Below are 50908 nucleotides of genomic sequence, written 5' to 3'. Positions count from 1 at the left end.
CTCGGCGCTCGCCCGCGGAAAGCGAGCGGAATGCTTCGGAAAACAACAGTAGAGTCACAGTGCCAAATGAAAAAAGCGAGGTATTCAACGATTTACTCGCTAAATACCTCGCGATGTGAGAAGGTATAGACTTTTTCAGTGCCCTCGATTTTAGGGGGATGCTTTTTTGTGTGATTACAGTAAAAAGGATTGCTGATTAGCATCTTATATGTTATTATTATCTCGAATTAAAGATAATTGAATTCGAAGTAAATAGAAAGAGGGAGTCGTATGAAGGAAGACAATCGTAATTTAAAAGCTTTTACGGTCTTGTTCCGAGCATATCAAACGATTCAAGATGCAACTAAGAGAGATTTACTTCAATACGATTTAAATCAAACTGAATTTTCGGTACTTGAGTTTTTATACCATCATGGTGAGCAACCAATCCAAGTAATTGGCAAGAAAATTTTAATCGCAAGTAGTAGTATTACGTATGTTATCGATAAGCTCGAACAAAAAGGTTTTGTGTATCGACGTGCTTGTCCAAGGGATCGTCGTGTCACATATGTTTTATTAACATGCGAAGGACAAGCGTTGATGGAAGAAATATTTCCGAAGCATGAACAAAAAATTAACGAGATTTTTGATGTATTAGATCAACAGGAGATGGACACAATGACCCTGTCTTTGAAAAAGGTTGGTTTGAACGCAGTTAATAAATAAAAAACTTTATGTAATATCTCGAAATCGAGATAAACAGGAGGGACATAAAATGAATCATTTAAAAGGAATTCACCACGTTACCGCAATTACAAGTAGTGCGGAAGAGAATTATAAATTTTTTACTTATGTATTAGGGATGCGATTAGTGAAAAAAACGGTTAATCAGGATGATATCCAAACATATCATTTATTTTTTGCAGATGATAAAGGTAGCGCTGGCACGGATATGACATTTTTTGATTTTCCAAACATTCCAAAAGGTGTGCATGGAACAAATGAAATTTCTAAAACTTCGTTCCGTGTGCCAACGGATGCGGCACTGGATTATTGGGTAAAACGTTTCGATCGATTAAATGTTAAACACGCAGGTATTAAAGAACAATTTGGCAAGAAAACTTTATCATTCGTCGATTTTGACGATCAGCAATATCAACTTATTTCTGATGAAAACAATACAGGTATTTCATCAGGCACTCCATGGCAAGATGGACCGATTCCTCTTGAATATGCAATTACAGGCTTAGGTCCGGTTTTTGTAAGAGTTGCTAATTTTAAATATTTTAAAGAGATGCTAGAAAAAGTGATGCTCTTTACAGAAATCGATGAGGAAGGGGATTTCCATCTATTTGAGGTTGGTGAAGGTGGAAACGGTGCACAAATTGTTGTAGAGCTTAACACAGTTCTACCAGTAGCTCGTCAAGGCTTTGGTACAGTACATCATGCTGCATTCCGTGTAGAGGATCGAACTGTACTAAATGAATGGACTGAACGATTTGAAAGCTTTGGCTTCCATACTTCAGGTTACGTAAACCGTCACTTTTTTGAATCACTTTATGCACGGGTAGCACCTCAAATTTTATTTGAGCTAGCTACTGATGGCCCAGGGTTTATGAGTGATGAGCCTTATGAAACTTTAGGTGAAAAATTATCGTTGCCACCATTTTTAGAGCCAAAGCGTGCACAAATTGAAGAACTTGTCCGTCCAATTGACACTGTAAGAAGTACGATTACGTTCGATAAAGAATATGAGTAAAACTTTTTATCCCATTTAGCAGAGTAACTCAAGCCTCTGCTGAATGAAAATTACAGATGAGTGGAGGTCAGTTAGATGGAATTTTCAAAGCTAATAGATAAGCGTCGCTCTGCGAATAACTTTATAGAGGATATCAAGATGAGCGAAGAAGATATACGTCCCATTTTGGAAGATGTTAAGCTTGCTCCTTCCGCCTTTAATTTACAACATACTAATTATATCGTTGTATTAGATGAAGAAAAAAAAGAAAAAGTACGAGAAGCTGCATACGGGCAATATAAAGTACATTCAGCCTCAGCGGTTGTCCTTGTATTAGGAGATAAAGAAGCCTATAAAAATACGGCTAACCTTAATCAAGGGATGGTAGACTTAGGCATTATTAATGCTTGTGAATTAGACAATATCGTCAGTGAAAACGCTAAATTTTATGAAGAACGAGGCCAGGAATTTATGAAGGAGGAAGCAATTCGTAACGCTTCACTTTCAGCTATGTTATTTATGCTGGCAGCCAAAAATCGTGGATGGGATACATGTCCAATGATCGGCTTTGATCAGCAACAAATGAGAGCTCTTTTTAATATTCCAGAGACACATGAGATTGCACTAATGATTACTATAGGTAAAGAAAAAGAAAGTAGTCGCCGTTTGCGTGGTTACCGTAAACCGGTTGAGGAATTTGCAACCTATTATTAGGACGGTATAAAATAAAACTGTCTACAAATAATAAAATTAATGCACATTTAGGAGGAATATTGTGAAAGTAGTAGCAATCGTAGGTAGTATCCGTAAAGAATCTTATAATATGCAATTAGCAAAATTTATCCAAAAGCGTTATACAGAGAAATTTGATCTTGAAATATTAAGTTTGAACGATTTACCAATGTATAATCAAGATATCGAAAATGAAGCACCACAGCCTGTACTTGAATTTAAAGCACAAGTAAAAGCGGCGGATGCAGTTCTTTGGTTGACACCAGAATATAATGGTACAGTGCCAGGTGTTATGGTTAACGCCATCGATTGGTTATCTCGTGTTGATAAAGTAATGATTGGCAAGCCATCATTCATGATGGGGGCATCAATGGGTAACTTAGGTACTGTTAAAGCACAATTACATTTACGAGATATTTTATTCTCACCTGGAGTAAATTCACCATTACTTAGTGGTAATGACGTTTATATTGGAGCAGTACACACTAAATTTGATACAGAAGGCAATTTAACAGATGAAGGTACTATCAAATTCCTAGATGTAGTTATGGATAACTTCTTAAACTGGATGAAAAAATACGTTTAAAAATAAAAAAATGTCCCATAAGTATCGATAAACTTATGGGACATTTTTTTGTTTGTTGGATTTAAAATAGAGCGGCGGATAGAAGAGCCAAGCGACTCATCGGGCGCCCCGAGGAAGCTTTGCTCTGTGCGAAAGCGAAGCGACAGCAACAAATGTTTTTTCTGTGCGAAAGCGAAGCCGCAGCAACAAATGTTTTCTGTAGCGACAGCTACAAAGCGCCCAGCCGGAACGGAATTCAACCCCTCATTATGGTGATAAGCCTTTATCTAATCGGAATTATTTTTAATACTTTTTGAAGGCGGTATGCAAAAAAGCCTGCAAATATAGCTAAAATAATATCCTTTGGCAAAGGAGGCATCATCCAAAGCCATGCCACTTTATAAGTGAAAGCATCAGGAGCACTAGCCCATAGCTTGTAGGCAAAGTACATCCAATTTGTTCCTAGTAAGTAATTAATGGCTGTTGCCACTAATGCAGCAACTACATAGCTTTTTTTCGTTCCACTACGTTCTACAATAAGCCCCGCGACAAATGCAGCCAATATGAAAGAAACAATGAAACCAAAAGTAGGGCTAATAATTTGACCAAACCCTCCGTTGAAACGAGCAAATACAGGTGCACCCGCTAACCCTATGCACATATAAACGGTACAAGCGAGTGCCCCTTTTCTACTACCAAGAATAAGTCCTGCTAAAATAGCAAAAAACGTTTGCATTGTGATAGGTACGCCACCAATCATCATGAAAGGTACAATAGACGTGATATTAGCTCCTATCATCATTAATGTTGAAAATAGTCCAATGTATGCAAGATCGACAGTTCTTAATTTGTGATGTGTATGTTCCGCAACTGTTGTCATTATTTCACCCCTAAAAGTAATGCTAATAGTAGTAGTGTAAAAAAATAAACACTTTGTGTCAACTTTATGGAATTAAATAGTTAACACAAAATGTTTATTTTGCTTAATTGTTAGCTATAGACTAACGTTTAAAGTTTATGATGGAAACATTAAAAAACGAACTGCTGTCTAGTCGGAACGGGGATCAACCTTTCACTTTGCCAAAAAGCCATACTAGTCTTTAGCATTCACTCACAATACTTTGAATTAAAATAGCATAAATTAAGATACTGCTTTTAATCCTGCCACACCAATGATGATGGCGATGATACTAATAATTCGAGTCAGGTTTTTAGATTCTCCGAAGAATATAATATTCACGAGAACAGCACCAACTGTACCAATGCCAACCCAAACTACATAGGCAATGCTTAACTGTAAATAGTTAAAGGATGCATATAATAGCATAAAGGACATCCCAAAGCCGCCTAGATAGATTAATAAATTTCGTATATTTTTTTCCTGACTATAAAAACGTAAACCTACGACACCAATAATTTCCGAAATTGCCGCTAATAAAACAAGTATCCAACCCATTATGCGTTAGCTCCTTTCTCTTTAACATGATTTTTTGAAGGGTTATCAGCTAAATTAAGACCAATAACACCCAGTACTAAAATAAACATGAAAATTCCTTTAATGGCATTAAACTCACCTTCGAAAATAAAAATGTCCATTAATGTAGTACCAATTGTACCGACCCCAGCAAAAGTCGCGTAAACCGTTCCTGTAGGTAGGTTTTCACAAGCCTTCGATAAGAAGTGAAAATCCAATGCAATTAGGGCCACAATAATAGCCCAATGCCACCAAGAATCGGCAACATTAAAACCAAATATCCAAAACAATTCAAATAAACTAGTTAATCCAACATAAATCCAATCTTTTTTCATAGTTAAATTCCTTCCTATTATTATGACTGACATTCAGTCATTTTTAGCATAAAAGAGAACGTCACTTATGCGTGACGTAAATCGAGTGCATGATGTAAAAAGTCGAGGAGCTCAAGCTTTTGAAGTCTAATTGTTTCTTCTTCACTATCATCATACAAATAAATTTGTTCAGCGGCAGACTCTATTAGACCTATTATAAGTTTAGAAGAACAAGTAGTGTTTAGAGAAGCGCGTATCGTTCCTTGTTGTTGAGCTTCAGTCAAGAAATGATTCATCCATTCGTAATAGGGGGCATATATATTTTCCCATTCTTTCATATGCTCAGTTTGTGTAATACCGGCATAGATAAGTGCAAATACATCTCGATATTCCTCTGTTAGAGAAAAAACAATATCTACTACTTTTTCTAGCTGCTTTGCGAACGGCTCTTGTTTTGAAATCCCATCGTTAATAGCAGCAATAATTTTCTCCACCATAACATTTGCAATGGCTGGCATAACTGAAAGACGTGATGGGAAATAAAGATAAAATGTCCCTTGCGCGATACCTGCAGCTTTTACGATATCTGAAACCTTTGTTTTTTCAATTCCTTTTTCACGGAAAACTTCAATTGCGGCTTGAATAATTTTCTCTTCTTTTGACATGAAATCCCTCGCTTTTGTCCTGCTTATTTACTATGTTACAAAATAGCTGAAATAAAGTCAAAGAATAATGACTGACAATCAGTCATTATTTTTTTTGTATATATGTTTTTTATTTGGGGAACTTTAATCATGAAAGGATTTGATGAAAATGGAAGAGATTAAGATTGCGCAATTAGATCAACAACAGCTTGAAAAAATTAATGAGCTAGAAAAGAACATTGGAGTGACATTGGTGGCCTATGATTCTTCGTCAATACCATCACAGGGCTCGGGTGCTTTTGAGTCAAACAATAGTACTAACAGCAATCATCCATCATAATTAAGATTAACATGCCTTGCAGCAATGTGAGGCTTTTTTATGTCATCTAAAAGTAGGAGGAGGGAGACAATGATGCAAGATTTTTATGCAGATTTACATATTCATATTGGGCGTACTTCAAGTGGTCGTGCAGTTAAAATTACTGGCAGTAAAACGTTAACGTTAGCAAAAATTTTAGAGTCTTCAAGTGCAAGAAAGGGACTAGATATTATTGGGATTATTGATTGCCATTCACCAGAAGTAATGGATGAAATGTCAGCGATGATCGAACAAGGAGAACTGAAGGAGCTAGAACAAGGAGGGCTTCGTTTTCAAGAAACAACTCTTATTCCAGGTACTGAAATAGAGATTTATGATCATCATTGCCTTGGACCAATCCATGTACTTGCCTATTTTCCTACACTTCTGCATATGAGGGAATTTTCAAAATGGATGTCTAATCATATGAAAAATATTCATTTAAGCTCTCAGCGCATTTATTGTGACGGTCGAACATTACAACAAAAGGTTCATGAATTAAGCGGGCTTTTTATTCCTGCTCATGTTTTTACACCATTTAAAAGTTTGTTCGGTAAAGGCGTACATCGTAGTTTAACAGAAGTATTCGACCCTCAACTTATAGATGCGATAGAGCTTGGTTTGAGCTCCGATACCGAAATGGTGAGTAACATTAAAGAACTGCAAGCATATACATTTGTCAGCAACTCTGATGCTCATTCACTTGGAAAAATTGCACGTGAGTATCAAAAATTAAGACTATCTAATGCAAATTTTACAGAATTAAAGATGGCGCTTCATGAACAGCAAGGTCGGGTAGTAACAGCCAATTATGGCTTAAATCCTTTGCTTGGTAAATACCATGAGACTGTCTGCGCGAAATGTGGTGAGCAGCTTAGCAATTATGCAACAATCTGTACAAACTGTGAAAGCACGCACATTATAAAAGGTGTTGCAACACGGATTAAGGAGCTTTCAGAGCAAGTTACACATAAACGTGCACGACCACCATATATTCACCAAGTACCACTAGACTTTATTCCAGGATTGGGGCCAAAAATGATGGAACGATTAGTACAAGCATTTGGTACAGAGATGAACATCTTGCATCGGGTTACGCTAGAACAACTCGAACAAATCGTGCCGTACAAAATTGCCAAGATGATTGATTTAGCAAGAACAGGGCAATTAGCAATTGAGGTTGGTGGTGGCGGTATTTATGGAAAGGTTCAACTGGAGTAAAAAATGATTTTTAGCTCATGGATGACATTTGTTACAACGTATGTAGTTTATATATGTTAAAGACTGGACGCTACGAGGAAAGCGACAGTCGGAACGGAAATCAACAAACACGTTATCGTGAAATATCCCCTCTTGTTTAACCCACTTTTACCCTATTTATATTAAAATAGTAATTAGTAAAAATTGGAGGAGTGGGTGTATGCAATTATCAAAGAAATTTCGTTTTTTAGCGGCCGGCGTTTTGGCATGTCAATTAGTAGTACTACCAATAGGTGTGAATGCGAAGGAACAAAGAGACAACATAGCGCCAAGTTGGGTAGTTCAAGCTGATTATGTAGCACTGGGCGATTCCTTAGCACACGGTATGAATGACGGTGGTATTATCGGGTTAGGTTACACAGATTTTGTTGCACAAGCTTTACAGCAAGATGGTTTCATTTCTTCTTATAATAAAGGGTTTGCCTATTCGGGCTACACAACGAAAAATATAGTAGAAGATATACAAAATAATGTGGAAAAGCCAGTAGTAGGATTTGGTTATCAAAGTGAGAAGGTAAAGCTGCGTACATCTATTAAAGAAGCGGAGATTATTACGCTAACCGCTGGCGCCAATGATATAATACCGATTTTAAAAGAGTCCCAGATAACTGGCATTAATGCAGCAATGATGTTAAAAGCTTCCCAAGAGGCCATAAAAAATATTGCTGCTATTTTAGAAGAAGTAAAGAAGCTAAATCCGAATGCTCAAGTTTATGTCATGGGCTATTATAATTCTTTTCCGTACTATAGCGAGGATTTACAGACACAATTTAAAATGCTATTAAAGGTTATGAATGCGACGATAAAAACAACTGCTGAAAAATCAGGTGCCGTTTTTGTACCGACATACGATATTGTAGCAAAAGATATTCCGAGCTATTTACCAAATCCTGAAAATATTCATTTAAGTGAAGCAGGCTATAAAGCAGTAGCGAACGAGGCATTTCTACCAGCGATTAAAGCAAGTTCTTTATGGGATGTATCAAAATTTATTCAAGCAAATATGAAAGATAGTACAACTGTCAAAATAAGCTGGCAGGAAGCGAAAGATAATGTAGGTGTTACTAGTTACAACGTATATGTAAATAGTAAGCTAGCATTTACGCAAAATGCCGAGACAACGACGATAACTTTAGATAATTTAACAGAGAATACAGCATACACAATAGCTGTTAAAGCGGTTGATGCAGCTGGTAATGAAAGTGTTCAAAGTCCATCAGTTACTTTTACTACAGGGAAAACTTTAACCTTTACCGATATAGAAAAACATTGGGCAAAGGAGTATATTCTGAAGGCCGCTAAAGAAGGTATTATGAAAGGTTACGCAGATGGTACGTTTAGACCTGAGCAAAATGTTACTAGAGCACAGGCTGCTACGATGCTTGTTAGAAGCCTAGGTTTAACGACGAAGGAACAAGCACCATTTAAAGACATCGCAAACTATGACGTTGGTACTCAGTCAGAAATTGCAGCAGCTTATGCGTATGGGTTAATTAAGGGAACGAATGGGAAGTTTAACCCAGGACAGCCGGTTACTCGCGCTCAATTAGCATTAATGATAAATAGAGCCTATGAATCTAAACAAAAGCAACATTATGCTGTAAAAGGAAAAGCACCATTCACTGATATCGCTTCCTATAATGAAGAAACAAAACAAGCGATAACGATGTTGTATGAGCTTGATATGGTTAGAGGGAACGAAGGGGAATTTTTACCTGAAGCTCCTACAAAACGTAGCCATGCTGCGAAAATATTTGTGAATTTTAACAGTCTATTAAAAAGGTAAAATAATTTAAGGTAGAGGTTGTGATCAGAAACCTCTACCCTTTGTTATTTTTATTGCGATGAATAGCTAGCGGGGTGACAATTGTTTGTAGATAAGTGTTGAAGAACAAGCAAAAAACATCTTGAAAAATAACAAAGCAGTTCAACAAATCATTAAGATTTATTGAACTGCTATTTTTTACTTATTTACGATAGTTTGGCAATAATACCTTCTTCATCGTCTAGAACGAGTTCGATGCCTGTTGAAAAAGGGTCACCATGTAGGACATCTTTAATCCATACACGTAGCGCGCCGATCATTGCAGCTGTATCGAACATTTCAATTTGACCATTAACTTCAATTTCTGCACCAAAGCCTGTGTCATCGTCGTATGTTAGTTCTACAAGTACATCCTCAGGGCGAATGTTTTTATAGTAGGACTGTGATAAACAAATTGCATTTATAATATCTTGCTCATTAATTATTTGTGCCATTGTGCTTCCTCTTTACGTTTTTTCTCTTTAAACATATTAACAATTTTTATAACTAGCGTTACGATAATCATGATGGCTGCAACGTTAATTAATAAGCCTAAAATATTACCAAGCATACCCATACCACTGAAAAGACTGCCGAATAATAAACCAGCTAAGCCACCAAGCATTAAGCCTTTCATAAGGCCGCCTGAGAAGAATCCACCTTTCTTAGCTGTTGAATCCGTTTTGTTTGTAGAAGTTGTATTATTTTTATTTGTTGTTGCATTATTTTGGTCTTTAGTTTTATCCTGAGACTTTTGGAAATTTGAGTTGTTGTTATTATTGTTGTTTGAGAAACCTTTTTTACCTGACTTATACGATTTAGCTTCTGCAGTTGGTGTATCTGAGATGAATAATGTTGCTCCAACAGACGCAAACATAAGTGTCGCTGCAAAAATAGCAGCAATGATTTTTTTCATTACTTGTATTCCTCCAATATAATTTTTAGTTTTGTCTAAACTAGTTCTTAATAGTAATTTTACATGAATCTTCTCGGAAAATAAAATAAACGCTTCGATCAATTTAGAGATAGCATCAAATTTGACCAAGAAGTGTCTATGTTATCACCAATTTTAGGCATGTACTACCTATAATGTATGCTGTATATTGTTGAGTACACTAGAAGTTGGCCGCCGCGCTCAGTCACGAACGGAATACAATCCAGCGTTATAAGGACAACCTTAAAAATTGTAGATAAAAAGAAAGGAGTGAGACGATGATTTCAACATTATTACTATTAATTTCATTTTTTTTACTGTTATATATAACGGAAAAAAGACGTCTTCTCAATGCAGTAGTTCTTGGCCTTTTAGGGTTGTTTATTTTAAGCACAATAATAATTAGTCATCCTGTAATTCTGCCAAATGAGCAGGGGATTGTGTCGAAGATGGGTATAGTCATTATACTAGGAAGTTTCCCGAGTATGATGTTTATTTTATCGATAGCTACGTTTTTTAATAGTAAAGTTTTACTTGAAAAAGAAGGCCGGAAAGTCCGTAATCTATTGTTAGCTGTTTTTGGCTTGTGCTTTTTTATTATGATGATTTGGTATGTATTTGTAATTTTTATGAAAATCGAACATGAAATTTGGCACATTCTTTTCTTCTATGCGTTTTTGGTTTTTGGCTATACAATGTTTTTATACACAAGCATAATGGCCTATGCGACTCTCTATCATTTTACGCCGATCCTATATGAGCCAAACTATATTATTGCATTAGGATCAGGACTAATTGGAGATAAGGTGCCACCACTTTTAGCTAGCCGTTTAGACGAGGCAGTAAAGCAATTTAAAAAATATGGTGAGCGACCTTACATTATCGTCTCAGGGGGACAGGGGCATGATGAAAAAGTATCAGAAGCATATGCCATGAAAAAATATATAGTTGACGAACATCAAATACCAGCTCAAAAAGTATTAATGGAAGATCAATCGACAAATACGGAACAAAATATGGCATTCTCTAAAAAAATTATGGATAAGCATGCTCAAGGAAAGAAATATCGATCCATATTCGTAACGAATAATTTTCATGTTTTTCGTGCAAGTATTTATGCAAAAAAGGCGAAGTTTGATGCACAAGGAGTTGGTTCGAAGACTGCCTTTTACTATGTACCTAATGCATTTACTCGTGAATTTATCGGATTATTAGAAATGTATAAATGGATGAATGTCACAGTCTTTTTGTTCATTACATTGTTTATTGGATTAATCTTGAGAGCATATGTGTAACCAATTTAGAACTGTTTTCCATATAATAGTGGCAAGATAGAGTGCAAGGGGGGAAATGAATGTATGGGCAACTTTTAGCAAAAAAAAATAAAGAGCGAATTGTCTCTCTGCAAAAGCTCACGCAAACAGAAGATACATGGTTTGCGCAAAACATTAATTTAATAACAGTCGAACAAGTACAATTAGCAACCTTGCACAAAATACTATATCAAGTTGTGCAAGGACTGTTGAAAAAGAATCAACAACGACACTTACAAATTATACATCCAGAACAGACGAAGTCAGTACAGGAGAATGTGCTAACGCTTTTAGCTGAATATGATGATTTACTGCGTGATGCAATTCCACTCCCTATCTATATATTTATTTGGCAAATTTCTTCTTTGGAGAGGTTATCCAATTGCAATGAAGTTGTTGATGATGTACTTGATATATTGGAATGGTATTTTATTCACCAAAATGAACAGGTTGAGGCGTTTGATGAAGAAGATCTAGATCATGAGGAAATTATTGACTTATATAAAGATGCCATTGAGGAACAGGATACAGATGCACAATTTCAGCTTGGCGAATATTATAGCGCAATTGACGGCGAATATTTCCGACCAGAAAAATCAATAAAGTGGTTTGAGTTAGCAGCGTCACAAGGAAATGCCGATGCACAATATGCACTTGGTAATTTTTATTTTGAAGGTCTAGGTGTTCAAGAAAACTATAATAGAGCGTTTATTTTGTATGAGGCTGCAGCAAAGCAGGGGCATCCAGATGCTGCAAATAATTTAGCAGATATGTATTTTAACGGTGAGGGAGTACTAGAAAATTTGGTACTTGCGAAGAAGTGGTTTGACTTCGCTGCACAACAAGGTGTGGCAGAGGCTATGTTTACCCTCGGAATTATTTACGAGCAGGGATTAGGAATCGACAAAAATGAGGAGCAAGCATGTAGCTACTATAGAAGATCTGCTGAAGCAGGCTATGTCGAAGCGCAATACAGGCTTGGAGGAATCTATTTAGAGGGACGGTTAGGGCAACCTAAAGATGTGAACCGTGGATTATTTTGGTATGAAAAAGCTGCAGAGCAATATCACGTCGATGCCTTTTATGATTTGGGCTTTATTTGGAGCCAAGGGTTAACAGGTATACGTAATATTGAAAAGGGTATTCATTGGTTTAAACAGGCCGCTCTTCAAGGAGATCTAGAAGCTAAATTACAATTAGGGCACATTTACAATAAAGGTGAAGGAATAGCTAGAAATATTAAAGAGGCTATAAAGTGGTATGGACTTGCAGCAGAAGCAGGAAGTGAGGAGGCTGCAATTTTACTGCAAGAGTTGAAAGGAAAGTAAGTATTTTTTATTAAAAAATAATAGGTATTTAGAATTTATTGTGAACGTTTTCTGTACAGGTCTTAAGTGCTTATTTATGGGTATTTTACAGGTTTATATCACTATGAATGAATGATTGTAAAAATATTAATATAACAAAGAGGTAATTACTTCAAACTAAAACGAGGGGAAAAATAAGGATAAAAAATAGAGATGATGTAAATTGGCTACCCAAAAGTATTGTGGTAGCTTTTTTATTGCTTTAGATAACAGGGACTTTTTATATAATTTTAGGGAAAAAATGTATATCCGAAGATTGACAGCTATTTATAAAATGTATAATGTATATGAGTGATTCTGAAAGAGTAGTTAGTAGTAATAGCTAGTCATAAGATTGCTATTTTTAGCTGATGGTAGCCCGTAGCAGAAATCAGCATCATAAGTAATGTGATGGCTTATCACCAAAAGTTGGGGATGAATCTTCCTAACCTTTTATATCTTTGGTAGACGAAATTAGATTTTTCTCAGCTTTTCAAAAGTACACGGCATGAAAGAGGGTAAATGTGTGATTTTTCAAAAAGAGAGAAAGACAACGGCGTTAGATTTAAAGCACTACACGGTGAAAATGGATATAGGGAATTGCCATTCAATAAAAAAGCAAATTGATTTGCTCCAATTGACAAAGACTGATTTACAATATTTAAAAGCCTTTCAACCTTTTGTAGAAGCCAATATTGATAATATTGTTAATCGATTTTATGAAATGATTGGAACTGAACATAGTTTAGTAGATATTATTAATAGACATAGTTCTGTGGAGAAGCTGAAAATAACATTACGACGTCATATTATTGAAATGTTTAATGGTAAGATTGATAATGAATTTTATCAAAGACGCATAAAAATTGCTAAAGTGCATGTCCATATTGGCCTTAAAACACAATGGTATATTTGTGCGTTTCAAGATTTAACTGCGTCATTTATTGACTTGGTTGAAGAACATGTTGTTCATCCAATAGATCAGCTTAATACAATTCGAGCCATCTCGAAAATTTCCAATTTTGAGCAACAATTGGTTTTAGAGGCGTTTGAGCACACAATTGAACAACTTCATGAAAAAATAGAACGTAGAAAAGAAGCGATAGAGCAAGAAATCGTAAAGTCTTCGGAAGGTCTTGCCACAATATCTCAAGAAACAAACAATTCATTTCATCGTTTAAGTGGACAATCAGAGGAAATTAAACAACTAGCGAAAAAATCACTTCAAGTGTCGACTATGGCTGAGAGTCAGGCATTAGAAGGGCGTGAACGCTTAAAGAGTCAATCGCAAAATATGAATACTATAATTTGCTCACTTCATGATATAGCGGAAAATATTGCACAGTTGACAAATATGTCAAAGGAAATGGAATCGATTATGAATGTTGTGACAAATATTGCTAATCAAACGAACTTGTTAGCTTTAAATGCAGCAATAGAAGCCGCTCGTGCTGGAGAAGCGGGTAAAGGCTTTAGTGTTGTTGCAGATGAAGTGAGAAAACTATCGATTCAAACAAAGGAATCTGTCACATCGGTAGCAACGTTACTACATAAAACGAATGAGCGGACAGATAAACTTGTTCATTCACTTAGTAATATTCAAGAAGAGGTAGCCTCTGGTGAGGAAAATATGGTTCAAACGGAAGGTCAATTTACTAACATATTAGAAGCTATGACCGAGGCGAAAGACCAAAATGGTCGGATGGAAAAAGAAGTACAAGCAATTGTGGAGGTACTAAGTGAATTAGGTATTGCCTTTAACGAAGTGAAAAATTCAGCTGGAAAATTAGCTAGCTTTGCACAAAATTTAAATGAATGAAGAGAAAAGGGAAAAAATCGTTGATACATACTTTAGGGCACAAATAACACTATATCAACTGTTAATAGATAATTTCTGTAATGAAGGTAAAAGCCTCTAGCGAATATATGATGAAAAACTGGAGCTGTCCAATATGCTGGATAGCTCCATTTTTGCTAAATTTGTAAAGGGTTTAACGTAATTTTCGATAAAAAAAGTTTATACTAAATAAAGAACTAAAAATAGGGGCGGTTAATATGAAAACAGTTGTTGTATTAGGTGGCGGAATTACGGGATTGTGTACGATGCATTATTTACAACGCCAAGTTCAGGAGAAAAACTTAAATGTAAAACTTGTGCTTGTTGAAAAAAATACATATCTTGGTGGCAAGCTGCATTCTGCATATGAACAAGGATTCATCATGGAAACTGGAGCAGATTCTATTGTAGCGCGTCATAAAGGTGTCATGGAGTTAGTAGAGGAACTGAATTTTGCACAAAATCTTGTATATAACGAAACAGGTATTTCGTATATTTACACAAATAATGAACTACATGCCATCCCAGCAGACTCAACATTCGGTATTCCTATGAGCTTACAATCTCTTGAGGAAAGCACGCTTGTATCAGAGGAAGGTAAAAAAGAAGCGTTAAAGGATTTAACAATGCCGAATGAAAGGTTTACAAAGGAAAGCTCGATTGGGGAATTTTTAACGTATTATTTAGGTGAAGAGCTTGTTCAAAACCAAATAGCACCGGTACTAGCAGGTGTATATTCTGGAGATTTAAATCAACTTTCAATTGCTTCTACTTTACCGTATTTAATCGATTACAAAAACGATTACGGTAGTATTATTAAAGGTTTCGATGCAAACAGAGAACAATTTGTGAAAGCCGCCAATAAAAAATTTATTTCATTTAAAAATGGTTTATCGTCACTAATTGATCGACTTGAAGAAACATTGACGGATGTAGAAATTATAAAAGGGATTGCTACTACTAGTGTTAAAAAGCAGGAGAATTTATACGCTGTTACGTTAGCAAACGGTAAAATGATTGAAGCAAATCATGTTGTATTGGCACTGCCAAATGAAGCGGTACAAAGCTTATTACAGGATGACTCTTTGAACGGCTATTTTGAACAATTTAATACTGCATCCGCCATTACGATTTATTTAGGATTTGATGTTCCCGATAATAGATTACCTGCAGATGGAACAGGCTATATTGTGTCACATAATTCGGATGTTATCTGTAATGCAGCAACGTGGACAAGCCGCAAGTGGAAACACACTTCAGCAGAAGGAAAATTACTTGTACGACTTTTTTATAAGAGCATTAACCCTGTGTATGAGAAATTGCGTATAATGTCAGATGAAGAATTAGCGGTTGTAGCTCTAGAGGACGTAAGAAAAAGCTTGGGGATTGAGGAAAAACCAACTGTTATTAACGTGACGAAATGGATCGACCAGATGCCGAAGTACGACTTGGCACACCGTGAAGCGTTGCAAGGTCTCTTACAAGAGCTCGAGAAAAACTATCCAAATTTATCAATAGCAGGATGCTCTTATTTTGGAGTAGGCATAGGTGCGTGTATTCAAAATGGTAAAAAAATTGGTGAGGAACTTGTAGAAAAACTATCATAATTGTTTAATATAAATCGAAATTTTGTGAATTTCGTAAAAATTATCCTTTGTTCAGTGAAATAGTCTTGACTCAATCGTTCGTAAACGATATGATTCTTTTAATTATTTAAAAAATTCATACTAAATTCTTATCAAGAGAAGCAGAGGGACTGGCCCTATGAAGCTTCAGCAACCAACTTATTGTCAGGTGCTAAATCCAGAAGACCATGTGTCGAAGATGAGAAGGAAAACAATTACGAAACGTAAAAGCCTTCTTTTTTTGTGAAAGAAGGCTTTTTTTATTTTAACTTTTTTCGGTGGAAAGTCCAAACATCCGCCGAAATAGAGGAACTCAGTCTAAGGACGCCACGTCCTGTGGCAACGACTGAGTGTTGACCTAAAGCCTTCGGCGGATGTCACAGAATTGGCAAGGAGTTCTTAGCGGATAGTAGGCTAACTAACCTGCAGCGTGCAGGTCTAAGCACAAAGCCGATTCAGAACGAATTTATGCCGAGGCATAATTGATAGAAAAAGAAAGAGAGGTTAGTTTTATGGGATTGCTTGAAAGGTTAAAAACGCATGTTCTTACAGCAGATGGTGCAATTGGTACAGTTTTATACGGCTATGGCTTGGAGTACTGTCATGAGGAAATGAATGTACAGAGACCGGAACTAATTGAAAAGATTCATAGAGAATATATAGCTGCTGGTGCCGATATTATTCAGACCAATACTTACGGAGCTAATGCCATAAAATTAGCCCGCTATGGATTAGAATCTCGTGTACAGCAATATAATGAAGCTGCTATAACGATTGCAAAACGTGCAGCAGCGGATGGAGGGCAATTTGTTTTGGGTACTATTGGGGGAATCCGTGGTATTCGAAAAAGTGATGCAACGTTAGAGGAAATTTTAGCAACTATAGATGAGCAGGCAACGGTTTTACTTGCAGGAAATCCAGATGGCATTTTACTTGAAACCTATTATGATTTTGAAGAGCTAACAGCGACTTTATCAATGCTACGAGCAAAAACGACATTACCGATTATCGCTCAAGTTTCTATGCACGAACCCGGAATATTACAAAATGGAATGAGCTTAAATCACGCCTTACATGAACTTGAAGCGTTAGGTGCTGATATCGTAGGTGTTAACTGTCGTTTAGGTCCTCACCATACTATCCAAGCATTTGAAGGGGTAGAGCTTCCTGAGCAAGCATTTATGTCAGCGTACCCGAATGCCTCTCTTCTTGATTTAGAGGATGGGCGTGTCGTTTATGAGTCGGAAGCTGATTATTTTGGTCGAGCAGCTGTAGAGCTTCGTGATCAAGGGGTTCGTTTAATTGGTGGCTGTTGTGGTACGACACCAAAGCATATTGCTGCAGCGAAAAAGTATTTAGAGGAGCTATCCCCGGTTGAGGAAAAGTATACAAAGCCAGAAAAAATAGAGATTGTGCGTGAGGCAGAGCCAGCAAATTATGAGCCATTACATGAAAAAGTAAAACGTGAACGCTCGGTTATTGTGGAGTTAGATACACCAAGACATTTAGAAATAGAAGGCTTTATTAAAGGGGCAAAGAAAATATATGAGGCGGGTGCGGATGTAGTCATGATGGCAGATAATTCACTTGCTTCTCCAAGGATTAGTAATGTCGCAATGGGTGCCTTACTGAAAGAAACGCACGGGGTACGCCCGTTAACCCATATAACATGTCGAGATCGAAATCTAATTGGTCTTCAATCACATTTAATGGGATTAAATGCACTAGGAATTCATGATGTTTTAGCGGTTACTGGAGATCCGACAAAGGTAGGCGATTTCCCAGGAGCAACTAGCGTTTACGACGTATCGTCAATGGAGCTAATCCAATTAATAAAACAGTTAAATGAAGGTGTTTCGTTCTCAGGGAAACCGCTTCGTAAAAAGGCAAATTTCTCTGTAGCGGCTGCATTTAATCCTAATGTCCGTGTACTAGAACGCGCTGTCTCTCGATTAGAAAAGAAAATTGAACATGGGGCAGATTATTTTATTTCACAGCCTGTTTATACAAAGGAAAAAATCGTGGAAATTTACGAGGCGACAAAGCATTTAGATACGCCAATTTATATTGGTATTATGCCAGTAACGAGCTATAAAAGTGCGGAGTTCTTACATCATGAAGTACCAGGCATCAAACTATCTGATGAAGCGTTAGCACGTATGAAGGCTTGTGGTGATGATAAGGAACTCGCAACAATAGAAGGCATTGCAATTGCTAAAGAATTAGTAGAAGTAGCAGCGGAATATTTCAATGGTATTTACCTCATCACACCATTTTTACGCTATGATATGACGCTAGAATTAATGAAAGTTATTGAGCAATTGGATGAACAGAAAAAAGGGGTAAGTATAAATGGCTAAGCACATGATTGAAGAGCAACTAGAGAAACGAATATTAATTCTTGATGGCGCAATGGGAACAATGCTACAAAATGAAAATTTATCGGCAGAGGATTTTGGCGGCGAGGAATATGATGGCTGTAATGAAAATCTTGTGCTAACTAGACCAGATGTGCTTGAAAAGGTTCATAGAAAATATTTAGAGGCTGGAGCAGATATTATTTGTACAAATACATTTGGGGGTACACCACTTGTATTAAATGAATATGATCTAGGTGCGAAGGCAGAAGAAATTAACAAACGTGCTGTAGAAATTGCACGCAAAGTAGTAGATCAGTTTTCAACATCCGATTGGCCACGTTTTGTAGCGGGAGCGATGGGACCAACTACCAAAACCCTATCTGTTACAGGTGGAATTACATTTGATGAGCTAGAGGAAAACTTTTATGTTCAAGCAAAGTCATTAATCGATGCCGGGGCGGACGTTTTGTTGTTAGAAACTAGTCAGGATATGTTGAATGTTAAGGCGGGAGCATTGGGGATATCTCGTGCTTTTAAGGCTACTGAAAAAGAGCTACCTGTGATGATATCCGGAACAATTGAACCGATGGGAACGACACTTGCCGGCCAAACAATTGATGCTTTTTACATTTCCATCGAGCATATTAAGCCATTGTCAGTTGGCTTAAACTGTGCGACTGGACCAGAGTTTATGACGGATCATATTCGTTCACTAGCAGAGCTTTCAACAGGCTATATTAGCTGTTACCCGAATGCGGGCTTACCGGATGAGGAAGGCTGCTATCATGAGTCACCTGAATCATTGTCACAAAAGCTAAAAGGCTTTGCGGAAAAGGGCTGGCTAAATATTGTCGGAGGTTGCTGCGGTACAACGCCAGCACATATTGCGGCTATCAGAGAGGTGCTAAAGGACGAAAAGCCTCGTCAATTACAAGATGTGACGCATGGTCATGTAGTATCAGGGATAGAGCCATTGGTGTATGACGACTCTATGCGTCCATTATTTATTGGAGAACGGACAAATGTCATTGGTTCTCGTAAGTTTAAAAATTTAATTATTGATGGGAAGTTTGAGGAAGCAGCAGAAATCGCCCGTGCTCAGGTGAAAAATGGAGCACATGTGATCGATATTTGTTTAGCTAATCCTGACCGTGATGAACTAGCGGATATGCGTGGCTTTATGCAGGAGGTTGTAAAAAAAGTAAAAGTACCTCTTGTGATTGACTCGACAGATGAAAAAGTAATTGAGGAAGCACTTAAGTTTTCTCAAGGGAAAGCTATCATTAATTCTATTAACTTAGAGGATGGCGAGGAGCGTTTTGACGCTGTTTTACCGCTTGTGAAAAAATATGGAGCTTCTTTAGTTGTAGGTACAATTGATGAGCAAGGCATGGCGGTTGATCGACATCGCAAGCTAGAAATTGCTGAACGTTCATATAAATTGTTAACAGAAAAATGGGGTATTGCTCCTGAAGATATTATTTTTGACCCATTAATGTTCCCAGTAGGTACAGGAGATGAGCAATATATTGGCTCGGCACTTGAAACGGTAGAAGGTATTCGCCTTATTAAGGAGAAAATGCCACGGACATTAACGGTGCTTGGTGTAAGTAATATTTCGTTCGGATTGCCACCAGTAGGTCGTGAAGTACTGAATGCCGTATATTTATATCACTGTACACAGGCTGGTTTAGATTATGCAATTGTGAATACGGAGAAGCTAGAACGTTATGCATCCATTCCTGAGGAGGAAATTAAGCTAGCAAATGATTTACTCTTTAATACAAATGATGAAACTTTAGCTGTCTTTACAGATTTCTATCGTGATAAAAAGAAAGAAAAAACAGAGGCGGATATTCCGAAAACAGTAGAAGGTCGCTTAGCCTACTATATATTAGAGGGTACAAAGGAAGGGCTTATTGAAGATTTAGAGGCGGCTCGTGAAATTTTCGAAACACCGCTTGAGATTATTAATGGGCCTTTAATGGATGGAATGGCAGAGGTTGGCCGTTTATTTAACGATAATCAGCTGATCGTAGCGGAAGTATTACAATCAGCAGGGGTTATGAAGGCCGCAGTAGCGCATTTAGAGCAATTTATGGAGAAAAATGAAGAGAGTGCTGGTAAGGGGAAAATGGTACTTGCTACTGTAAAGGGCGATGTGCATGATATTGGGAAAAATCTTGTCGATATTATTTTAAGTAATAATGGCTATAAGGTCATTGATTTGGGTATTAAAGTAACACCTACTCAGTTAATAGAAGCGATTCGCAAGGAGAAGCCGGATTTCATCGGGCTTTCAGGTTTACTTGTAAAATCAGCACAGCAAATGGTTATTACTGCTCAGGATTTCAAAGAAGCGGGTATAGACGTACCTATTTTAGTAGGAGGAGCGGCATTATCTCGTCGCTTTACTGAAACAAAAATTGCCGGCGAATATAATGGACCTGTCATTTATTCCAAGGATGCGATGCAAGGCTTAGAGCAGGCAAATCGATTAATGGGGACAGATACACGTGCCGATTTCTTAGCTGAAATTAAGGAATCTCGTGAAAAACGCTTAGAGGCAGACGAAAAAAGAGCGTCACGCCCTGCAAAAGAAGTAATGATAAAGCCTGTACGTACAGTAAAGGAAGCGTCTGTCTTTCTTCCAGCTGATTTACGACGCCATGTAAAGAGAGAATACGCTGTTTCGCATTTGTATCCATATGTTAATATGCGGACATTACTTGGCCATCACCTAGGTTTAAAAGGCCAAGTACAGCAGCTGCTTGATGCGGGTGATGAAAGAGCAACAGCGTTAAAAGATTTAGTCGACGACTATTTACAAAGTGACCTATTGAAGCCGTCGGGTGTGTATCAGTTTTTCCCTGCTCAAGCCGATGGGGATGATGTAGTCGTTTATGATCCAACAGATAGCCAAACAGAAATTGAACGATTTACCTTCCCTCGTCAGCAAGTTGAACCGTTTTTATGTCTTGCAGACTTCCTTAAAACAGTAGAAAGCGGTGAAATGGACTATATTGCCTTAATGGTAGTAACAGCAGGACGAGGAGTTATGGCGCAGGCTCGACAATTAAAAGAGGAAGGGAAATTCCTCGAAAGTCATGCATTACAATCTACTGCCCTTGAGCTTGCGGAAGGTTTCGCGGAACGTATGCACCAAGAAATTCGCGATCAGTGGGGCTTCCCAGATGCGACAGATTTTACAATGCGTGATCGTTTCGCAGCAAAATATCAAGGACAGCGCTTCTCATTCGGTTATCCAGCATGTCCGAACCTAGAAGATCAAGAAAAATTGTTTGGCTTATTAAAACCGGAGGACATTGGTGTACATTTAACGGAAGGCTTTATGATGGAGCCAGAAGCGTCTGTTTCAGCAATGGTCTTTGCACATCCAGATGCTCGATATTTTAATGTGTGATGCTAGAAAAAGTAGTAAAATCTTTTGTAATAGAAGTAATTATGCCGAGGTATAATTGATGGTTAGGACGTGAGCATGATGATTCGATTCATGGAAGAGAAAGATTTACCCGAGATTTTAGATATTTACAATGACATTATTTTAACGAGCAAAGCTGTTTATCGATATGAAACACAATCGTTAGAAGAAAAAAAGCAATGGTTCAAGGAGCAGCAAACGCTCGATAATCCATTGCTAGTTTTTGACGAGAATGGCACAGTAGCCGGCTTTGCAACATATAGTCAGTTCCGTCCATATCCTGGTTACAAGCACACAATGGAGCACTCTGTATATGTGCATAAGGATCATTACCAAAAAGGAATAGCGTCACAATTAATGCAAGAGCTAATTCGAACTGCTAAAGAGCAAGGTGTGAAGACACTTGTAGCGGGCATTGATGGTGAAAACATCGGAAGTATTAAAGTACATGAAAAACTAGGTTTTGAATATGCAGGTACAATTAAAAATGCAGGCTATAAATTTGGACAATGGCTAGATCTTGTATTTTATCAGCTACAGTTAACTGGACCAAAAGGATAGAAAGGGTATGACATTCATATTCTTTCTTTATAATATGTGAATCCTAGCTATACTTTTTTTCAGCTTGCCTACTCATACTAATGCTATATTTAAAAGCTTATCACCAAAGTTGGAGATGAAATATGCATTTGTATAATAGGTTGAACTTTGTTTCGGCTGGGCGACTCCTTGGGGATCAGCGATAGAGGAACGAAGGCTAAAACCATCAAATCCCGTGATAACGCCTTCGTGACCAAACTCGTGCTGCTGTCGCTACGTTGCACTCACGCTTTCGCGCAAAAAACATCTGTTGGCCTGAGACCCTGCAGCGAAGCGAATCTGCTCATCGGACGCTCCCAGGAAGCTTTGCTCTGTAGCGAAAGCGAAGCGACAGCAACAAATGTTTTTCTGTGGCGAAAGCGAAGCGTCAGCCACTAAGCGCCCAGCTGGAACGGAAATCAACTCCACTTTATGGCGAGGAGCCATCTTTATTTATTTTTATTTCATTGTACACATGATGAAGGGTATGACAAATGTCATACCCTTTTTATGATGTTTGCTTCTGTTGTATGATTATACTCTTGTTTTATGATGAGGTCATAAGGAAAAAAGGAAATGAGGGAGTAAAAACGATGGCAACAGATCGAGAAAAAACAAAAAAACTGCGTCAGGATGTAGCACCATTTGCGAAGTCTGATACAGCTAAAAGTATTTTTCAAATGGTAAATACAATTGTACCTTTAATCGCTCTATGGGTAGCTGGCTATATGTTAATGGATATTTCACCATGGCTAACAGTTGGATTAAGTGTAATTTCTGCTGGCTTTGTCGTACGAACATTTATTATTTTCCATGATTGTACACACGGTTCATTTTTCAAAAGTAAAAAAGCAAACGACTGGGTTGGTTTTGTAACTGGAGTGTTAACATCATTCCCATATGAAAAATGGAAGCGTGAACATACAATTCACCACGCAACTAGCTCGAACTTAGACAAGCGTGGTATCGGTGATATAGATATGATGACAGTGGAAGAGTTTTTACAAGCATCTAAAGGACAACGTTTATGGTATCGTTTTTACCGTAATCCATTCGTTATGTTCGGCTTAGGTCCACTATTTATGGTGTTAATATTAAATCGCTTTAATCGTAAAGACGCTAAACAAAAGGAACGCTTTAATACACATTTAACAAATGTCGTTATTGCTGGAATTTGTATAGCATTAATTTACTTTATGGGCTGGCAAGCATTTTTATTAGTACAGGGGATAACACTATTTGTAGCTGGTTCTCTTGGTATTTGGTTATTCTATATCCAACATACGTACGAGGATTCTTATTTTGAGCATGATAAAGAATGGGATTATGTAAAGGCTGCTGTCGAAGGTAGCTCGTATTATAAATTACCAAAGCTATTACAATGGGTTACAGGCAATATTGGCTTCCACCATGTACATCATTTAGCCCCTCGTGTTCCAAACTATAATCTTGAAAAAGCGCATAATGAAACACCGCCATTACACACGGCGACAACAATAACATTGCGTACGAGTTTAGAATCATTACGCTATAAACTATACGATGAAGACCAAGGTAAGTTTGTAAGCTTTAAAGAAGTTAATGAAATAATTAAACGAAAAGCAAGGGGCAGTATCGCTGCTTAGTAGAATTTTTTCAGCCATCTCTTCTAAGGGATGGCTGTTTTATGTAAATGAGTTGCATATTCCAGATGAAGCAATTACTGTGCTCATCACCAAAAGTTGAGGATGACATGTTTAAGACATAGCTTGTATATAAGTTAATCTTCGTTTTGGCAGGGCTACTCCTTGGGGATCTGCGATATAGATGAACGAAGGCTAAACCTTCAGATTCTGTGATAATGCCTTCGTGACCGCTACGTTACACTACGCTTTCGCACAAAAAACATCGTGTTGCCCCAAGCGGAATCGGACGCCTTGTTCTGAAGCGTCAGCTATAAAGCACCTAGCCAGAACGGAAATCAACACTACGTTATGAAAATAGCCCATTACTAGGGGAGTGTTATTATGTGGATAATGCATTAATAACCATGTACAGGCATAAAATTAATTTTCTTGTTATAATAAGGGAAAAGTAGGAAAGAGCGTGAGATTATAATGAGGAAATGGCCCAGTATTATTCCGAATAGTCCAATGCTCAGTATATATTTATGGATTATTTTCTGTTTCCTACCGTTTTTCTTCATTTTTAGGAAATCATCTTATATAGAAATATCAGTAGGTATTACATTTTTAATGCTATATTTTATTTTCTATCGATTTTCCATGAATTCGAAAAATGGTCTTGTTTATATGTGGATTAGCTTTGAAATGGTCATTAATATCGTTATGACTATATTATATGGCTATGTGTATTTATCGATTTTCACAGCATTTTTTATTGGAAATATTCGTAAACCTGTTGGTTTCTATATTATGTATGGACTACATATTGGCTTTACGGTTATCTCTACAGGTGTTGGCTTTTTCGTTGAGCTACACTTATTTTTATCACAACTACCATTTGTTGTTTTAACGATTCTAGCGGTTGTGCTACTTCCACTAACGATTTATGCAAAAAATAAACGCGAAAATTTAGAGGGGCAGCTTGAGACTGCTAATGAACGAATAGCTGAGTTAATTGTTTTTGAGGAACGCCAACGTATTGCACGGGATTTACATGATACGCTCGGCCAAAAGTTATCGATGATAGGCTTAAAAAGTGACTTAGCTTCAAGATTAATTGAACGTGATCCACAGCAAGCTTTAATAGAGATTAAGGATATTCGTCAAACGGCAAGTATCGCATTAAAAGAGGTACGTGAATTAGTAACGGATATGCGAACAGCTAGATTTGAGGATGAGCTTATGCGTATTTCTCAAATATTAAAGGCTGCTGAAATGGAATTTGTATTTGAAGGTGATAAAGATAATTTACAAGTTCAACCACTTGTGGAAAATGTATTATCCATGTGCTTAAAAGAGGCAGTGAATAATGTCGTTAAGCATAGTGGTGCTACAAAATGTGAAATTGCCTTCCATCAAAATTTTAAGGAAGTATATTTAGTTGTTCGTGATAACGGGCAAGGAATCACTAAAAAGCAAGCTTGGAAAACGGGTAACGGTTTAAAGGGAATGCGAGAACGGTTAGAGTTTATAAACGGTTCTTTTAAAATCGAAAGTGAAGAAGGCACTACATTAACCGTGTCGATTCCAGTGGCGATTACGCATCAGAAGGTCAAAGAAAATCTGAAGAACATATAGAAAAGAGGATTGCGACATGATACGAATTGTAATTGCTGAAGATCAGGGTATGCTATTAGGCGCACTGCGTTCATTACTTAGTATGGAGGATGATATGGAGGTCGTTGGATTAGCAAAAAATGGTGAAGAAGCACTGGCGCTTGTTGAAGAGCATCGGCCTGATATTTGTATTATGGATATTGAAATGCCCGTGAAAACGGGATTGGATGCTGCAGAGGAACTGCATAGCACAGGTTCTGATTGTAAAGTGATTATATTAACGACATTTGCAAGGCCAGGTTATTTTGAACGTGCAAGGAAATCCAGCGTTCGTGGCTATTTACTAAAGGATAGTCCGATAGAAGAATTGGTCAGTGCCATTCGTACAATTATGGACGGCAAAAGAATATATGCGCCAGAACTCGTTGATTTTGTCTATGAGGATGATAGTGAAAATCCTTTAACTGACCGAGAGAGCCAAGTACTGACACTTGTTGCAGAGGGAAAGACGACAAAAGAAATTGCCGCAGAATTATTTTTATCGGCAGGGACTGTCCGTAACTACATTTCCACTATTTTAGAAAAATTAAATGTTGGGAACCGTATAGAAGCTATTGCCCGTTTTAAGGAAAAAGGGTGGAATAAGTAAGAATACACTTAGACCTAAGATAAAATTAAAAAAATAGACAAAAGGCATTGAATAATTTTAAATTCAGTGCCTTTTGTCATTATAAAAGAATAATTGGTATTGTATATTTTGACTACTAATGATAATATTTAGTAAATGTAAAACGTTTTAATGGGAAGGATGGAAATGATTATGAAAAAAATCACAAAAATTACTTCAATAGCTTTTTTAGCAACAACATTTGTCGTGACAAGCGCAAACCCTTCAGCCGTTTTTGCTGCAAGCAACAATATAGTTGAGACAGAGTCATCTATTCCATTAGAAAGTAGTATGGATAAAGCTGTTCAGGCAGCATTAGTTGGACCTGAAATCAAAAAACTAGATGTACTAGGTCATGAATTTAATATAAAACCTGTTTCTATTTCGAAAAAGGATCATTTAACAGTTGTAAATGGGCAAATCTCTCATCATTTAAGCTGGCGTCCAGATGATCAGTTATACTACCGCATTGAAAAAGAAAATGGAGAAGTAAAACAAGTGGAGATCAAAATTGATCGAGGCGGATGGACAAGTTTATCTGCTCCATTTATTGCTACATTAGCGGAAAAAAATGATATCCCGATTACACTAGAAATGATCCAAGAGCTTGGGCAAAAATTAGGTAGTTTTATTGATGGTAAATGGGAGTATGCAGCAGAAGCCATTGTTTCAACCATTGCTTTACATGTTGAATAATATAAAACTTTAATCAGTGGGGCTTTTTCACCCTCACTGATTATTTTTATTACACGCCTTTAAAATTGAGTGAGGGAAAAGCGGTTTAGTGTTGGTCTGTGGGAAGTACGTTCTTGAAAGACTAAAGCCAGAAGCGTATTCAATTATGCTTCTGGCTTCTTTATGTGGGACCTTATTTTTTACGTTTTGTTAAACGTCCAAGAACGAATGCACCTGCTGCTACAGCAAGCACTGTATTCGTTTTTTTCGTAAATACTTGTTTAGTAACAAGATTAAGATTTTGAGGACGCTCCGCTAAACGGCGCATAAAGTAGCCGTACCAATCTTCGCCGAATGGTACATATACACAGAAGTTATAGCCTTCTTTAGCAAGCTCTTTTTGCATATCTGTACGGAAGCCGTAAAGCATTTGGAATTCGAATTTATCAAGTGGAATATTATTGTCAGCTACAAAACGTTTTACGTGTGCAATAACATTATGGTCATGTGTTGCGATAGACGTAAATTTACCGTTTAGTAAATGATATTCGATTAACTCGATGAAATTTAAATCAATATCTAATTTATCTTGGAAAGCAACTTCTGCAGGCTCTTTATAAGCGCCTTTTACGATACGAAGGCGATAGTCATTGAATTTTTCGATATCGTCCTTAGCGCGGTAAAAGTAAGATTGGATAACAGTACCTACATTATTAAACGTTTTGGATAGCTCTTCGACCATATCAAAGGATGTTTGTAAACGACCGTAGTCTTCCATGTCAAAGTTAACGAATATATCATATGCTGCTGCTTTTTCTACAATTTCATATAAATTATCGTAGCAAAAATCAACATCAATATCTAAACCTAATTGAGATGGCTTTAACGAAATATGTGCATCAACGCCATTTTCATGAATAGCCTCAATTACAGCAAGGATTTGTTCTTTAGCTTTTGTTGCTTCTTCTTCAGTTGAAACAAATTCCCCTAAATTATCTACTGTGCAAGAGATTTTATGTGCGTTAAGCTCTTTGATGCTCGCAATCGTTTCTTCAATATTTGTACCAGCTACTACACTTTGTGCTCCTAATTTTAGTCCGTATTTTTTTGCAGCACTATTTAATAGTTGGTTTTCAGATAAATGGATGAAAAAATCGCGTAATAACATGGTCATTCTCCTCACTGCATTTCTTTTTTTTCTATATTATAGCACAATTTAGAAAATAAATATTGTTTTTACTATAACAATTATTTTACTTCAAGTAGTTGCATGCGCTCATTAAAAAGTGCAGGATAGCTTAAAAAACCTATCATTATGCTTGATAATGTCGCTGCTGTTAGTAGGGCGAAAATGATTAATAGTTGGAATTGCACCGCTTGAATAGGGTCTGCTCCGCCAATTATTTGGCCACTCATCATACCTGGTAATTGAACTAGACCAATTGTTTTTTGGCTTTCAATTGTAGGAATCATACTGGCTTTTATCGCATTCATTAGCTGTCGATGAATTGCCTGTTTTGGTGTGCCGCCTAACGACAAAATTAACTCAATTTCGTTCTGATGACTAGCAATTTCTGATGTAAAACGATTTAAAAATAAAACCGATAATACCATTGAATTACCAATCATCATGCCGCTAATTGGAATAATATACTGCGCTGTTGCAGGTACAATATTAAAACCTAGCAATACGCCTTGCGTAACAAATTCTACTACGATAAGAGTTAGTGCTATTTTCCATGTAATACCTGTAATACCTTTTCCTTTTTTACGAGCATTTAGTGTTGCTACTATAACCATTAAAGTAACCATAAGGAAAATATAAATATAGCTTTGAGCATCAAAGACAAACTTTAAAATGTAACCTACGGCAAGTAGTTGAACAATAGAACGAATAGTAGCGATGAGTGTATCTTTTTCAAGTCCTAGCTTTAAGGTTTTTGACAGTAGAAGGGGAATTAAAACAAAAATTAACGTTAAGGAAAGCGAAGTATACGTCATACATTCACCCCCTGTACAAATTCAGCGACCCGTGGATTTTTAGGTGCGTTAAGTAAGGAACTTTCTCCTGTTTCAATTAGTTCTCCGTCCATCATAACCCAAGTATAGTGTCCGATTGTCAACGCTTGCTGTAAATTATGAGTGATCCAAATGATTGTGACATTAAACTTTTTATGGATTGTAGCAATAAGTGTCTCAATTTCTTGCACGGATTGACGGTCTAGTGCAGATGTGATTTCATCTAGCAATAAAATGGAGGACTGATTAATAAGTGTTCTTGCAATAGAGACTTTTTGTCGTTGTCCACCTGATAATTTATTTGTAGGGCGTTGTAAAAAGCTTTGATCGAGTCCAACGTCCTGTAAATATTGGATAGCTTCTTGCTCTGTAAGCTTTTCTCCTTGTAACGAACGAGGGAGTGCAAGATTGTCAAATACGGTTCCTTCTATCATTGGGGCTGCTTGAAGAGCCATACTCACATACCTTCTTAATGCGGTTGGCTCGTAAGTAGAAATGGCTTGATTATCAATTAATATTTGACCATCAGTAGGAGATGATAATCCATTGCACAATTTAAGTAGAGTTGTTTTGCCAGCACCGGAAGGGCCGACTAATGTAGTGATTTTTCCTTTTGGGAATGAACCAGTAATCGATTTTATTATCATCTTGTCATTCGATGAAAAGGTGACCTGTTGAAAGTGAATGGCAGGCTCATATGAAGTATTCATAAAGTTAAAACTCCTTTATACTAATAGGTAAAATAACTGTAGCATGAAACAAAGGGATTCTAAAGTTATTTACGACAGTGGATACTAATTAAGTTAAGGGGGTTAGAGAATGGATGTATTGTATGTAGATACATTAACATATGCACAAGGTAATATGTATATCGTTGCTTCAGATGAAGGGCTTGTATATATAGGAACTCCGAATGCATCATTTGAAGAGGTAGAAGTTTGGGCAAAAAAGCCATTTAAAGGCTATCGCTTTGAAGAGAATAAAGAAAAATTACAGCCATATGCTAAGCAATTAACGGCTTATTTTAATAAAGAGCTCATTGAATTTGATGTGCCAGTACATGTCAAGGGGACACCATTTCAACTAGCGGTTTGGGATGCTTTGAAGGAGCTACCATATGGTACAACGACAACGTACTCAGATATTGCACACCGTATCGGAAATCCGAAGGCAGTAAGAGCTGTAGGCAGTGCAATTGGTGCCAACCCAATATTAGCCATTATTCCTTGTCATCGTGTCATTGGAAAAGATGGCAAGCTAACAGGTTTTCGTAGTGGACTAGCTATGAAAGAATTTTTATTGGAGCTAGAGAGAGCCTAAAACAAGAATCTGCATAATCTTCAGTTGGCCGAAGAGATTGCAGATTCTTGTTTTTTGTATTTAAGAAGATGAAGTTCATTAAATACTATACATGTTCTTCTTGGACATTGTTTTTTGCTTTACCGAAATGAGTTAAACGATGAGCAAATGTTTCTCCACGCACGGCAGAGCCTTTGAAAATATCCTGAAACTCATAAGCAGGAGCACCGTGTTCAATGACATCTAGGCCAGTGACTTCTTCTTCGGCAGAAACTCGTAATGGCACAAATGCTTTTATAATAAGTAAACCAGCTGCTACTGAAACGCTAACCCAAGCGAGAGTAGCGAAAATCCCAATGGCTTGCACTCCTAATTGGCCGAAACCTCCTCCATAAAATAATCCCTGACCACTAATATCAAACAAGCCAACTGCTAGAGTACCCCAAATACCACAGATACCATGGACAGCGATGGCACCGACAGGATCATCGACTTTTAACTTCCATTCAATGAAGCGGACGCTCTCGACTAATAATGGAGCCGCAATTAATCCGATAATGAGTGAACCAAAAATACTAACATTAGCTGCACCAGCGGTAATACTCACAAGTCCTGCTAAAGCACCGTTTAATGTGAGTGAGCCATCGATGTGACCATATCGAAATTTCGTATAAAAGGCTGTAGCCACAACTCCTGCAGCAGCAGCGAAAAATGTAGTTGCTATTACGCTCGGAACAAGTTTAGGATCAGCAGCTAATGTGGAGGCACCATTGAAGCCAAACCAACCAAACCAAAGTAAAAATACGCCTAAAGCTCCTAATGGAATACTATGTCCTGTAATAATGTTAACACGACCATTTTCATATTTACCGAGACGTGGACCGACCATTACCGCAGCTACAAATGCCGCCACTGCACCTGTTAAATGGACAACGGTAGATCCAGCGAAGTCGATAAAACCGAGATTTGTTAACCATCCATGATCACTCCAAACCCAGTGACCAACAACAGGATAAACAAGTGACGACATGATAATAATGACACCTATATAAGCAAAAATATTAGTACGTTCTGCTACTGCTCCAGATAAAATCGTTGCTCCAGTTGCTGCAAACATCGTTTGGAAAATAAAGAAGGAAAGATTATCTACACCGTTTAAGGCAAAGCCACTTGTACCGAAGATACCACCCACTGAATCACCAAACATAATAGCGTAACCACAGAGAAAATAGACAATGCCACCAAGCGATATCGTTAGGAAGTTTTTCATAATAATATTGACTGCGTTTTTTGAGCGTGTAAAGCCCGCTTCAACCATCGCAAATCCTGCATGCATAAAGAATACTAAAATTGTACCGAGCATCATCCAAACTAAATTTATAGATAATGTTATTTCATCCATATATATCGCCCCCTTATTCTACTGCAATTGATCCGACTTCTTTTGTACGGATGCGAATTGCTTGTTCTATTGGATAAATGAAGATTTTACCATCCCCGACCTTACCGGTTGCTGCCTTTCGTAATAAAACGTCAACAATGGGATCTACTTTTTCATCATCAACAATCATTTCTAATTTCAACTTTGGCAAAAACTCAATTTCGTAAGTATTTCCACGAAATAATCCTGTACGCCCTAATTGACGACCGCAACCAGCAATTTCTGAAACACTGAGCCCTGCAATTCCTTCCTGTGCAAGTTCGTCCCTGACCGCGCCGAAAACTTCGGGACGGATAATTGCTTCAATTTTTTTCATCAATATCAGCTCCTTGAATAAATTTAATTTACATGTTAAGGCGCTATGAAGAATGGCGCAATAATTATTTGAATATTCATGTTATATTTTGTTACATGTGATATTTCGGTTTTCGTAATAGTTTGCTGAGAATGTTTTTAAAAGGGGAATGAAAGCGGTATTAAAAAATGTGTCTAAAATGTGGACGTTTCTAAATTTTCTGATTATTAATGTGAGGAAACCTAACATTAAAGTTGGAGAATGTAATACGCAAGAATTTGGGTATATAGTGTATACTAGGACTAATTATCAAAGCGGAAGAAGGGGTTTCTTGTGAGATCAAACTATGCAGATGATAGCTTAGCGCTACACACTGACTTGTACCAAATCAATATGGCCGAATCGTATTGGGCTGATGGTATACATAATAGAAAAGCGGTTTTCGAACTATATTTTAGAAAATTACCTTTTGGCAATGGTTATGCAATTTTTGCGGGATTAGAGAGAATTCTTGAATATTTACGTGATTTTCGTTTCACGGATTCGGACATAACGTATTTGCGTGAAGAAGTTGGTTATAAAGAGGATTTTATCGAGTATTTAAAAAATATTCGCTTTACAGGGGATATGTATTCTATGGTGGAAGGAGAAACTGTTTTCGCTAATGAACCAATTATTCGCATTGAAGCACCTTTAGTGGAAGCGCAACTAATTGAAACTGCACTACTTAACATTGTGAATTACCAAACCTTAATTGCAACAAAGGCTAGCCGTATTAAACAAATTATAAAAAATGAAGTAGCGATGGAGTTCGGTACACGACGCGCTCAGGAGATGGACGCAGCGATTTGGGGAACGCGTGCGGCGTTTATTGGTGGCTTTGCTTCAACTAGTAATGTGCGAGCAGGTAAACTCTTTAATATTCCAGTATCGGGTACACATGCACATGCACTTGTACAAGCCTATAAAAATGATTATGATGCATTTCATTCCTATGCAAAACGTCATCGTGATTGCGTATTCCTTGTAGATACTTACAATACGTTAAAATCGGGTGTGCCAACAGCGATCCAAGTGGCTAAAGAACTTGGAGACAAAATTAATTTTATTGGCATTCGATTAGACAGTGGGGATATAGCTTTCTTGTCAAAAGAAGCACGTCGCATGTTAGATGAGGCAGGATTCCAAAACGCTAAAATTATCGTATCAAATGACTTAGATGAATATACGATCTTAAACTTAAAGGCTCAAGGTGCAAAAGTTGATGTGTGGGGAATTGGTACAAAGCTCATTACTGCCTATGACCAACCAGCTCTAGGCGCTGTGTATAAAATGGTTGCTATTGAAAATAACGATGGGCAATTAGAAGATACGATTAAAATTTCTGCGAATGCTGAAAAGGTAACGACGCCAGGTCTTAAACACGTATATCGCATTATTGATCGAAAGAATGGCAAGGCAGAGGGAGATTACATCACTATGCAAGATGAAAATCCTCAATCAGAGGAAAGAATTAAAATGTTCCACCCTGTTCATACATTCGTATCAAAATTTGTAACGAACTTTGAAGCTAAGAATTTACATCATCATGTAATTAACAATGGTGTAATACATTATCAAAATCCTACTTTGGAAGAGATGCGCGATTATGCAGCTAATAATTTAGAGTTGTTATGGGATGAATATAAACGCGCCATGAATCCTGAGGAATACCCAGTCGATTTAAGCCAAAAATGCTGGAATAATAAAATGCGTAATATTGAAGAAGTAAGTGAAATGGTCAATCGATTGTAAAGTGTAAGGAGTGAAGGACAAAATGACATTACAGCAAGAAATCATTAAGGAATTACGTGTGTTACCAACTATTGATGCGCAGGAAGAGATTCGCAAATCCATTAATTTTTTAAAGGACTATGCGCGTCGCTATAGCTTTGTAAAGGGATTTGTCCTTGGGATATCAGGTGGTCAAGATTCCACGTTAACTGGAAAATTAACGCAGCTTGCAGTCGATGAATTAAATGCCGAGGTGGGAGAAGCGAAGTACTCATTTTGGGCTGTTCGTTTACCATATGGTGTGCAAGCGGATGAAAAGGATTGTCAGGATGCGCTTGACTATATTAAACCTACGAAGACTTATACGGTCAACATTAAAGATGCAGTCGATGCAAGTGTTAGAACATTAACGAATGCGGGTATTGAACTAAGCGATTTCGCTAAAGGGAACGAAAAGGCACGTGAGCGAATGAAGGTGCAGTATTCTATTGCTGCTATGAATAATGCTGTTGTGTTAGGTACCGATCATGCTGCGGAGGCCATTACAGGATTTTACACAAAATTTGGGGATGGTGGTGCGGATTTAATGCCAATCTTCCGTCTCAACAAGCGTCAGGGTAAGCAGTTACTAGCGGCGCTTGATTGCCCACAGCACTTATATTTAAAGGTACCAACTGCGGATTTAGAGGAAGATCGTCCTTCATTACCAGATGAAGTAGCTCTTGGTTTAACGTATGACCAAATTGATGATTATTTGGAGGGGAAGGAAATCCCTGAGGATGCTCGTAAAACATTGGAAGGGCATTATTTACGTTCACAACACAAACGTCATATGCCAATTACTATATTTGATGATTTCTGGAAGTAATTTATAGCTATCAACATAGCGTGGGGTTGATTTTTCATTTCTGACTAGGCGGCTTTCCTGGATGAGCCGAAAACTATTTGGGAAAAGAGCTATAAGAAAAAGTGTTAACACTTTTTCTTATAGCTCTTTTCACTTTTTTTAAGCAATTTGGTTCTGTATTATAAAGTTCAAGCATATAATGTCGATATAAATACCTACAAAGTTGATAAAAAGTAAAGGAGGGTAATTATATATGAGGACTTCTAGAGTAAGTTCGACGACTAGTAGTATATTTCGTAACGAACAACAGTATTTACATGCTGGGGATTTAAGTCATAATTTCGGACAAAATCCGAAGAAACAGTTTAAAAACAGTTTGCTAAAGAATAAAGATAAAAGGCATTTAAGTAACACTAGCCAAATCCAGCAGCAACGTCCCAATAAAATAGCGGCTAGTTTTGTGGACAATGCTTACGATTTACAAATACGCAATGAATTAAATGAAACTGCCGTTAAGCTAAGTCTTGTCAGCAAGCAAAAGAAGCTTCTCAATAGTTACCGCTCTTCTATATAACATCATAAACTCAAACTCTCTACATCATTCAGGATGTAGAGAGTTTTTTATGTTGAAAACCCAAATGGGGCCTTGAATTGTTCTAGGCTACTCACTTTTCTGTAGACCAAGAAATCATTTGTTTCTGTCGCTATGCTTTTGCACAGATACATTGCGACCTTGAAGCGAGCTTTGCGAGTGAAGTGGCTCATCGGGCACGCCCGGCTGGAACGGAAATCAACCCCTTGCGTTGCCGACAAGTGTTATAAAAAAATAGGAAGTATATATTTTTTATTCAAACTATTTGAAGTCAAGATGTTCAATGAATATTCAAGGTAATTTTTCCAATACTTCACAGCAATTTTTAACTTATTTCACAACTTACCTGTAAAGTATGTAATAGAAACAGAAAAAAGAAATATTGGGGGAAGCAATTGTGAAAAAAATATGGTTACCTGCACTTGCAACATTACTTTTACTTACGGCATGTGGTACAGAAAAAGATCAAGTTAAGAAAGAAGAGTCTAAGCAAGAAGACGCTACAACAAGTGAAGCAGAAGCAAAGGATAAAACTACACAAGTCGCCTCTTTAGTGGATCCACGTTTACAAGAACCAAAAGAAGGTACAATGTGTGAAATGTGTAATATGAAAGTGTATTTGAAGGACGAAGATATGGGGGAATTCTCTACTCAAGCAATAAAAGAGGATGGAACAATCGCCTTTTATGATGACATAGGCTGTTTAGTAAATGCCGAGGTTGCAAATAATGAAAAGAACGAAAAATTTGTACGTGATTATATCACGAAAGATTGGGTAAAGGTTGATGATGCAACGATCGTCAAAACGGACCTAAAATCTCCGATGAATTGGGGATATATTTATTTCAAAGATAAAGCGGATGCAGACAAATTTATCGCTGACAATCCAACTGCACATGTAGAGGAATTACAAAAAATTAAAGATGATGCGTTAGAGCGTCGTAACAAGAAAATGAAAGAAAAAGCTGAAAAAGAAGCAAAAGGTGAATCTGATTCTATGCATATGGAAGAAAAGAATCACGATGGTCAAAGTCATTAATCGAATGGACTAGGGGGAAATCCTCTAGTCTTTTCGTGCTGAACTGGGAGGTACGGATTGGTGAAAAAAATAGGTTTTGCCTTATTATTTTTTCTATTTATGAGTCAGACAGTGCACGCTGACTTTAATGTACAGGAGGCCATTAATATAGCAAAGCCTGGGGAAGTCGTTCATATTCCTGCTGGTCGTTACCAAGGTAATTTTATTGTAACAAAACCGATAACGCTACAAGGTGAAGAGGGAACGGAACTTATCGGTGAAAGAGACAATCCCTCACTCCGAATTGAAAACACTACTAATGTCACTGTGGAAAATATAAAGTTATCAGGGAAAAATAAAGCGATCGTAGCTAATGCTGTAGATGGACTGGAGCTACGAAAGTTACAAATTAAAGATGTTCATACAGGTATCCATATACAACGCTCCAAAAATATACGTATACAAAATATCAATGTGACTGGTAGTGAAGGTCATTATTCCAAAAAAGGTAATGGGGTGGCTGTTTTTAAGAGTGAGGACATCACTATCGAAGGCAATACTGTTGAGCAAGTGCAGGATGGAATATATGTAGAAGAGGTCAAGCATATTGTTGTTCAACATAATAAGGTAACGAGTAGTCGTTACGGTACACACTTTATGTATACAACTGATGCTGAAGCACTTTTCAACACATATGCTCAGAATGTAACTGGCCTTATGATTATGATGACGACAGACATATTCCTGGAAAATAATATAGTAGCTAATCATTTTGATTTTAATGGCTACGGTATGCTGCTGTATGATGTGCAACAGGCCGAAATTAAACATAACACGATTAAAAATAACCGAACTGGTGTAGCAATGCAGAAAAGTTCAACTATCCAAATAGAAACAAATGATTTTCAGATGAACCAAACAGCCATTGAAGGTACTAAGGTAAGTGACGACACAACGGCTAGTAGTAATAACTTTACAGGTAACATTTTAACGGCTCGCTCTGATAAGCAAGGCTTCCAACTAGTAAGTAATTATTATGATGATTACTCAGGGATTGATTTAAAAGACAATGGTATCGGTGATATTCCATATGTGGCTGTGTCGAGCTTTGGTCAATGGATGGTACGCCAGCCTGTTTACCAATATTTCGTGGCATCTCCGAGCGTCATTTTATTGACATCACTGGATCAGCAAATTAATAAAACTGAAAAGAATATGCTTGTTGATAATACGCCCAAATTGGCGACGAAGCATGTGAACGAGAAGACTAAGATAAATGTGGTGCAAATGTTAGTAGGATTATTCTTGACATTAAGTAGTTTATGGCTATGGAAAAGAGGAATAACAGAATGAAAAAATGGATGATGATTGTAATGCTATGTTGTGGTGTTTTGATGGGCTGTAGTGAAAAAACATATGAGCCTCGTGAAATAGTTAGTGAAACCGATGTTTGTAAAATTTGCAATATGAGTATCGTGCACAATGCATATGCTGGTCAGATTGCATTGAAAAATGGTGATTATGAAATTTTTGATGACATTGGCTGTCTAATGGAATATATAGAAGCAAATGGGGAAGGTGAGATTGGAGCGGCCTTTATTAAAGATGCAGCAAAAAATGAATGGATTGATGTTTTTAACGCTGTTTATGTATACAACAAGGATTATTGGACTCCGATGAATTATGGGGTAGTTGCGCTCGATTCAAAGGAAGCAGCGCAGGAGTGGATGACTAAAGAGGGAGAAGGTCAGCTGCTTGCTTATAAGGATTTACACGATTTTAAATGGGGGATCCATAAGTGATGTACAGTATGCTTATTAAACTAGAATTAAAGCAAATGCTCAGAAGTCGTTGGATGCAACTTGTAGGCATACTTTTCACATTCGTTTTTACAGCTATCATTGTCATACAGCAAATGGCATTGCCGGATGTAGAGGGTTTTACAAGACAGACTGCTTCGTTTTTAAATGTATTGTTGTTTTTATTGCCTCTGTTTATTTTAACGATCGGTAGTATGAGCATCGCTGGTGATGTGGAATCAGGCTGGTTTTTGTTATTAAAGACATATCCGATGACACGTCTGCAATATATTGCCGGAAAGTATATTGCCTCTGTGCTTGCCTTTTTATTAGTCATTGTCGTGGCGTTTGGCGTAATTTTAGCGCTTGGTGGATTTCTTGGCGGAGTGCGTTTGCCATTTATTTTCATTATTCTAACTTTGCTATGTATCTTTATTTTTGTGTCATTGGCTATTGCTGTGGGGGCATTTGCAAAAACAAGATTATTTGCACTGTCGTTATCACTTGTATTTTGGTCCGTTTTTTTATTGCTAATTTCTTACGCTTTAATGGCTATTGGAACGATCGTGGCGGGGCATATTCTGCAAAAACTGACGATTATAGCGATACATATTAATCCTGTGGAGTGGCTGCGCTTTGGTTACTTTATATTTACAGATCAGGCTAGTGTGCTTGGACCGGCATTTTATCAAGTAACGCAGTTTTATTCGTCACCACTAGGTTACGTAGTATACGTAGCTGTGACATTGCTTTGGATAGTATGTCCATTAGTATACACTAGCTTACTTTTATCTTCTTTCAGTGAAAGAAGGTAAAGCCTCCGGTGTTAAGGGATGTTAGCCTAAAATCATCGTATCCATGCGATAACGATAACTGGCCTGCATCATGCTGTTGCTGTCGGCTGCGCTTTGGGCACAGACAAAACTAGTTGCTGCTTTCGCGCAAAAAAACATTTTGCAGGCGTAATCACAAAGCCGTTTCAAAACGCAATTATGTCGAGGCATAATTGATAGAAAGGGGAGAGAAGATGATGCTTTTAGAAACAAAGAAGTTATCGAATATTTATGATAATAATAGAGGTCTTCATGAAGCCTCCTTTTCCTTACAGGCGGGGCGTATTTTAGCGCTTGTAGGAGGAAATGGTGCTGGAAAGAGTACTTTAATTCGCCTGCTAACTGGGCAAGAAAAACAAAAATCAGGAGAAATAATATGGCATAAACCACAGGCTATTCGATATATGCCTGACGATGTGGACTTTCCGTCTATGTTAACAGCTGCAGAAATTTTGCAACTACTTGCCTCTTTAAAGAAAATTGGTAAAAAGGAACAGGAAGATGTACTGAGACGTGTAGCTTTATGGGATGTTCGAAAGCAAAAAGTGAAGCATTTCTCAAAGGGGATGCGTCAACGGCTTAATCTCGCTCAAAGTTTACTTGGTGACGGTTCTTTGCTTATTTTAGATGAGCCTACGAATGGTCTTGATCCTTTTTGGATTGCGGAGCTGAAAAAAATGATGCTCGAGGAAAAAGCAAAGGGCTGTACTGTAATTTTTTCTACGCATTTGCTTGCTTTTGCGGAGGAAATAGCGGACGATGTGTTAGTTTTACATGAAGGAAATATACTTATTTCTGGCGAATTAAAGGAAATATTTTTACAAGAAAATTCATCTTCGTTAGAGAATTTATGGTTAAAAAAATTAAATCTGTAACATTTTGATAGGTAATAACGTTATACTAAAAGATAGGTTTGTTTGAATTGTATTCAGACAAGCCTTCTTTTTCATGCTAAAGTAATATTCTTTTTCTCGCTACATGCTCGAGCTATAGGGATGAAGTAATAGATGAGTGTTTCATACTAATTGTGTTACTAAACATATTTCGTTATTCTTAAAGGAGTTGTCATGCAATTCGAATAATTGCTGAAAATGATAGAGGAGGTTTTTGATTTATGAATTCACAAATACAAGATGTATTAGAAAATATAGAAAAAGTAATGATAGGCAAAAGAGAGGTTGCAGAGCTCAGCATCGTAGCTTTGCTGGCAAGAGGGCATGTCTTGCTTGAGGACGTACCAGGTGTTGGTAAAACGATGATGGTGCGAGCGCTGGCAAAATCCTTTGACGCACAGTTTAAAAGGATTCAATTTACACCTGATTTATTACCGTCTGATGTTGTAGGGGTATCTATTTATAATCCAAAAACGTTGGAATTTGAGTTTCGACCTGGTCCGATTATGGGAGATGTCATTTTAGCTGATGAAATTAACCGTACGTCTCCTAAAACACAATCTGCTTTACTTGAGGGGATGGAGGAAGCCTCTGTCACGATTGATGGTAAAACCTTAACAATCAATCAACCATTTTTCGTTATGGCCACTCAAAATCCAATTGAGCATGAAGGAACATATCCGTTACCAGAAGCACAGCTAGATCGTTTCTTACTAAAAATAAAAATGGGCTATCCTTCAAGAGGACAAGAAGTGGAAATTCTCCGTCGTGCTGAACATGGTAAACCAATTGAAAAAATTGAAGCAGTGCTAACAGTTGCGCAATTAAACGAATTGCAGGAGCTTGTGCAGGGTGTGTATGTTGAAGATTCGGTCAAAAACTATATGGTCGAGCTAGCGACTCAAACAAGGGAAAATAGCTATGTATATTTAGGCGTAAGTCCTCGCGCAACGATTGCTTTAATGAAAGCTTCACAAGCTTATGCATTTATTAAAGGGCGTAGCTATGTTACGCCTGATGATGTTCAATATTTAGTACCATTTGTTTTTAGCCATCGTTTAGTATTAAAACCAGATGCTCGTTACGATAACGTTACGGCAGAGGAAATTATTGAGCGAATTATTGCGAAAACACCTGTGCCGACAAAGAGGTTTGCAGAGCAATGAAGAAATGGAAAGCTTTAATTGAGAAAAGTAAACATTTCTTATTAGTATCTTTGTTAATGATCATAACGTTTTGTTATGCCATGTTCCAAGGTGGATTTGTCAGCTGGTTTGTGTTTTTTACAGTTAGTCCGTTTTTGTTATATGCATTTATTTTCTTACTGGTGAAAGAAGATATTTTACTAGTGGAACGCAAAATTGAGCCCTCCCATGTAGAGAGTGGACAATCTGCTAAGGTTACAATTACGGTGGAACGAAAAACACGCTTTCCGTTTGCTTATATGATGATGGAGGAACTTGTGAACAGTGAAGCCCTTGTTCAATCAAGGGTGCAAGGAACGAATAGCATTAAGTTCGTTGGCTTCAGGAAAAAATTTAGCTGGGATTACGTGTTGGAAAATATGTCCCGTGGCGAGCATCGTTACTTAGGTGTTACGATTGTATTCTGTGATTTTTTTGGCTGGGCAAAAAAGCGAGTTACGGCAGAAAAGGAACAAGTCATTTTAGTTTACCCTAGAGTACGCGAGATGAGATATGCCGCGCTTCAAACAAAATTTGATGTTGGTACAATGATGTCACCTTATTCAATTGTTAAGGATACATCCATGGCTGTTGGCTTACGTGAGTATGTGCCAGGTGACCGTTTTTCGTGGATTCACTGGAAATCATTTGCGAAAACACAAACATTACAATCTAAAGAATTTGAAGATCGTCAATCGCAGGAGTTAATGTTAATACTCCATGCTGGAAAATCTCCGTTATTTGAAGAAAAAATTGAGCTTGTAGCTTCGATGCTACAAACAATTGTCGGAGAACGTGGAGATATATCATTTGTTTCAGCTGGTTCGAACACGAAGGCATTTCCGATTATCCAAGGTAATAAGCAGCTAGATCAAGTAATGCATCATTTAGCTGCTATAAAACCTGCTGAAACGGTCAAATTTCAATTACGAGATCAGCAAGTGTTTAAGCATATTGCAACATTACTGTATGTTACGAGTGAAGTATCGGATGAATTACTTCATTCTCTAGCCAATATGGTGAAAAGCTGTATTTGTTTTGTAGTAGCGGAGCAACCACCTATGCAAACAGAATTGGCGAAGCGTTATAGACAAATTCATGTTGTACACGTAAATCCAACAGATTATTACAATCTGTTCACGGAGGTGATGAAGCCGTGAAAAAATCACTAGGAAATTTTATAGAATTAGCAATAGCATACGTAATAATTTTTCTAATTTTGCGTGAATGGCTTATTCCTGTCATGCAGCTGACGAATACAGGTTTGGTTCATTTGTTTTTAGTGTTTATCGGTCTAGCATTGATACTCAGCTTATTTCAAGTACATCCGATATTGTCGGGCTTAGTGAAATTAGGTTATATTACTTGGTTTATAGTGTTTGTTTATAGTGAAAGTCCCTTTTTTTCAGGACAGACAATACCATTTTTAATACATGAGTGGAAATGGAATATGACGACCATTCTTTCGGGCGATGTTGGACAAGTTTCGGATTCATTTAGAACGGTGCTATTCCTTGCGCTTATTTGGATGTTAATATACCTAATTCATCATTGGATAACTGTGCGGAAAAATATATTCTATTTCTTCGCGTTAACTGTATTCTTTATTGCCACACTAGATACGTTTAGTGACTATGATGGAAAGGTAGCGATTGTTAAAGTACTTGTACTTGGATTAATAATGACTGGTTTGCTGTTTGTTAAAAGCTTATGGCTTCAAACAGATGCACCGAGCAATGTAATAGGAAAGTGGAAACTGGTTATTCCGATGATCGTTTCGGTAATGCTCATTAGTTCAGTGGCATTCTTTTTACCTAAGACAGGACCGACCTGGGCTGATCCAGTGCCTTTTATTAAAGGTGTTGCAGGGCAAGGGGACGGTGGAACAGGTGCAAAAACAGTTGGTTACAGCGAGGATGATAGCCGATTAGGAGGACCGTTTCAAGGTGATAATACACTAATTTTTACGGCAACTTCTCGTGATCGCCATTATTGGCGTATAGATACAAAGGACACTTATACTTCGAAGGGCTGGATTCTTTCGAAGGGGAACTTTGGCAAAAATGTTTACCAAACAAATACCCCTATCCAAACTTCGTTACAAGTTGGATCTCTAGAAAAAGAACGTCAAATTCAAATAGACATTGCTACTCCAATGCCATTTTTATTGCAAACGTATGGTATGATATCTGTTTCTGCCCAAGATTCACCGCTGTTTATTCAGGATGAACACACTGAAAAAATAGCAATAGAACAACAGAATGGTGAATCGAAATTATTGTCTAACTATACGATTTCTTATAGTGAGCCAGAATATAGCATGAAGCAGCTTCAAATGTCTAAAACAGCTACGTTAGCAACATTAGATCCTTCCTTTAATCGTTTCTTACAATTGCCAAATACACTTCCGCCACGTGTAGTGAATTTAGCGAAAGAAATCACACACGATAAGGCTTCCGTATATGATCAAATAAAAGCAATTGAAAGTTATTTTTCATCTCAAGGCTTTAGATACGATAAAAAAGAAGTAGCAATTCCTGCTGAGGGACAAGATTATGTGGATCAGTTTTTATTTGATACTAAAGTTGGCTACTGTGATAATTTCTCAACATCAATGGTGGTCCTCTTACGTTCGGCGGGGATACCCGCACGTTGGGTAAAAGGCTTCGCACCGGGCAAGCCTGGTCGAATAACAGATGGTTTACAGGAGTATCAAGTTACAAATGATAATGCACACTCATGGGTCGAAGCATATGTACCTGGAACAGGCTGGATGGAGTTTGAACCGACAATTGGATTTTCTAGAAATATGAATATCAATTATGATATGGAACAAGACACTCCTCAGGAGGAGCAAGTACTGCAGCCAGAAAAAAAACAAGAACAACCAAAGAAGCAAGAGCAAGAGCCGAAGAAAGAAACATCTAGCTCAACGTCATTTAGTTTTGATTCTGTTTGGACATGGATGAAAAAGCTTACTTATGTATGGATTGCTCTAGGCATTTTGATGGTCATCGCTAGCATTGCTTTGTTTATGCAACGTAAAACGTGGATACCTAAAATGCAAGTACGAGCATTTCGTAAAAAAGAAGCGGACTGGACAAATTTTGATGCTTCCTATCATGTTTTAATGAAGCAATTATCTCGTATTGGGTTACGCCGAAAAGATGGCGAAACATTACGTGCATTTGCTATAAGAGTAGATGAGTCGCTTGAGACAGAAGAGATGCAAAAACTAACTGCTGTATATGAACAGCATATTTATGGTAAAGATAAACAAGAGGTTGATTTCATGGAACTGAAAGAAAGTTGGGAAAATTTAATCAATCGCACTATCAGTTGATTTTGATGGGTACAAAGAGTAAAATGAAAAAAATTATATATGATGAGGATTGCTTTCATATAAGTTCGATAATAAGGTTCGGATGTTTCTACGAAATCACCGTAAATGATTTCTCTATGAAGGTGAATGTTTTGGTTAGGTGAGAAGGTTAGTAATTAGTAAATCACTTTTCTTTGCTACGCATTCGCCTTTATAAATTTAGAGCTTATGAACGCGTAGGAAGTTTTTACTTCCATACGCGTTTTTCTTTGAACATATGAAAAGTCCTTTAAAAATAGTAGAAGAGGTGGATATATTGTCAGCAAGCCCTTTATTAGAGCAAGAAAAAATCGTCGTTCTTGATTTCGGTAGCCAATTTAACCAATTGATTACACGTCGTATCCGTGAATTTGGCGTTTTCAGTGAGTTACATCCTCATACGATTACAGCTGAAGAAATTAAAGGTATGAACGCAACAGGTATTATTTTTTCAGGTGGTCCAAACTCAGTTTATGACGAAAATGCCTTCCATGTAGACCCAGCTATTTTCGAATTAGGCTTACCAATCTTAGGTATTTGCTATGGTATGCAATTAATGGCGCATACGCAAGGTGGTAAAGTTGAAGGTGCTGAAACACGAGAATATGGTAAAGCAGAAATTAAAGTAACAGCTTCAAACAAGTTATTCGGTAACTTACCAACTGAGCAAATCGTTTGGATGAGCCATGGTGACCATGTAACAGAAGTACCTGCTGGTTTTGAAGTAATCGCAACAAGTGCTGCTTGCCCAATCTCTGCAATGGCAAATGTAGAACGTAAACTATATGCAGTACAATTCCACCCAGAAGTACGTCACTCTGTATACGGTAACGACTTATTACGTCAGTTCGTATTCGACATTTGTGGAGCAAAAGGCGATTGGTCAATGGCAAACTTCATTGAGCTTGAAATCGCAAAAATCCGCGAAATAGTAGGCGACAAAAAAGTATTATGTGCACTTTCTGGTGGTGTAGACTCTTCAGTTGTTGCTGTTCTAATTCATAAAGCAATTGGCGACCAACTAACTTGTATGTTCGTTGACCACAACTTAAACCGTAAAGGTGAAGTTGAGCAAGTTATGAAAACATTCACAGAAGACTTCGACATGAATGTTATTAAAATTGATGCACGTCAACGTTTCATGGATAAACTTGCGGGCGTTTCTGATCCAGAACAAAAACGTAAAATTATCGGTAACGAATTTATTTACGTATTCGATGAAGAAGCGGCGAAACTTGAAGGAATGGACTTCCTAGCACAAGGTACGCTTTACACAGATATCATTGAATCTGGAACATCTACTGCACAAACTATTAAATCTCACCATAACGTTGGTGGTCTTCCAGAAGACATGCAATTCCAATTAATTGAGCCACTTAACACATTATTTAAAGACGAAGTGCGCGCACTAGGATTAGAGCTTGGCCTTGACGAAAAAATCGTTTGGCGTCAACCATTCCCAGGTCCAGGTCTAGGAATCCGTGTACTTGGTGAAGTAACAGAAGAAAAACTAGAAATCGTACGCGAATCTGATTTCATCCTACGTGAAGAAATCGCAAAAGCTGGTCTTGATCGCGACATCTGGCAATACTTCACGGTATTACCTGACATCCGTTCAGTTGGCGTAATGGGCGATGCACGTACGTATGACTATGCAATCGGTATCCGTGCGGTAACTTCTATCGATGGTATGACTTCTGACTGGGCACGCATTCCTTGGGATGTACTAGAGAAAATCTCTGTCCGCCTAGTAAACGAAGTAAAACACGTTAACCGCGTGCTGTACGATATTACATCTAAGCCACCTGCAACGATTGAGTGGGAATAATCCCCTCGTTTGATTTTGAATAAAAAGCTAGTCTGATTTTTTTCAGACTAGCTTTTTATTTCTTTTTTCAGCATTAAAAATTAGAAAAGTACACCAATTTCTACGATTAACGAGATAAAAATAACATTTAAATGGAAGAAAATCACACTTATCAAAATAGCTATACAAATAAATATTGAACTATAACGATAATTTTTTGATTGATAAAAGAATGAATATGGTAACAAATGTGCACCGTAAATAATTGCATAAACAGGTAAGACCCACATAGGTGCTTTAAGTAATAAAAGAATACAAATAATTAAATATAAAATTTGATTGTTTGTTGCAATCAATAATCCATTAATCAATGGATTTTCTTTATAAAATAAATCAACATTTAATAGTTTGGCACAAAGAATTGACACAGGAAACAGCAATGCACCACAAGATAAAATACCAATATTTTTTATCATTAAATCTAAAGGCAGCAACGCGATTACTGTGATAACTCCCCAAATAAATATTGAGGCCATTATAAAAGGAAGCCCCTTCTTTTGTTTCTGAGCAATATCGTTTAATAGTACTTGTAAGCTAGTATTGAGGTTCATTTCAGTCTCCTTAATTTTCAAGCGATCTATTCAAACTATCCGCTATTTTTTTATTTTCATATTTAGAGAAAAAATAAAATCCGATGATATGACCAATCAACGTTATCACTAAAATTAGCAATAAATAAGGTTTAATAATTGCAAATGCTTTCAGTGAAAAAAGATATACACTTCCTATGCCACAGAAAAAATTCGAAAAGGTACTAATAGTAATTTTAGATGTTACTTTTAATGTTGAATAGTTCCATAAATATGGATAAGTTATACCAAAAACAATTCCCATCAGAACACTAATACCAATTAAATTCCAAATGTAAAGAAAGTTGACTGTTTCTTCGTGAAGATTAAAAATAGTAATTAAGAAAACAATCCACATCAACCCCAAAAATGAAACGTATAAAAAGCTGTTTTTTAAGTCTTTTATCATATTAATTTCTCCTTAATAGATTTTGCATAATGTCTACTGACAATATACTTATTTTGCTGTTTTGTAATAACTTCCAATCTAGCGTGACTTCCCGAAGCAAATGAGTGTATTTGATGCAAATTCAAAATCATTGAATTATTGATTCTAACCAATCCGAATGATTCCAAGTAAGATAATTCTTTTAAAATCTTATTCAGCAATAGTTCTGTACCATTTATTAAAAAGATTTTGGTGAAATGACCAGATGCTTCAATTGCCTCGATGTTATTAAGTTCAATCATAACCTGGCGATTTGTTTTGAAATCTGTTGCGCTTAATGTTATAGATTGAAAAAATTGCTGTTCAATTGTCGATAGCAATTCTTTATTCGATGGATTACTGATAATCTCAATTTCAGAAGATGATTGATTGTTTTTCCATATGTAGTTGAATTTCATGTGGATCTCCTTTCTGTTTTAATCGTAGCAACACTTCTCGGAACTTACGATGATTTTTCGTTTTGTTGCAAAATAAATAGGTTTTGTTACAACGTTGATTCAGTAAATTTAAAGCTACAGTTTTTACACCATCCATTTTTCTATAGCGAAAGCGAAGCGACAGGTACAGAAGTCTGCTACCTTTATAGCTGGTAAAAATAAATACATATTTAAGTTACTTTTCTGCAGATGAAGAAGTTAAACAGATTGTATATTTTTAAGGAATAAGGAGTTGAGAAAGTAGAGGATGTTAAGCCGCAATAAATTTTGAAATTCTTTATTTTAAGGATAATACTTTCGAAACATTAGGTATAGTAAACTAATAAATATAAATAGGACTCTATGTCGTTGTTTAGTTTAGGAGGGACGGAATGGAAAAAAATAAAGCGATGATTCACACACTTGCTATTGGTATGCCGAAAGAATTGCATTATAGTAATGGGCGCTCGATGATTACAGGGATTGAAAAACGAAAAGTACAAGAAGTATATTTGTCTGCTCGTGGATTTGAGGGGGACGATGTAGCAGATAAAAAACATCATGGTGGTCCCGACCGTGCCGTTTGTTTATATCCTGCGGAGCATTACATACAATGGGAACAGGAACTTGGTAAACCGTTGCCGACAGCAGCATTCGGTGAAAACTTAACAGTAACGAATATGTTGGAAGCGGATATTTGTATTGGTGATATTTATAAAATAGGTAATGCTGTCATTCAAGTTACCCAAGGACGTGTACCTTGTAGTACGATTGATAAATATGCTGAGGCGAGCATTTTACTTAAACGTTTAATTGAAACAGGTTATACGGGCTTCCTTGCTCGTGTACTGGAAGAAGGGACAATCTGTGCAGATTCAAAAATCGAATTAGTAGAAAAGCACCCTGAAGGTATCTCAGTTTTACATTGCAACGAAGTGTATTTTAAAAACAAAGACGCACTTGCGATGAAACGTATACAAGTAGTTGATGCATTAGCAGAAGATTGGAAACAAAAATTAGAAAAAAGAATTCAGCTCTTGCAAAGTAAAGTGATGAACTAAACATATGTTGCTCAAGGAAGCTCTGTTAAAATCCTCAAGAATTCGAATGAGTTCAAGGGGATTTTTTATTTTATAACTATCGATAAAACGTTCAGCCTTGACCTATTTATGCAACGATTTCTTAAAACGTGAACATTAAATAAGGATTTTACACGAACTTTCGTGTGTATTTCATAAAAAATGTTCGGAAATAGGGTTGAAATCTGAAAAGTGAAATGATATATTGATTGTAAATTAAATATGTCGTCGTATAATGTCGGGGATAAGGCCCGTGAGTTTCTACCAAGTTACCGTAAATAACTTGACTACGATTTTAGTTATATATACCAATGTATAGACACTAATTGATTTCACGCTAGTAATGGTGAAATGTATCGTAGACATGCGACTAGTAGAGTAGTCAGCGTGTCTTTTTTGTTTTCGATATTGAAGACGACCATACGGAGGATTTCTTTAAAATGAAAAAGTATTTCATGTTCGATGAATTAGGAACTAATTATCGCCGCGAAATAATAGGTGGTATTACAACATTCCTTGCTATGGCTTACATTTTAGCTGTTAACCCTGGTATGTTAGAAAATGCAGGAATGGATAAAGGAGCTGTATTCGTAGCTACAGCATTAGCAGCTGCAGTCGGTTCTCTGATTATGGGTATTTTCGCTAAATTCCCAATTTCACTTGCTCCTGGTATGGGCTTAAACGCATTCTTTGCGTTCACTGTAGTTGGAGCGTACGGTATTCCATGGCAAACTGGCTTAACGGGTGTTTTCTTCTCAGGTGTTATCTTTATCATTCTTTCGTTAACAGGTATTCGTGAAACAGTCATTAATGCAATTCCAGTACAACTTAAATATGCGGTTTCAGCAGGTATTGGTTTATTTATAACATTTGTTGGCTTACAAGGAGCAGGCATTATAACAGATAGCCCAGCTACATTGGTAACTTTAGGAACATTCACTGGTCCTACTTTACTTGCAGTATTCGGGATTGTTCTGTCAATTATTCTTATTATCAAACTACGTAGTATTGGTATTTTCTTAGGGATGGTTATAACAGCAGTTGTTGGTATGATTACAGGTGTCATTACACCTCCTACAGCAGTTGTTTCAGCAATTCCAAGTGTAGATTCTACGTTTATGGTAGCTTTAAAACCAATTTTCAATGACTTTGATTCATTATTAAACGTTAAATTTTTAGTAGTTGTCTTAACATTCTTGTTTGTAGATTTCTTTGATACAGCAGGTACTTTAATGGCAGTTGCGACACAGGCAGGATTAGTAAAAGATAATAAATTACCACGTGCAAGCCGTGCATTGATGGCTGATGCTCTTGCAACAACAATTGGTTCTTTATTTGGTACATCAACAACTACTGCGTATGTAGAATCAACTTCTGGTGTAGCAGCAGGTGCTCGTTCAGGTTTCTCTGCTGTAGTAACTGCAATACTATTCCTAGTAGCATTATTCTTCTCACCATTACTAGCTGTAGTAACTCCAGCAGTAACAGCGCCAGCTCTAGTTATTGTAGGTGTTCTGATGGTATCTTCATTACGTTTAATTGATTGGGATAAATTCGAAATCGCCGTACCTGCTTTCTTTACAGTAATCATGATGCCTCTTGGTTACTCAATCGCTACTGGTATTGCAATAGGCTTTGTCTTTTATCCAATAACAATGCTTTTAGCGGGTCGTAAAAAAGAAATTCATCCTATGATGTACGGATTGTTCTTTGTCTTCCTTGCATACTTTATATGGGTACGCTAAATATAAAGATAAACAGCACCTCAATTGTTGACTAACAATTGTAGGTGCTTTTCTTATTGAAGAATTAAAAACTATAAAACTATCTACTGTTTATAATGTAACTATAGAATGTATAACATTCATGTGTAGTTGAATTCTATATTATAGAAGAAACTCCCTTTAACTCCATTCAGTTGTAGAGGAAGTCAGTCGTTGTCACGTCCTATTGTAAAGACTGAGAGACCGACCAACATCATGTTTGCCTAAAGACTTCGATCAATGTCGGACGCAATTATGCTAAGGTATAATTGATTTATTTGGAATAGTTTTACTTTAAAAAATCACTTGCAAACTTAATATTAAGGTGATATATTTATAAACGTTGTTACGAAACAACAACAACTTAAAAAAACTACTAACATAAATGATTGACATAGAGTCAACACTATGTTAAAGTATAGTAAGTCACTTAAATGCGACGAACTAATGAACCTTGAAAACTGAACAAGCAAAACGTAATCAATAAAGTTTTTACTAGCTAACCTTGAGTTAGTGAACGAAACAAAATTTTGGACATCAAACAT

General features: G+C 37.1%; 47 protein-coding genes and 3 riboswitches. Of the genes, 33 read left to right on the top strand and 14 right to left on the bottom strand.

All coding sequences use genetic code 11. The features are described from left to right. Window positions 1-270: 270 nt before the first annotated feature. From PVA17_RS13430 to PVA17_RS13415, 4 genes are all read left to right on the top strand, one after another. On the top strand, window positions 271-705 hold the full coding sequence (locus PVA17_RS13430; RefSeq protein ID WP_132364218.1) for a MarR family winged helix-turn-helix transcriptional regulator: 435 nt from the start codon (window positions 271-273) through the stop codon (window positions 703-705). A 49-nt stretch (window positions 706-754) separates the two neighbouring features. After that, window positions 755-1738: a ring-cleaving dioxygenase gene (locus PVA17_RS13425; protein WP_132364216.1), complete on the top strand. Its 984-nt coding sequence runs from the start codon at window positions 755-757 to the stop codon at window positions 1736-1738. A gap of 75 nt (window positions 1739-1813) precedes the next feature. Continuing rightward, on the top strand, window positions 1814-2431 hold the full coding sequence (locus PVA17_RS13420) for a nitroreductase family protein (RefSeq protein WP_132364214.1): 618 nt from the start codon (window positions 1814-1816) through the stop codon (window positions 2429-2431). 61 nt (window positions 2432-2492) lie between these two features. Continuing rightward, entirely contained in the window at window positions 2493-3035 is a 543-nt protein-coding gene (locus PVA17_RS13415) for an NADPH-dependent FMN reductase (RefSeq protein ID WP_274067969.1), read from the top strand. 262 nt (window positions 3036-3297) lie between these two features. On the opposite strand, the gene PVA17_RS13410 is transcribed toward PVA17_RS13415, so the two are convergent. The 4 genes from PVA17_RS13410 to PVA17_RS13395 form a co-directional block, all read right to left on the bottom strand. After that, complete coding sequence (locus PVA17_RS13410; protein ID WP_274067968.1) at window positions 3298-3894, bottom strand: biotin transporter BioY; 597 nt, start codon at window positions 3892-3894, stop codon at window positions 3298-3300. 261 nt (window positions 3895-4155) lie between these two features. After that, complete coding sequence (locus tag PVA17_RS13405; protein WP_132364208.1) at window positions 4156-4470, bottom strand: DMT family transporter; 315 nt, start codon at window positions 4468-4470, stop codon at window positions 4156-4158. Further along, window positions 4470-4823 (bottom strand): DMT family transporter, encoded by a 354-nt coding sequence (locus tag PVA17_RS13400; RefSeq protein ID WP_274067967.1) that lies wholly within the window; start codon window positions 4821-4823, stop codon window positions 4470-4472. Before PVA17_RS13400 ends, PVA17_RS13405 begins: the two co-directional genes overlap by 1 nt. A gap of 65 nt (window positions 4824-4888) precedes the next feature. Continuing rightward, window positions 4889-5467, bottom strand: a complete 579-nt coding sequence (locus PVA17_RS13395; protein WP_274067966.1) for a TetR/AcrR family transcriptional regulator — start codon at window positions 5465-5467, stop codon at window positions 4889-4891. 148 nt (window positions 5468-5615) lie between these two features. Between PVA17_RS13395 and PVA17_RS13390 the strand changes: the two genes are divergently transcribed. From PVA17_RS13390 to PVA17_RS13380, 3 genes are all read left to right on the top strand, one after another. Further along, entirely contained in the window at window positions 5616-5786 is a 171-nt protein-coding gene (locus PVA17_RS13390) for a hypothetical protein (protein WP_274067965.1), read from the top strand. A 72-nt stretch (window positions 5787-5858) separates the two neighbouring features. Beyond that, window positions 5859-7025 carry an endonuclease Q family protein gene (locus tag PVA17_RS13385; protein ID WP_274067972.1) on the top strand — a complete coding sequence of 389 codons (1167 nt, stop codon included), beginning with the start codon at window positions 5859-5861 and terminating at the stop codon, window positions 7023-7025. 199 nt (window positions 7026-7224) lie between these two features. Beyond that, window positions 7225-8850, top strand: coding sequence for an S-layer homology domain-containing protein (locus PVA17_RS13380; protein ID WP_274067964.1), 1626 nt, complete (start codon window positions 7225-7227; stop codon window positions 8848-8850). 185 nt (window positions 8851-9035) lie between these two features. On the opposite strand, the gene PVA17_RS13375 is transcribed toward PVA17_RS13380, so the two are convergent. Continuing rightward, a complete protein-coding gene (locus PVA17_RS13375; RefSeq protein WP_132364200.1) occupies window positions 9036-9323 on the bottom strand; it encodes a DUF2653 family protein in 288 nt (95 codons plus the stop codon). Then, window positions 9311-9784, bottom strand: coding sequence for a hypothetical protein (locus PVA17_RS13370; RefSeq protein WP_274067963.1), 474 nt, complete (start codon window positions 9782-9784; stop codon window positions 9311-9313). Before PVA17_RS13370 ends, PVA17_RS13375 begins: the two co-directional genes overlap by 13 nt. A gap of 296 nt (window positions 9785-10080) precedes the next feature. Between PVA17_RS13370 and PVA17_RS13365 the strand changes: the two genes are divergently transcribed. The 11 genes from PVA17_RS13365 (at window position 10081) to PVA17_RS13315 (ending at window position 26888) form a co-directional block, all read left to right on the top strand. Continuing rightward, window positions 10081-11097 carry a YdcF family protein gene (locus PVA17_RS13365; RefSeq protein WP_274067962.1) on the top strand — a complete coding sequence of 339 codons (1017 nt, stop codon included), beginning with the start codon at window positions 10081-10083 and terminating at the stop codon, window positions 11095-11097. A gap of 59 nt (window positions 11098-11156) precedes the next feature. Continuing rightward, complete coding sequence (locus tag PVA17_RS13360; protein ID WP_132364194.1) at window positions 11157-12443, top strand: tetratricopeptide repeat protein; 1287 nt, start codon at window positions 11157-11159, stop codon at window positions 12441-12443. A gap of 544 nt (window positions 12444-12987) precedes the next feature. Then, window positions 12988-14280, top strand: coding sequence for a globin-coupled sensor protein (locus PVA17_RS13355; protein WP_274067961.1), 1293 nt, complete (start codon window positions 12988-12990; stop codon window positions 14278-14280). Between the two features lie 236 nt (window positions 14281-14516). Then, window positions 14517-15905, top strand: coding sequence for a protoporphyrinogen oxidase (locus PVA17_RS13350; protein WP_274067960.1), 1389 nt, complete (start codon window positions 14517-14519; stop codon window positions 15903-15905). A 125-nt stretch (window positions 15906-16030) separates the two neighbouring features. Continuing rightward, a riboswitch (SAM riboswitch) is annotated at window positions 16031-16129 on the top strand. A 306-nt stretch (window positions 16130-16435) separates the two neighbouring features. Continuing rightward, window positions 16436-18283 (top strand): bifunctional homocysteine S-methyltransferase/methylenetetrahydrofolate reductase, encoded by a 1848-nt coding sequence (locus tag PVA17_RS13345; protein WP_132364188.1) that lies wholly within the window; start codon window positions 16436-16438, stop codon window positions 18281-18283. Then, complete coding sequence (gene metH / locus PVA17_RS13340; RefSeq protein WP_274067959.1) at window positions 18276-21707, top strand: methionine synthase; 3432 nt, start codon at window positions 18276-18278, stop codon at window positions 21705-21707. Before PVA17_RS13345 ends, metH begins: the two co-directional genes overlap by 8 nt. A gap of 78 nt (window positions 21708-21785) precedes the next feature. Continuing rightward, complete coding sequence (locus tag PVA17_RS13335; RefSeq protein ID WP_132364257.1) at window positions 21786-22286, top strand: GNAT family N-acetyltransferase; 501 nt, start codon at window positions 21786-21788, stop codon at window positions 22284-22286. Between the two features lie 611 nt (window positions 22287-22897). After that, window positions 22898-23929, top strand: a complete 1032-nt coding sequence (gene desA, locus PVA17_RS13330) for a Delta(5) desaturase DesA (RefSeq protein ID WP_132364184.1) — start codon at window positions 22898-22900, stop codon at window positions 23927-23929. 471 nt (window positions 23930-24400) lie between these two features. Continuing rightward, entirely contained in the window at window positions 24401-25546 is a 1146-nt protein-coding gene (locus PVA17_RS13325) for a sensor histidine kinase (protein WP_483308022.1), read from the top strand. A gap of 16 nt (window positions 25547-25562) precedes the next feature. After that, window positions 25563-26174, top strand: coding sequence for a response regulator transcription factor (locus tag PVA17_RS13320; protein ID WP_132364182.1), 612 nt, complete (start codon window positions 25563-25565; stop codon window positions 26172-26174). Window positions 26175-26345: 171 nt separating this feature from the next. Then, on the top strand, window positions 26346-26888 hold the full coding sequence (locus PVA17_RS13315; protein WP_274067958.1) for a methyltransferase: 543 nt from the start codon (window positions 26346-26348) through the stop codon (window positions 26886-26888). A 172-nt stretch (window positions 26889-27060) separates the two neighbouring features. Here PVA17_RS13315 and PVA17_RS13310 read toward each other — a convergent pair whose 3' ends face one another. The 3 genes from PVA17_RS13310 to PVA17_RS13300 form a co-directional block, all read right to left on the bottom strand. Continuing rightward, a complete protein-coding gene (locus tag PVA17_RS13310; RefSeq protein WP_132364178.1) occupies window positions 27061-28035 on the bottom strand; it encodes a proline dehydrogenase family protein in 975 nt (324 codons plus the stop codon). Window positions 28036-28115: 80 nt separating this feature from the next. Continuing rightward, complete coding sequence (locus PVA17_RS13305; protein ID WP_132364175.1) at window positions 28116-28868, bottom strand: ABC transporter permease; 753 nt, start codon at window positions 28866-28868, stop codon at window positions 28116-28118. Next, window positions 28865-29596: an ABC transporter ATP-binding protein gene (locus PVA17_RS13300; RefSeq protein ID WP_132364173.1), complete on the bottom strand. Its 732-nt coding sequence runs from the start codon at window positions 29594-29596 to the stop codon at window positions 28865-28867. The genes PVA17_RS13305 and PVA17_RS13300 overlap by 4 nt, the downstream gene beginning before the upstream one ends. A gap of 109 nt (window positions 29597-29705) precedes the next feature. Between PVA17_RS13300 and PVA17_RS13295 the strand changes: the two genes are divergently transcribed. After that, on the top strand, window positions 29706-30206 hold the full coding sequence (locus tag PVA17_RS13295; protein WP_274067957.1) for a methylated-DNA--[protein]-cysteine S-methyltransferase: 501 nt from the start codon (window positions 29706-29708) through the stop codon (window positions 30204-30206). Between the two features lie 85 nt (window positions 30207-30291). On the opposite strand, the gene PVA17_RS13290 is transcribed toward PVA17_RS13295, so the two are convergent. Both PVA17_RS13290 and PVA17_RS13285 read right to left on the bottom strand, forming a co-directional pair. Next, on the bottom strand, window positions 30292-31587 hold the full coding sequence (locus PVA17_RS13290) for an ammonium transporter (RefSeq protein WP_132364168.1): 1296 nt from the start codon (window positions 31585-31587) through the stop codon (window positions 30292-30294). Window positions 31588-31600: 13 nt separating this feature from the next. After that, window positions 31601-31942, bottom strand: coding sequence for a P-II family nitrogen regulator (locus tag PVA17_RS13285; protein WP_132364165.1), 342 nt, complete (start codon window positions 31940-31942; stop codon window positions 31601-31603). 312 nt (window positions 31943-32254) lie between these two features. Here PVA17_RS13285 and PVA17_RS13280 point away from each other — a divergent pair, with 312 nt between their 5' ends. From PVA17_RS13280 to guaA, 12 genes are all read left to right on the top strand, one after another. Beyond that, window positions 32255-33715: a nicotinate phosphoribosyltransferase gene (locus tag PVA17_RS13280; RefSeq protein WP_274067956.1), complete on the top strand. Its 1461-nt coding sequence runs from the start codon at window positions 32255-32257 to the stop codon at window positions 33713-33715. 22 nt (window positions 33716-33737) lie between these two features. Further along, window positions 33738-34562, top strand: a complete 825-nt coding sequence (gene nadE / locus PVA17_RS13275; protein WP_274067955.1) for an ammonia-dependent NAD(+) synthetase — start codon at window positions 33738-33740, stop codon at window positions 34560-34562. Window positions 34563-34794: 232 nt separating this feature from the next. Beyond that, window positions 34795-35115, top strand: a complete 321-nt coding sequence (locus PVA17_RS13270) for an NAD synthetase (protein ID WP_274067954.1) — start codon at window positions 34795-34797, stop codon at window positions 35113-35115. A 415-nt stretch (window positions 35116-35530) separates the two neighbouring features. Continuing rightward, the gene (locus PVA17_RS13265) at window positions 35531-36172 is read left to right on the top strand and encodes a nitrous oxide reductase accessory protein NosL (RefSeq protein ID WP_132364155.1); all 642 of its coding nucleotides are present in this window, start codon (window positions 35531-35533) and stop codon (window positions 36170-36172) included. 60 nt (window positions 36173-36232) lie between these two features. After that, window positions 36233-37504, top strand: a complete 1272-nt coding sequence (locus tag PVA17_RS13260) for a right-handed parallel beta-helix repeat-containing protein (protein ID WP_274067953.1) — start codon at window positions 36233-36235, stop codon at window positions 37502-37504. After that, window positions 37501-37953 carry a nitrous oxide reductase accessory protein NosL gene (locus PVA17_RS13255; protein WP_132364152.1) on the top strand — a complete coding sequence of 151 codons (453 nt, stop codon included), beginning with the start codon at window positions 37501-37503 and terminating at the stop codon, window positions 37951-37953. Before PVA17_RS13260 ends, PVA17_RS13255 begins: the two co-directional genes overlap by 4 nt. Continuing rightward, window positions 37953-38765 (top strand): ABC transporter permease, encoded by an 813-nt coding sequence (locus PVA17_RS13250; protein WP_274067970.1) that lies wholly within the window; start codon window positions 37953-37955, stop codon window positions 38763-38765. Before PVA17_RS13255 ends, PVA17_RS13250 begins: the two co-directional genes overlap by 1 nt. Before the next feature lie 212 nt (window positions 38766-38977). Then, window positions 38978-39658 carry an ABC transporter ATP-binding protein gene (locus tag PVA17_RS13245; RefSeq protein WP_274067952.1) on the top strand — a complete coding sequence of 227 codons (681 nt, stop codon included), beginning with the start codon at window positions 38978-38980 and terminating at the stop codon, window positions 39656-39658. A gap of 239 nt (window positions 39659-39897) precedes the next feature. After that, window positions 39898-40842, top strand: coding sequence for an AAA family ATPase (locus PVA17_RS13240; RefSeq protein ID WP_132364145.1), 945 nt, complete (start codon window positions 39898-39900; stop codon window positions 40840-40842). Further along, window positions 40839-42020, top strand: coding sequence for a DUF58 domain-containing protein (locus tag PVA17_RS13235; RefSeq protein WP_274067951.1), 1182 nt, complete (start codon window positions 40839-40841; stop codon window positions 42018-42020). Before PVA17_RS13240 ends, PVA17_RS13235 begins: the two co-directional genes overlap by 4 nt. Continuing rightward, the gene (locus PVA17_RS13230) at window positions 42017-44203 is read left to right on the top strand and encodes a transglutaminase TgpA family protein (protein WP_274067950.1); all 2187 of its coding nucleotides are present in this window, start codon (window positions 42017-42019) and stop codon (window positions 44201-44203) included. Before PVA17_RS13235 ends, PVA17_RS13230 begins: the two co-directional genes overlap by 4 nt. Before the next feature lie 35 nt (window positions 44204-44238). After that, window positions 44239-44340, top strand: a riboswitch (purine riboswitch). 158 nt (window positions 44341-44498) lie between these two features. Next, window positions 44499-46049, top strand: a complete 1551-nt coding sequence (guaA, locus tag PVA17_RS13225) for a glutamine-hydrolyzing GMP synthase (RefSeq protein ID WP_274067949.1) — start codon at window positions 44499-44501, stop codon at window positions 46047-46049. Between the two features lie 80 nt (window positions 46050-46129). Here the strand turns inward: guaA and PVA17_RS13220 are convergent, their stop codons facing one another. Genes PVA17_RS13220 through PVA17_RS13210 form a run of 3 tightly spaced genes read right to left on the bottom strand, consistent with a single transcriptional unit; the run spans window position 46130 to window position 47503 of the window. Continuing rightward, the gene (locus tag PVA17_RS13220) at window positions 46130-46639 is read right to left on the bottom strand and encodes a DUF7010 family protein (protein WP_274067948.1); all 510 of its coding nucleotides are present in this window, start codon (window positions 46637-46639) and stop codon (window positions 46130-46132) included. A 10-nt stretch (window positions 46640-46649) separates the two neighbouring features. Further along, window positions 46650-47066 carry a hypothetical protein gene (locus PVA17_RS13215; protein ID WP_132364135.1) on the bottom strand — a complete coding sequence of 139 codons (417 nt, stop codon included), beginning with the start codon at window positions 47064-47066 and terminating at the stop codon, window positions 46650-46652. After that, entirely contained in the window at window positions 47063-47503 is a 441-nt protein-coding gene (locus PVA17_RS13210; RefSeq protein ID WP_132364133.1) for a LytTR family DNA-binding domain-containing protein, read from the bottom strand. The genes PVA17_RS13215 and PVA17_RS13210 overlap by 4 nt, the downstream gene beginning before the upstream one ends. 410 nt (window positions 47504-47913) lie before the next feature. Here PVA17_RS13210 and PVA17_RS13205 point away from each other — a divergent pair, with 410 nt between their 5' ends. After that, a complete protein-coding gene (locus PVA17_RS13205) occupies window positions 47914-48582 on the top strand; it encodes an MOSC domain-containing protein (RefSeq protein ID WP_132364131.1) in 669 nt (222 codons plus the stop codon). 226 nt (window positions 48583-48808) lie between these two features. Beyond that, window positions 48809-48910, top strand: a riboswitch (purine riboswitch). 130 nt (window positions 48911-49040) lie between these two features. After that, window positions 49041-50345, top strand: a complete 1305-nt coding sequence (locus tag PVA17_RS13200; protein WP_132364129.1) for an NCS2 family permease — start codon at window positions 49041-49043, stop codon at window positions 50343-50345. Window positions 50346-50908 lie beyond the last annotated feature (563 nt).

Origin of the sequence: Lysinibacillus sp. CNPSo 3705, assembly GCF_028674935.1 — a bacterium.
Taxonomy (GTDB): Bacteria; Bacillota; Bacilli; order Bacillales_A; family Planococcaceae; genus Lysinibacillus.
The sequence above is the reverse complement of the archived record's forward strand: the minus strand, read 5'-3'. Positions and strand labels throughout refer to the sequence as shown.

Bases quoted from the DNA above. Each gene is read 5' to 3' on its own strand.
- PVA17_RS13350 (WP_274067960.1), top strand. From the start codon at position 14,517: ATGAAAACAGTTGTTGTATTAGGTGGCGGAATTACGGGATTGTGTACG.
- PVA17_RS13250 (WP_274067970.1), top strand. From the start codon at position 37,953: ATGTACAGTATGCTTATTAAACTAGAATTAAAGCAAATGCTCAGAAGT.
- PVA17_RS13210 (WP_132364133.1), bottom strand. From the start codon at position 47,503: ATGAAATTCAACTACATATGGAAAAACAATCAATCATCTTCTGAAATT.
- PVA17_RS13220 (WP_274067948.1), bottom strand. From the start codon at position 46,639: ATGAACCTCAATACTAGCTTACAAGTACTATTAAACGATATTGCTCAG.
- PVA17_RS13345 (WP_132364188.1), top strand. From the start codon at position 16,436: ATGGGATTGCTTGAAAGGTTAAAAACGCATGTTCTTACAGCAGATGGT.
- PVA17_RS13315 (WP_274067958.1), top strand. From the start codon at position 26,346: ATGAAAAAAATCACAAAAATTACTTCAATAGCTTTTTTAGCAACAACA.
- PVA17_RS13235 (WP_274067951.1), top strand. From the start codon at position 40,839: ATGAAGAAATGGAAAGCTTTAATTGAGAAAAGTAAACATTTCTTATTA.
- PVA17_RS13255 (WP_132364152.1), top strand. From the start codon at position 37,501: ATGAAAAAATGGATGATGATTGTAATGCTATGTTGTGGTGTTTTGATG.
- PVA17_RS13405 (WP_132364208.1), bottom strand. From the start codon at position 4,470: ATGGGTTGGATACTTGTTTTATTAGCGGCAATTTCGGAAATTATTGGT.
- nadE (WP_274067955.1), top strand. From the start codon at position 33,738: ATGACATTACAGCAAGAAATCATTAAGGAATTACGTGTGTTACCAACT.
- PVA17_RS13295 (WP_274067957.1), top strand. From the start codon at position 29,706: ATGGATGTATTGTATGTAGATACATTAACATATGCACAAGGTAATATG.
- PVA17_RS13245 (WP_274067952.1), top strand. From the start codon at position 38,978: ATGATGCTTTTAGAAACAAAGAAGTTATCGAATATTTATGATAATAAT.
- PVA17_RS13205 (WP_132364131.1), top strand. From the start codon at position 47,914: ATGGAAAAAAATAAAGCGATGATTCACACACTTGCTATTGGTATGCCG.
- PVA17_RS13375 (WP_132364200.1), bottom strand. From the start codon at position 9,323: ATGGCACAAATAATTAATGAGCAAGATATTATAAATGCAATTTGTTTA.
- PVA17_RS13420 (WP_132364214.1), top strand. From the start codon at position 1,814: ATGGAATTTTCAAAGCTAATAGATAAGCGTCGCTCTGCGAATAACTTT.
- PVA17_RS13300 (WP_132364173.1), bottom strand. From the start codon at position 29,596: ATGAATACTTCATATGAGCCTGCCATTCACTTTCAACAGGTCACCTTT.
- PVA17_RS13320 (WP_132364182.1), top strand. From the start codon at position 25,563: ATGATACGAATTGTAATTGCTGAAGATCAGGGTATGCTATTAGGCGCA.
- PVA17_RS13365 (WP_274067962.1), top strand. From the start codon at position 10,081: ATGATTTCAACATTATTACTATTAATTTCATTTTTTTTACTGTTATAT.
- PVA17_RS13285 (WP_132364165.1), bottom strand. From the start codon at position 31,942: ATGAAAAAAATTGAAGCAATTATCCGTCCCGAAGTTTTCGGCGCGGTC.
- desA (WP_132364184.1), top strand. From the start codon at position 22,898: ATGGCAACAGATCGAGAAAAAACAAAAAAACTGCGTCAGGATGTAGCA.
- PVA17_RS13360 (WP_132364194.1), top strand. From the start codon at position 11,157: ATGTATGGGCAACTTTTAGCAAAAAAAAATAAAGAGCGAATTGTCTCT.
- PVA17_RS13335 (WP_132364257.1), top strand. From the start codon at position 21,786: ATGATTCGATTCATGGAAGAGAAAGATTTACCCGAGATTTTAGATATT.
- PVA17_RS13425 (WP_132364216.1), top strand. From the start codon at position 755: ATGAATCATTTAAAAGGAATTCACCACGTTACCGCAATTACAAGTAGT.
- PVA17_RS13240 (WP_132364145.1), top strand. From the start codon at position 39,898: ATGAATTCACAAATACAAGATGTATTAGAAAATATAGAAAAAGTAATG.
- PVA17_RS13325 (WP_483308022.1), top strand. From the start codon at position 24,401: ATGAGGAAATGGCCCAGTATTATTCCGAATAGTCCAATGCTCAGTATA.
- PVA17_RS13290 (WP_132364168.1), bottom strand. From the start codon at position 31,587: ATGGATGAAATAACATTATCTATAAATTTAGTTTGGATGATGCTCGGT.
- metH (WP_274067959.1), top strand. From the start codon at position 18,276: ATGGCTAAGCACATGATTGAAGAGCAACTAGAGAAACGAATATTAATT.
- PVA17_RS13385 (WP_274067972.1), top strand. From the start codon at position 5,859: ATGCAAGATTTTTATGCAGATTTACATATTCATATTGGGCGTACTTCA.
- PVA17_RS13215 (WP_132364135.1), bottom strand. From the start codon at position 47,066: ATGATAAAAGACTTAAAAAACAGCTTTTTATACGTTTCATTTTTGGGG.
- PVA17_RS13310 (WP_132364178.1), bottom strand. From the start codon at position 28,035: ATGTTATTACGCGATTTTTTCATCCATTTATCTGAAAACCAACTATTA.
- PVA17_RS13395 (WP_274067966.1), bottom strand. From the start codon at position 5,467: ATGTCAAAAGAAGAGAAAATTATTCAAGCCGCAATTGAAGTTTTCCGT.
- PVA17_RS13430 (WP_132364218.1), top strand. From the start codon at position 271: ATGAAGGAAGACAATCGTAATTTAAAAGCTTTTACGGTCTTGTTCCGA.
- PVA17_RS13390 (WP_274067965.1), top strand. From the start codon at position 5,616: ATGGAAGAGATTAAGATTGCGCAATTAGATCAACAACAGCTTGAAAAA.
- PVA17_RS13270 (WP_274067954.1), top strand. From the start codon at position 34,795: ATGAGGACTTCTAGAGTAAGTTCGACGACTAGTAGTATATTTCGTAAC.
- PVA17_RS13200 (WP_132364129.1), top strand. From the start codon at position 49,041: ATGAAAAAGTATTTCATGTTCGATGAATTAGGAACTAATTATCGCCGC.
- PVA17_RS13380 (WP_274067964.1), top strand. From the start codon at position 7,225: ATGCAATTATCAAAGAAATTTCGTTTTTTAGCGGCCGGCGTTTTGGCA.
- PVA17_RS13410 (WP_274067968.1), bottom strand. From the start codon at position 3,894: ATGACAACAGTTGCGGAACATACACATCACAAATTAAGAACTGTCGAT.
- PVA17_RS13370 (WP_274067963.1), bottom strand. From the start codon at position 9,784: ATGAAAAAAATCATTGCTGCTATTTTTGCAGCGACACTTATGTTTGCG.
- PVA17_RS13305 (WP_132364175.1), bottom strand. From the start codon at position 28,868: ATGACGTATACTTCGCTTTCCTTAACGTTAATTTTTGTTTTAATTCCC.
- PVA17_RS13400 (WP_274067967.1), bottom strand. From the start codon at position 4,823: ATGAAAAAAGATTGGATTTATGTTGGATTAACTAGTTTATTTGAATTG.